Here is a 57,671-nt window from a genome sequence, read left to right as displayed (position 1 = left end):
GCATGCGCGCCCTCTCGCGCCGCGAGCGCCGCAAGCTCGCCGCCGAGGGCCCGCAGCCCGGGCAGATCTCCGGCTTCGCCGCCCGGTGGTCCGGCTTCGTCGAGCGCCACCCCAAGCTGCTGGGCCTCGTCGCCACCGCGGTCATGCTGGTGCTGGCCCTGCCCACCCTCTCCCTCCACCTGGGCACCTCCGACCAGGGCAACAACCCGGCCACCTCCACCACCCGGCAGGCCTACGACCTGCTGGCCGACGGGTTCGGGCCCGGCACGAACGGCCCGCTCACCGTCGTCGCCCGCCTGGACGGCGCCGGCGACCGGCTCGCCGTCGACCAGCTGGCGCAGGCGCTCCGCACGACGAAGGGCGTCGCCTCCACCGGCCCCGCCGTCCTCAACCGCAGCGGGGACACCGCCGTCCTGACCGTCGTACCGGACTTCTCCCCGCAGTCCCGGGCCACGAGCGATCTCGTCGACACGCTTCGTCAGGACGTCATCCCGCGGGCCGGGCACGGCAACTCCATGGAGGTCCACGTCGGCGGTGTGACGGCCGCCTACGACGACTTCGCCGAGGTCATCGTCGGGAAGCTGCCGCTCTTCGTCGGCGTGGTCGTCGCCCTCGGCTGCGTGCTCCTGCTGCTGGCCTTCCGGTCCATCGGCATCCCGGTCAAGGCGGCGGCTATGAACGTCGCCGCCGTCGCCTCCTCCTTCGGCGTCGTGGTCGCGATCTTCCAGTGGGGCTGGGGCAGCGAGCTGCTGGGCCTGGGCAGCGCCGGGCCCATCGAGCCCTTCCTGCCCGTGATCATGGTGTCCGTCCTCTTCGGACTGTCGATGGACTACCAGGTCTTCCTCGTCAGCCGGATGTACGAGGAGTGGCTGGAGACCGGCGACAACCGGCGGGCCGTGCGCGTGGGCCTCGCCGAGACCAGCCGGGTCATCAACTCGGCGGCCGTCATCATGATCTCCGTCTTCCTGGCCTTCGTGCTCAGCGGCGACCGGATCATCGCGATGTTCGGCATCGCGCTCGCCGCGGCCGTGGCCCTCGACGCCTTCGTGCTGCGCACCCTCCTCGTCCCGGCCCTCATGCACATGCTCGGCGGAGCCAACTGGTGGCTGCCCGCCTGGCTCGAGCGGCGGCTGCCCAAGATCAGCATCGAGCCCCCGGAACACCGTCCTCATGCGAAACTTCCGGCACAGCGGCCCGACGCCTTCCCCGCCACGAGCGAGGACAGCCCCGAGCCGGCCACAGCCTCCCGGTGATCCGGCAACCCGCCGCACGAGACCCAAGGAAGAAGCCGCATGTTCTCGATAGACCTCGCCGAAGGTGCCCAGCTGTTCCCGCTGGAAGCCCGGCACGCCGAGGAGTTCTTCGCCCACATCGAGCGGGGACGCGAGTTCATCGGCCGGTACGTGCCCTTCCCGGACCGGTCCCCAGACGTCGAGTCCGCCCGAACCCTGCTGGCCAAGTACGCGGTCAAGGCCGGTGAGGACGGCGCGCGGTTCTTCGGCATCCGGCTCGACGGCACCCTGGTGGGCGGGGTCCTCTTCCCCGCGTTCGAAGCGGACACCGGCAACTGCGAGATCGGGTGCTGGCTGGAGCCCGCCGCGGCCGGCCGCGGCCTGGTGACCAAGGCCTGCCGGGTCCTGATCGACTACGCCTTCGGCGAGCGCGGCATGCACCGCATCGAGTGGCACGCCGCCTCCGCCAACCAGAAGAGCCTCGCCGTGGCCGAGCGCCTCGGGATGACCCGCGAGGGTGTCCTGCGGCAGAACCACCTCCACCGCGGCGTCCGCCAGGACACCGAGGTCTGGTCGATCCTCGCTCACGAGTGGGCCGCGGCCCGATCCGCCTAGTGTCCGAACGGGCCCCGCCGACCGCGGGGCCCGCTGTGGCCACAACCAGCGGATTCTCAGAAAACTCTCAGACAGGGCGCCTACGGTGCCCCGCATGGACACCACCAAGCCCCCCGCCCCGAACGCCTCCGAGGCGGACACCCCTCCGGTCGCCCTCGAGAAGGCCGATACCCCCCCGCCCGCCGAGGCCGAAGCCGACGCCGCACTCACCGAAGCGGATCTGGACGACGACACGTTCGCCGAGGACCGGGCCGAGGACGAGGAGCCGGGCCACGTCGGATCCGCAGCCTCCGCGATCGTGGCGGCGGGTCTCGGTGTCGTCGCCCTCAGCGGAAGCTGGGTCGCGGGCATCGTGTCCGAGCGCGCGAGCGTCGCCGCCCGCCTGGAGCTGAGCCAGGCCGCCGACGCCAACGCGCAGATCGCCGCCCAGTTCGTCGACCCGTGGCACACCACCGCGATGGTGAACGGCGTCTTCTCCGCCCTGGCCCTCATCATCGCCACCTTCGTGCTGGCCCTCCCCGCCTTCAGCACCCCCGAGCGCATCCTCCCCACCTGGGTGCGGTCCGTCTCCTGGGCGGGCATCGGCCTGGGCGCGCTGGGCATCCTGCTCTTCGTCCTCATGTACTTCGACCTCCTCCTCGCCGTCCCCAAGGCAGCCGGCTAGGCACCGGCCCGGCCGGGCCTAGGTACTGCCTTAGGTCTCCGCGGGCCGTCCGGGGGAGCGACGGCCCCGGACTAAGGCCCCCCGCGCCGGCAGATGCGGCATGCGACCGATGTGCCGGTACCCCCTGGGGCGCGAATCTTGGATCACACCGAACGAGGTGCCCGAGAAACGCGACCAGGGAGTACGAGATGTTCGAGTACGAGATCGCCACCGCCGCCCGCCGCGCCGACCTCCTGCGCGAGGCCGCCGAGTTCCGCACGGTCCGCAGGGCGCAGCAGGCGCGCCGCGCCTCCTTGCAGAGCCAGGAATCCGGAGGGCCGGTGAGAGGGCTCCGCAGTCGCCTCACCCGCTCCGCCCGCCCCGCGCCCCGACCCGCGTGAACTGACCGGTGATGAGGAGCGCTCCGATAACGAGTGCCGCCGGACAGGACGTCTGTGCGATGCTCGGCGGCGTGGAGACCAGATCTGTCAGCCCGGTGTTCGTCGGCCGAGCCGACGAACTGGCCCTGCTCACCGACGCACTGACCCGCGCCGAAGGCCAGGAGCCGCAGGCCATGCTCATCGGCGGAGAGGCCGGGGTCGGCAAGACCCGCCTCACCGAGGAATTCCTCTGCGAAGCGGACCGCCGCGGGGCGGTCGTTGCCGTCGGAGGCTGTGTGGAGATCGGGGCGGAGGGACTTCCCTTCGCCCCGTTCTCGACGGCCCTGCGCACCCTGCACCGCCTGCTCCCCGAGGAGTTGGCCGCCGCTGCCGCTGGGCAGGAGGACGAACTCGCCCGGATCCTTCCCGAACTGGGCGACACCCCGCGCGGACCGCACGACGAGGAGAGCACCGCCCGGCTCTTCGAACTGACGGCCCGGATGCTGGAGCGGCTCGCCGCCGACCGCACCGTCGTCCTCGTCCTGGAAGACCTGCACTGGGCTGACACCTCCACCCGGCACCTGCTCTCCTACCTCTTCCGCACCCTCGGCAGCGGCCGTCTCGTCGTCGTCGCCACCTACCGCGCGGACGACGTCCACCGCCGCCACCCACTGCGCCCCCTCCTCGCCGAACTCGACCGGCTCCGCACCGTCCAGCGCATCGAGCTGTCCCGCTTCAGCCGGGCGGAGGTGCGCCGCCAGCTCGCCGGCATCCTCGCCGCGCAGCCCGACGAGGACTTCGTGGACTCCGTGTTCGACCGGTCCGACGGCAACGCCTTCTTCGTCGAGGAACTCGTCGCCTCCCGCGAGAGCGGCTGCCGCACCGGGCTCACCGAATCCCTGCGCGACCTGCTCCTCGTGCGCGTCGAGGTCCTGCCCGACGAGACCCAGAGCCTGTTGCGCATCGTCGCCGAGGGCGGCTCCACCGTGGAATACCCGCTGCTGCGCGCGGTCGCCGGGCTCACCGAAGACGAGCTGATCGAGGCGCTGAGGGCCGCGGTCGGCGCCAACATCCTGCTCGCCACCCCGGACGGCGACGGCTACCGCTTCCGGCACTCGCTGGTCCGCGAGGCCGTCAGCGACGACCTGCTGCCCGGCGAGCGCGCCCGCGTCAACCGCCGCTACGCCGAGGCCCTTGAGGCCGACGCGTCGCTGATCCGCGCCGAGGAACGGGTCATCAGGCTGGCCAGCTACTGGTACCACGCGAACGACCCCGCCAAGGCGCTGCCCGCCGTGCTGGTCGCCTCCGTCGCCGCACGCCTCCGGCACGCCTACTCCGAGCAGCTGCGTCTGCTGGACCGGGCCATGGATTTGTGGGACAGCGCCCCGCAGGAGGTCCGCGAGGCACTGCGCCCGGCGGACTACACCGACGTGTATCCGCCGTGCGGCTGTGACCCGGCCACCACCCCGCTCCAGCGGCTCGACCTGCTGGCCGAGGCGACCGTCGCGGCACGGTACGGAGGAGACCGCGAACGCGCACTGAAGATCACGAAGACGGCGCTGCGCCTGCTGGAGGAGGAGGGGGACCCGCTGCGGTCCGCCTGGTTCTGGACCGAACGCTCCCGGCTGGTCACCGGCCTCGGGCGCGGCGACGGCTGGGAGGAGATCGCCAAGGCGCAGGACCTCGTCCGGGGGCTGCCCCCGTCGCGGGTACACGCCGAGGTCCTGGTCTGGGCCGCGGGCTGGGGCATGCTCCACAAGCCCGGCCCCGACAACCTCGCCGCAGCCGAACGGGCCGTCGAGTACGCGCGGATGGTCGGAGCCGAGGACACCGAACTCAACGCCCGCATCACGGTCGGCTGCCTGCTCACCGACGCGGGCGACCGCTCGGGCGGCCTCGCCGAGATGCACGCGGTCAGAGAACGGGCCACGGAACTCGGGCTCACCATGCTGGCAGGACGTGCGCATATCAACCTCACCTCTCAGTTGGAAAGCATGGGCCGGTCCCGCGAAGCCGTGGAACTGGCCGAACAAGGGGCTGAACTGGTCAGAAGGTCCCGGCTCCTGGACACCGAGGCCTGGGTCTGCGGGAACATGGCCGAGAGTCTCTACAGCCTCGGCCGCTGGGACGAGGCCGCCGAGGCGGCCCGGCGCACCGTGCTCGTCGGCCAGAGCGCGGCTCCGCGCGGTTCAGGCTCCGCGCGGCTGGCCTACCTGGCCCTGGCGCGGGGCGAGTTGACCGAGGCGGCCCACCAGTTCGCCGCCGCCCGTGCCCACTTCGGCACGCACGGCGCCCAGCCCCAGCACCGGATACCGCTGTACCGCCTCGCGATCGGGCTCGCCGCGGGGGCGGGCAGGATCGCCGACGTCCGCGCCGAGACGATCGCCGCCGTCGCCTACGGATTCCCGCTCGGGCAGCACCGCTACGCCTGGCCGCTGCTGCTGGCCTCCGCCTCCGCCGAGGCGGACGCCCGGGGGCTTCCGGCCGCCGACGCCGGCCGGGACGCCGCCCTCGACGTGCTGCACACCGCCGCACGCTCCCTTGCCACTCCGGTCCCGGTGTGGGCGGCCCATGCCGAGTACGTCCGGGCCGAGCTGCTGCGGGCCGAAGCCCGAGACACCGTCGCCGACTGGGCCGCCGTCGAGGAGGCCATCCGCCCGCTGGAGCGCCCGTACCTGCTGGCCCGGGCCCGCCACCGGCTCGCCGAGGCGATGCTGACCGCCGGCGCAGACCGGGAGCCTGCGGCGGTCCTGCTCCGCGAGGCCTACGTCACCGCCGACCGGATCGGCTCACGCCGGCTGCGTGAGGATCTGGCCCTGCTGGCCCAGCGCGCCCGGATCCCGCTGACCGCGGCCGACACGACCCCGGCCCTGCCCGAACCGCGGACCGACCCGGCCGAGGCCCTCGGCCTGACCAGTCGCGAGCGGGACGTGCTGCGCCTGGTGGCGGCCGGCAGCACCAACCGCAAGATCGCCGAAGAACTCTTCATCTCCCCGAAGACGGCGAGCGTGCACGTGTCGAACATCCTGGCCAAGCTCGGTGTCGCCGGCCGCGGCGAGGCCGCCGCCCTCGCCCACCGGCTGCGGCTCTTCGCCCCGCCCGTACCGGTCAGCCCCCCTGCGCAGGCTCCTCGCCGAGGCGTATGAGCACCCTCCCGGAGTCGAGGTCTATCGGACCTCGTCCCGGATCGTTGTCATCGACGTCGGTCCGCGACAGCTCCAGCCGCTTCTTTTCCTCGTCCGTGTGCTTGCGCCCCGGGTTGAACAGCTCCTCGATCATGTTGAACACCGCATCCACCGCACCCTTCGCCCCCTGCCGGGGACATGCCGGTCATCGCACCGTCAGTGTCAGGATCCTGTCGTCGCCCGCCTCCGGCGACCCGCGCCCGTCCGTCTCGCTCGTGACCAGCAGCAACCGGTCTCCGCCGAGCGCCACCACCGTCCGCAGCCGGCCGTACTCGCGCGCCAGGAAGGCCTCGGGCTCCGCCACCAGCTCCGTCCCGGCCAGCGGGATCCGCCACAGCCGGTTCCCCTTCAGCCCGGCCATCCACACCGACCCTTCCGCCCAGGCGATCCCGCTCGGCGAGGCCTCGTCGGTCTTCCACACCGCCACCGGATCCCGCAGGCCCGGCTTGCCCGCCTTCCCCTCCGCCTCGGGCCAGCCGTAATTCGCGCCGGGCTCGATCAGATTCAGCTCGTCCCAGGTGTTCTGGCCGAACTCGGCCGCCCACAGCCGTTTGTCCTTGTCCCAGGCGAGCCCCTGCACATTGCGGTGCCCGTAGGAGTAGACGACCGAATCGGCCTCCGGATTGCCGTGCACCGGGTCCCCGTCCGGCGTCATCCGCAGGATCTTGCCGCCCAGTGACTCCTTGTCCTGGGCGAGCCCGGTGTTGCCGGTCTCGCCCGTCCCCGCGTAGAGCATCTTGTCCGGGCCGAAGGCGATCCGGCCGCCGTTGTGGATGAGACCCTTGGGGATGCCCCGGAAAACGGTGTCCGGCGCGCCCAGTTGCTGGCCGGCAGGTCTCTGCTCGTCGTAGCGCAGGCGGGCGATGCGGTTGTCGGACTCGGTCGTGAAGTACACGTACACCAGCCGGTCCGAGGCGAAGCCGGGTGACAGCGCGAGGCCCATCAGCCCGCCCTCCCCACCCGGAGCCACCCCCGGCACCCTGCCGATCTGCGTGACCGCGCCCGAGCCCGCCGCGACCCGGCTGATCGTGCCCTTGTCCCGCGAGGCGACCAGCAGATCCCCTCCGGGCAACGGGGCGACGCCCCACGGCGACTCCAGGCCCTTGGCGACCTCGCCGGTGACGGTCACCGTCCCCTTCGCCGGCGGACCGGTGGACTCGGGTGAGGCGGACGGTCTCCCCGACGGGCCCGGCGACCCCGACCCGGCCGCGGCCGTGCCCGGTGGAGCGCTTCCCCGCCCCGCGTCCGGGGCGCCCGCCGGTGAGCATCCCGTCGCCAGCAGAGCGCCGCACCCGGCCAGCGCGACCGCCGCCAGCACGCTCCGGCGCGCCCCGCCCCTGGCCCCGTACCCCACCTGCCCGGGAGAACTCGCCGTACTTCCGTATCGCATCGCCCTGCTCCCTTCCGGTCCTCCGATCGTGCCCTTCATCTGTCTCAACAGCTGCGGCAGTTCCCGAAGTTCCACCACTCGTACACTCGATCGAGTGGTTGTCGGTCAGTCCCAGGCTCCCACCTCGACCGGAAGAGCCGCGATCTCGGCCAGGTCCGCGGCCGAGAGCCGGACCTCCGCCGCCCGAGCGTTCTCCGCCGCCCAGTGCGCCCGGTCGGCGCCCGGCACCGGCACCACCTGCGGCCCCTGCGCCAGCACCCAGGCCAAGGCCACCTGCGCGACCGTGACCTCGGGCCCGTGCCGCCGCGCCACCCGCCGCAGCCCCGCCACCAGTACCTGGTTCGACGCCATCGCCTCCGCCGTGAAACGCGGATGCCGGGCCCGTACGTCCTGCGACTCGAAGCCCTCACCCGGTGTGAGCGTCCCGGTGAGGAACCCGCTGCCGAGCGGCATCGCCGCCAGGAACCCGACCCCGCGCGCCGCACACCAGGGCAGCAGCTGCCATGCCGCCTCCGGAGACCACACCGACAGCTCTGCCTGCACCGCGCTGACAGGGAACACCTGCTGCAGCCGTTCCAGGTGCCGCACGGTCGTCCGGTACCCCCGGTCCCCCCTGCGGCCCGTCCCCGGCCCGGCCCCGGCGCCGAGCGCGCAGAAGCCGAGCGCCCGCACCTTCCCCGCGCCCACCAGGTCCGCCATGGCGCCCCACGTCTCCTCCACGGGCACCTCCGGATCCACCCGGTGCAGCTGGTAGAGGTCTATGACGTCGGTCCGCAGCCGCCGCAGCGAGGCGTCGCAGGCCCGCCGCAGGTAGCCGGGCCGCCCGTCGGCCACCACGTGCTGGTCACCCGCCCGCAGTCCCACCTTGGCCGAGACGAACGCCTCCGACCGGCGTTCCCGCAGCACCCGTCCCAGCAGCAGCTCGTTGGTGTACGGCCCGTACACGTCGGCCGTGTCCAGCAGGTTCGACCCCAGGTCCAGCGCCGTGTGCACGGCGGCCACCGACTCGTGCCCCCGCCGCCGCGAAGGCGCGTACGCCCAGCTCATCGGCATGCAGCCGAGGCCGACGGCGCCCACGGTCAGCGCCCCCGCCCCGATCGACCTGCGCTCCACCCCTGCGTCCCCCTCCCGCTCCGGCACACAAACTAACGGCTTGATCAAGTTGGCTTGGCATAGCCTCGTGATCATGACTGCTATGACCCAGGACGTCTGGCTTCCCTTCCGGGCCGAGGAGATCGACGGTCTCCCCGACCGTTTCCGGTACCGCCGCTGGGACGGCGAGGACGCCTTCCCGGCCGATCCGGCCGACTGCGTCTTCTACGTGACCCCCTACATGAAGGCCCCCGAGGTCACCGTGCGCCCGCTGGCGGCGATGCCCGCCCTTCAGGTCGTACAGACCCTGACCGCCGGGATCGACGACGTGCTGGGCCGCCTCGGAGACCTGCGCCCCGGCGTACGGCTGTGCAACGCCGTCGGGGTCCACACGGCCAGCACCGCCGAGCTCGCCCTCACGCTGACCCTCGCCTCCCTGCGCGGCATCCCCGGCATGGTCCGGGGCCAGGACCGCGAGGAGTGGCGCTCCGGCTTCTACGACGCCCTCGCCGACAAGTCAGTTCTGATCATCGGCTACGGATCGATCGGCTCGGCCATCGAGGACCGGCTCGTGGCCTTCGAATGCGGGGCGGTCGCCCGGGTGGCGCGCACCGCGCGGACCACCGCCCGCGGCCCCGTGCACGCCCTCGCCGACCTGCCCGCGCTCCTGCCGCGGGCCGACGTGGTGATCCTCGTGACACCGCTGACCGATGCCACCCGGGGCCTGGCCGGTGCCGACTTCCTGAGCCGGATGAAGGACGGCGCCCTGCTGGTGAACGTGTCACGCGGCCCCGTCGTCGACACCAAGTCCCTGGTGGCGGAGGTGGAGTCGGGCCGGCTGCGCGCGGCGCTCGACGTCACCGACCCGGAACCGCTGCCCGCGGGACATCCGCTCTGGCATGCTCCGAACGTCCTGATCACGCCTCATGTCGGCGGCAGCAGCTCGGCGTTCGAGCCGCGGGCCAAACGCCTGCTGGCGCGCCAGCTCACCCGGTTCGCCGCCGGAGAGCCCGTGGAGCACACGGTGTTGATCACCGAGTGACCCGAGTGATCCGAGTGACACACGTGGTGTGCACGCTCCGGAGTCACCCGGATGCGGGCTGTGGGCTCAACTCCTGGGGTGGTAACGGAGAGTAGAGCAACTATGTCCCTGAGTGACGAAATTGGTGTATCGTCCGGAAGAAGGGGCTGCGCCACGAACGTCTGGCGCTGGGGAGTGATCGGACACTTTGGGGGGCGACGGGCGATGCACGGCCAATGGACGAAGGATCCGATGCGGCACAGCCGCCGGAGGCGACGCTGTCGAGACTGGGCTGCGCCGGAATCAGCCGGCGAGGGGGACCGGTGAGTGCCCCGGGGGCGGCGCTCCTGAACCGGCCGACCGTCTCGGGCGCAGGCAGGGGCCTGGCGATGCAGCTGCTCCTCGCGGTGGTCTGCGGCGGGTACGCCGTGGGCGCCGCCCTCAACTGGGGGTCGGAGAAAGTCGCCGAGATCATGGGCGATTTCGGCCTCAGCGCGGCCGGTCTGCTCGCCGCCGTCTCCTGCTACTCCTACGCGCGGGCGATCGACAATCGTGAACGCCCCGCCTGGCTGCTCTTCGCCTTCTCGTCCCTCATGGGCGCCTGCGGCAACGCGGTCTGGGGCTGGTACGAGGTGATCCTCGGCGAGACGGTGCCGAAGCCCTCGCTCGCCGACTTCGCCTTCCTCTGCTTCGCCCCGCCCGCCATCGTGGGCCTGCTCGTCCTCGCCAAACGCCCGGTCACCCGCGCCGGCTGGGTGTGCCTGGGACTCGACTCCTGGCTCATCGGCGGCTCGCTGCTCACGCTGTCCTGGAGCCTGGCCCTGGCCCACGCGGCGCGGACCGCCCAGTCCGGCGCCCCCGGCAGCGTCCCGCGGGCCGCTCTCTCCCTCGCGTACCCGCTCCTCGACATCGCGCTCGTCTCGATGGTCCTGGTGCTGCACTTCCGGCGGAGCGAGACCAACCGCTCCGCCGTGAACACCGCCATCGCGGCGCTGGCCCTGACCGTGCTCAGCGACGCCCTGTTCACCTCGCCCCTGCTGAGCGCCGAGTACCAGTCCGGACAGCTGCTCGACGCCGGCTGGTTCGCCGGCTCGCTGCTGCTCGCGTACGCGCCGTGGGGTGCCCGGCGCATGCACCCGGGGCCGGAGCCGGCCGGGCCCCCGCGCGGGGACCGGCTGCACAGCCGCCCGATCACCGGCTCCCTCCCGGCCCTCACCCCGTACCTCGCGGCGGCCGTGTGCACCCTCGGCATCCTCTACAACGTCGTGGACGGCCGGAAGGTGGACCGGATGGTCGTCTTCACCGGCTGCACGGTGGTGCTCGCCCTCGTCATCCGGCAGGGCATCATGCTCCTCGACAACATCGCGCTGACCCAGGAACTGGCCCAGAAGGAGAATCACTTCCGCTCCCTGGTCCAGGGCTCCAGCGACGTCATCATGATCGCCGCACCCACCGGCACCCTGCGCTACGTCAGCCCCGCCGCCGCCGGGGTCTACGGCCGGGAGGCGGAGGAGCTGGTCGGCACCGAGCTCGCCACGCTGATCCACCCCGACGACCTCGGCCGGGTGGTCCACGAGGTACGCCGCTTCCTCGCCGCGCCGCCGACGCAGGAGCCCACCACGCGCATCGAGTGCCGCTTCAAGTCGGGCGGCGGCGAATGGCTCAATGTGGAGTCCACCGTCAACCGCCACCAGGGCGGACTGATCCTCAACAGCCGGGACGTCACCGAGCGGGTCCGGCTCCAGGCCCAGCTCCAGCACAGCGCCGAGCACGATCCGCTGACCGACCTGCCCAACCGGGCCCTGTTCACCCGGCGCGTGCGCCAGGCCCTGACAGGCCGGCGCGCGGGCGACCACAGCACCGCCGTGCTCTTCATCGACCTCGACGGCTTCAAAGCGGTCAACGACACCATCGGCCACCAGGCGGGCGACGAGCTGCTGATCGAGGCCGCGCGCAGGCTCCAGGACTCGGTGCGGGCCGGGGACACCGCGGCTCGCCTGGGCGGCGACGAGTTCGCCGCGCTCATCCTGGGCGACGGGAGCCGCGACCGCAGCGCCCGCGAGCACCAGGCGCGCGAGATCGCCGACCGGCTGCGCACCACCCTCTCCCAGCCGTACCGGATCGGCGGCAGCGAGGTACGGGTGGCCGCCAGCATCGGCGTCGCCTTCGCAGACCCGGGCATCACCCCTTCGGACCTGATGCGCAACGCGGATCTCGCGATGTACCGGGCCAAGGCGGGCGGCAAGGACCGCGTCGAGGTGTACGCCCCGCAGATGCAGGCCGAGGTTGTACGCAAGGCCGAGCTGGCGGGCCGGCTGCGGACCGCACTGCACGAGGGCGAGTTCGCCCTGCTGCATCAGCCCGTGGTCTCGCTGGCCACCGGCGAGGTCTCGGCCGTCGCCGCGCAGGCGCGCTGGCGTTCCGCCCAGGGGATCCTCTTCACGCCGGCGGAGTTCCTCAGGGTGGCCGAGTACAGCGAGGGCGGTGCGGGCGGCCCTGCCGGCGCCGCCGGCCCGGACGCCTCGCGTACCGCCGAGCTGGGGCGCTGGCTGCTGGAGGAGGCCGTGGGGCAGGCCGCCGACCGGCACCGGGCCGGGCACGACGTCCCCGTGGCCGTGCGCATGACCGCCCAGCGGCTCCTGGACCACGCCATGCCGCTCGACTCGGTGGAGGCCCTGCTGACCCGGCACGGGCTGCCCTCCGGGGCCCTGGTGCTCGAGCTGGCCGTATCCGACCCCAGAGTGCCCTTCGACGACCTGGAGCGTCGCCTGACGGCCCTGCACCGGCTCGGGGTGGGCATCTCCCTGGACGGCTTCGGCAGCGGCTACGCGGCCATCAGCGCCCTGCGCCGCCTCCCCGTGGACATGCTCAAGCTGGACCGGGGCCTGGTGGAAGGGGTGGTCGAGTCCGCCCGCCTCCACAAGATCACCGCCGGTCTCTTGCGGATCGCAAACGACCTGGGCATGCACTCCGTGGCCGACGGGGTGGACCTGCCCGAACAGGTCATGGCGCTGCGCGCGATGGGGTGCACGCACGGCCAGGGAATGGCTTTTTCCGGACCGCTCGACGAGTACAGGCTGCGGCGCGCGCTGGTGCGCGGTACGTTCCCAGTACCGGGCGGAGCGGCCCAACCCGCACTGGCCGGCGGTTCCCCCGGGGGCTCGATGGCCATCCGCAGAGGCTCACATAATGAGACGCCCGTCCCACCTACTTGACATCACCCTCCCGCCAGAGGGAGGGTCAGTGCCATGCGCACCCGAATTCTCGTACTTGGAAAGCGCGTCGGCTGAAGCTGGGGCCAGCATGTCCCCGCTCAACACACCCGACGCGCTCCCCTCGCTTGCCTCCTGGCACGAGGGGTTTTTTGTTGCACTGGCACAGAGTCGAATCCGCGTAGAACCCTCAGCTTCGAGAAGAGAATGCCGATGACCGAGCAGGCCACCGGGGCCCACCATCCGCAGCCGCGGCCCCGTTCCGGCGGACAGCAGTCCGCCGCAGTTGAGCACGTCACGGGTGCGCAGTCCCTCATCCGCTCTCTCGAAGAGGTGGGGTGCGACACCGTCTTCGGGATTCCGGGAGGCGCCATCCTCCCCGCGTACGACCCGATGATGGACTCGAAGAAGGTCCGTCACATCCTGGTCCGCCACGAGCAGGGCGCCGGTCACGCCGCCACCGGCTACGCGCAGGCCACCGGCAAGGTCGGCGTCTGTATGGCCACCTCCGGCCCGGGCGCCACCAACCTGGTCACCCCGATCGCCGACGCGCACATGGACTCCGTCCCGCTCGTCGCGATCACCGGCCAGGTGTCCTCCAAGGCGATCGGCACCGACGCCTTCCAGGAGGCGGACATCGTCGGCATCACGATGCCGATCACCAAGCACAACTTCCTGGTCACCAGGGCCGAGGACATCCCGCGGACGATCGCCGAGGCCTTCCACATCGCCTCCACCGGCCGCCCCGGCCCGGTCCTGGTCGACATCGCCAAGGACGCCCTGCAGGCGAAGACCACCTTCTCGTGGCCGCCCTCGCAGGACCTCCCCGGTTACCGGCCGGTCACCAAGCCGCACGCCAAGCAGATCCGCGAGGCAGCCAAGCTCATCTGCCAGGCCAAGCGCCCGGTGCTGTACGTCGGCGGCGGCGTCATGAAGTCCGGCGCGACCGCCGAGCTGAAGGTCCTCGCGGAGCTGACCGGGGTCCCGGTCTGCACCACCCTGATGGCGCTGGGCTCCTTCCCCGACAGCCACCCGTTGCACGTCGGCATGCCGGGCATGCACGGTTCGGTCACCGGCGTCACCGCGCTGCAGAAGTCGGACCTGCTGATCGCGCTCGGCACCCGCTTCGACGACCGCGTCACCGGCAAGCTGGACAGCTTCGCCCCCTTCGCCAAGATCATCCACGCGGACATCGACCCGGCCGAGATCGGCAAGAACCGCGCGGTGGACGTCCCGATCGTCGGCGACGCCCGCGAGGTCATCGCCGACCTGATCCAGGCCGTCCAGGCCGAGCACACCGAGGGCAACGCAGGCGACTACTCCGCTTGGTGGAACGACCTCAGCCGCTGGCGCGACACGTACCCGCTGGGCTACGACCTGCCCGCGGACGGCAGCCTCTCGCCCCAGCAGGTCATCGAGCGGATCGGCGCACTCGCACCGAAGAGCACGATCTTCGCGGCCGGCGTCGGCCAGCACCAGATGTGGGCCTCGCACTTCGTCAAGTACGAGGAGCCCCGCACCTGGCTGAACTCCGGCGGCGCCGGAACCATGGGCTACGCGGTCCCGGCCGCGATGGGCGCCAAGGTCGGCATGCCCGAGCGCACGGTCTGGGCGATCGACGGCGACGGCTGCTTCCAGATGACCAATCAGGAACTGGTCACCTGCGCCCTGAACAACATCCCGATCAAGGTCGCGATCATCAACAACGGCGCGCTGGGCATGGTCCGCCAGTGGCAGACGCTGTTTTACAACCAGCGGTACTCCAACACCGTTCTGCACGCCGACGAGACGGGCCACGACACGGTCGGCTCCCAGCTCGGCGAGTCCATCGCGCCCCGCAAGGGCACCCGCGTCCCGGACTTCGTCAAGCTGTCGGAGGCCATGGGCTGCGTGGCGCTGCGCTGCGAGGACCCCGCCGACCTGGACAAGGTCATCGCCGAGGCCAATGCGATCAACGACCGCACCGTCGTGATCGACTTCATCGTCCACGAGGACGCCATGGTCTGGCCGATGGTCGCCGCCGGCACCTCCAACGACGAGGTCATGGCAGCCCGGGGCGTCCGTCCCGACTTCGGCGACAACGAAGACGACTGAGCCGAGAGAGCCTGAGAGAGAGAACGCCTCACATGTCCAAGCACACGCTCTCCGTCCTGGTCGAGAACACGCCCGGCATCCTCGCCCGGATCGCCGCGCTGTTCTCCCGCCGCGGGTTCAACATCGACTCCCTCGCGGTCGGTGTCACCGAGCACCCCGACATCTCCCGCATCACCATCGTCGTGAACGTCGAGGACCTCCCGCTGGAGCAGGTGACCAAGCAACTGAACAAGCTGGTCAACGTGCTCAAGATCGTCGAGCTGGAGTCCCACAACGCCATCGAGCGTGAACTCGTCCTGGTGAAGGTCCGCGCCGACAACGAGACCCGGTCCCAGATCGTCGAGATCGTCCAGCTGTTCCGCGCCAAGACGGTCGACGTCTCCCCGGAGGCCGTCACCATCGAGGCCACCGGCGGTTCGGACAAGCTCGGCGCGATGCTCAAGATGCTGGAGCCCTTCGGCATCAAGGAGCTCGTGCAGTCCGGCACGATCGCCATAGGGCGGGGTGGCCGGTCCATCACGGACCGCAGTCTGCGCGCGCTCGACCGCAGCGCCTGACCCGGCCGGCGCACCGGACACACCGGCCGCGTCAGACACGTTCAGCTCGCATGGCGAGACCGAGAAACTCAGATTCCGTTCCCCGCCGTACGGTGGGAGCAACACCAGCGCACCAAGGAGATATCCCAGTGGCCGAGCTGTTCTACGAGAACGACGCCGACCTGTCCATCATCCAGGGCCGCAAGGTCGCGGTCATCGGTTACGGCAGCCAGGGCCACGCCCACGCGCTGTCGCTCCGTGACTCCGGCGTCGACGTCGTCGTCGGCCTGAAGGAGGGCTCGAAGTCCAAGGCCAAGGCCGAGGAGCAGGGCCTGAAGGTCGTCCCCGTGGCCGAGGCCGCCGCGTGGGCGAACGTCATCATGATCCTGACCCCGGACCCGCTGCAGGCCGAGATCTACGAGGAGTCCATCAAGGACCACCTCGAAAAGGGCGACGCGCTCTTCTTCGGTCACGGCTTCAACGTCCGGTACGGCTTCATCAAGCCCCCGGCCAACGTGGACGTCGCCCTGGTCGCCCCGAAGGGCCCGGGTCACCTGGTCCGCCGCCAGTACGAGGAAGGCCGCGGCGTGCCCTGCATCGCCGCCGTCGAGCAGGACTTCACCGGCAGCGCCTTCGCGCTGGCCCTCTCGTACGCGGCCGGCATCGGCGGCACCCGCGCCGGCGTCATCAAGACCACCTTCACCGAGGAGACCGAGACCGACCTGTTCGGTGAGCAGGCCGTCCTCTGCGGTGGCGCCTCCGCGCTGGTCAAGGCCGGTTTCGAGACCCTGACCGAGGCCGGCTACCAGCCGGAGATCGCGTACTTCGAGTGCCTCCACGAGCTGAAGCTCATCGTGGACCTCATGTACGAGGGCGGCCTGGAGAAGATGCGCTGGTCGGTCTCCGAGACCGCCGAGTGGGGCGACTACATCACCGGCCCCCGCGTCATCACCGACGCCACCAAGGCCGAGATGAAGAAGGTCCTCGCGGAGATCCAGAGCGGCGAGTTCGCCAACACCTGGATGGCCGAGTACAAGGCCGGTCTGCCGAAGTACAACGAGTACAAGAAGGCCGACGAGGCGCACCTGCTCGAGACCACCGGCAAGAAGCTGCGCAAGCTGATGAGCTGGGTCGACAGCGACGAGAGCTGATCCCGTGGCGGCGGGGCCGGGACGGTGCGTTCCGGCCCCGCCGCACATCACCCGTTCGGACCAGCCGTCCGGACGGCCGGTGAGCCGTGAATCCAGCCCTCGGGGACGTCGCTTGTCCAACCCGGCCAACCACGGAAGGGTGATCCTTCCGTACAGGCGGAAATCCGGCCCGCCGGCGCCACTACACTGCTCAACACATACGCGTCAGGCCCACAGTGTCGTGCGTCTTCCACGCGGCTACCCCCTCCACCGCCTGCGGCCGTCGGGACGGCCGTCCGCACTGGACTTGTGAGGACCCACGTGAGCTCGAAACCTGTCGTACTCATCGCCGAAGAGCTGTCGCCCGCCACGGTGGACGCGCTCGGTCCGGACTTCGAGATCCGGCACGTCAACGGCGCCGACCGCGCCGAGCTGCTGCCCGCGATCGCCGACGTCGACGCGATCCTCGTCCGCTCCGCCACCAAGGTCGACGCCGAGGCCATCGCCGTGGCGAAGAAGCTGAAGGTCGTCGCGCGCGCCGGAGTCGGTCTGGACAACGTCGACGTCTCCGCCGCCACCAAGGCCGGCGTGATGGTCGTCAACGCCCCGACCTCGAACATCGTGACCGCGGCCGAGCTCGCCTGCGGCCTGCTCGTCGCCACCGCCCGCAACATCCCGCAGGCCAACACCGCCCTGAAGAACGGTGAGTGGAAGCGGAACAAGTACACGGGTGTCGAGCTCAGCGAGAAGACCCTCGGCGTCGTCGGCCTCGGCCGCATCGGCGTCCTGGTCGCGCAGCGCATGTCGGCCTTCGGCATGAAGATCGTCGCGTACGACCCCTACGTACAGCCCGCGCGCGCCGCCCAGATGGGCGTCAAGATGCTGACGCTGGACGAGCTGCTCGAGGTCGCCGACTTCATCACCGTGCACCTGCCCAAGACCCCCGAGACCCTCGGTCTCATCGGGGACGAGGCCCTGCACAAGGTGAAGCCGTCCGTCCGTATCGTCAACGCCGCCCGCGGCGGGATCGTCGACGAGGGCGCCCTGTACACGGCCATCAAGGAGGGCCGCGTCGCCGGCGCCGGTCTCGACGTGTACGCGAAGGAGCCCTGCACGGACTCCCCGCTCTTCGAGCTCGACCAGGTCGTCTGCACCCCGCACCTCGGCGCGTCCACGGACGAGGCCCAGGAGAAGGCCGGCGTCTCGGTCGCCAAGTCGGTGCGCCTCGCGCTCGCCGGCGAGCTCGTGCCGGACGCGGTCAACGTCCAGGGCGGCGTCATCGCCGAGGACGTCCGTCCGGGCCTGCCGCTCGCCGAGAAGCTCGGCCGCATCTTCACCGCCCTCGCGGGCGAGGTCGCGGTCCGCCTCGACGTCGAGGTCTACGGCGAGATCACCCAGCACGACGTCAAGGTGCTCGAACTCTCCGCGCTCAAGGGTGTCTTCGAGGACGTCGTCGACGAGACGGTCTCCTACGTCAACGCCCCCCTCTTCGCGCAGGAGCGCGGTGTCGAGGTGCGCCTGACCACCAGCTCGGAGTCCCCGGACCACCGCAACGTGGTCACCGTCCGCGGCACCCTGTCGGACGGTCAGGAGGTCTCGGTCTCCGGCACGCTCGCGGGCCCGAAGCACCTTCAGAAGATCGTCGGCATCGGCGAGTACGACGTGGACCTGGCGCTCGCCGACTACATGGTCGTGCTGCGTTACACCGACCGCCCCGGCGTGGTGGGCACCGTCGGCCGCGTCCTCGGTGAGGCCGGGCTGAACATCGCCGGCATGCAGGTCGCCCGCGCGGAGGAGCACGGCGAGGCGCTCGCCGTCCTCACCGTCGACGCCGAGGTCCCGGCGAACGTTCTTACGGACATCGCCGCAGAGATCGGCGCCGTCTCGGCGCGCACCGTCAGCCTCGGCTGACCGGCAGCACACAGGCGAAGGGCCCGGGGGAGACCCCGGGCCCTTTCGCGTTTCGCGTTGCGCCGGCCGGCCCGAGTCCGAACCGATCAGCTGTACGTCGCCTCGTGGACGCGGTCTCCGGGAGCGCCGGCCGGCTCCGCCGCGGGCGGGGCGGCGGCTTCAGCACCCCGCATCAGAGCCGCGGCGAGCACGGCCGCCCCGAGCAGCAGTGCCGTACCGCCCCAGGCCGCGCACTGCATGCCGTGGACGAAGGCCTCCCGGGCCAGGTCCAGCACCTGGTCGCCGGCCGCGCCGCCGATCCGGTGGGCGGTGGCGACGGCCCCGCCCAGGGTCTCCCGTACCGCGGGCTCGGAGTCCGCCAGGTCGCTGCGGTAGACGGCGGTGCTCAGGCTGCCCAGCAGGGCCATCCCGAGCGCACCGCCGAACTCCTGGCCGGTCTCCAGCAGGGAGGCGGCCGAACCGGCCTTCTCGGCGGGGGCCGAGGCCAGCGCCATGTCGGACACCAGGGACATCACGGTGACGATGCCCGAGGCCAGCACCCCGGCGCCGATCAGCAGCAGCCACAGCGAGTCGGTTCCGACCAGGCCGATCAGGGCGAACCCGGCTGCGGCGAGGGCGAACCCGCCGGCGATCACATAGGCCCGGTCCACCCTCTGGGCCAGAGCCGCGCCGACCGGGGCCGCGGCGCCGATGACGAGCGAGGGGGCGAGGCTCCACAGGGCGGCTTCCAGGGGGCCCATGCCGAGCACGGACTGCAGGTACTGGGTCGTGAAGTAGGCCGAGCCCATCATGGCGAAGGCGGCGATGGTGTTCAGACCGACGCCCGCACCGAATCCGCGGCCCTGGAACAGCGCCCGGCTCACCATGGCGTCGTCACGGGTGCGCTGGCGGCGGACGAAGACGTATCCGAAGGCCGAACCGACGGCGAGGCAGCCCAGGGGGAGGGGTTCGAAACCCTCGGCGGCGATCTCCTTCAGGCCGTAGACGAGCGGCAGCACGGCGGCCATGGACAGCGGGACGCCCAGCAGGTCGAAGCGGCCGGGGGCCGGGTCCTTGAACTCCGGGACCAGGAGGGGGACCAGGATCAGCAGGAGCAGCATCCCGGGCACGTTGATCAGGAAGACGGAGCCCCAGGAGAAGTGGTTCAGCATCACTCCGCTGAGTACCGAGCCGAGGGCGATGCCGCCGGTCATGGCGCCGGACCAGATGGCGATGGCCTTCCCGCGCTGCCCGGCGTCCTGGAAGAGGTTGCGGACGAGGGCCAGCGTGGAGGGCATCAGGGTGGCGCCGCCGATGCCGAGGAGCACGCGGGCCGCGATGAGCATCTCGGCGCTGGTGGCGTAGGCGGCGCCGATCGAGGCGAGGCCGAAGGCGGTCGCACCGATCAGCAGCAGCTTGCGTCGGCCGATCCGGTCGCCCAGGGAGCCCATCGTGATCAGCAGGCCGGAGAGGGCGAAGGCGTAGCTGTCGAAGATCCAGAGCTGCTGGGTGGCGCTCGGGTCGAGCTGCTCGGTGATCGCCGGGATGGCGAAGTAGAGGACCGATACGTCCATCGAGACCAGGAGCAGGGGCAGCACCAGGACCGCGAAGGCGGTCCATTCGCGGCGGCCGGCGAGTCGCGCTGTGGCGGCGGGGTTCGTCATGAAGGTGAATGTACACACGTCTTAAACGACTGTCTATGACGCTTGTATGAAACTGTTGTCTGGGACGGCTGTATTGCTACCGTGGTGCCATGGGACATCGCGAAGATCTGCTCGAAGGTGCCAAGAAGTGCCTGGCCGAGAAGGGGTTCGTGCGCACCACAGCGCGCGACATCGTCAGCGCCTCGGGGACGAACCTGGCCTCCATCGGTTACCACTACGGCTCGAAGGACGCCCTGCTCACCCAGGCCTTCATCGCCTTGATGGAGGAGTGGGGCGAGGTCTTCCAGGCCGGTCTGCAGGGCGAGGGCGGCTCCCTGGAGCGCTTCCGCGCGGTCTGGGAGGGCGTCCTGGCGCAGCACGAGAAGTCGGGTCCGGTCTGGGCGGCAAGCATGGAGGTCGCGCTGAGCGGCGACCGGCTGCCGGAGCTGCGGACCCTGCTCGCGGCCTCCCAGGCCGAGGGGCGGCGCGGTCTGATCTCCATGCTGACGGGCACGCCAGAGGACCAGCTCGACGAGCGGGACATCCGCACGCTGGGCACCTTCTACCAGGCACTGCTCAACGGTCTGATGATCCAGTGGCTGTTCGATCCGGAGTCGGCCGCCACGGCGGAGGAGTTCACCGAGGGCATGCGCCGGGCCGCCGAGGCGATGATGCGCCCGCGGGGCGCCGAGGGCTGAGCGGAGGCGCAACCACCGCCGGGCGCGCCCCGTCCCACTGCCGATCGGGCCGGGCCGGGGGAGTCGCAGACCGGGCCCGGAGGCAGGCCTCAGGCCAGGCGTGAGGCCTTGAGGGCCATGTGGAGCAGCAGGCGGTCCTCGCCCTCGTCCAGGTCCAGGCCGGTCAGCTGCTCCACCCGGCCGAGGCGGTAGTAGAGGGTCTGGCGGTGGACGCCCAGGGCGGCCGCCGCGCGGCCCGCCTGGCCGGCGCAGTCCAGGAACACCTCGGCGGTACGGGCGAGTTCGCGGTGGGCCGGGGTCAGCAGGGTGCGGGCCGCCGGGTCGTCCAGCGGGTCGGCGGCCAGGGTCGCCAGCAGCCGGTACGCGCCGATCGCCGACCACTGGGCGACCGGGCCGAGCCGGGGTTGTGCGGCGGCGGCCCGGGCGGCGGCGACGGCCTGTTCCCAGGCGGCGGGCAGCTCCGCGAGGCCCCGGACGGGGTCGGCGACCCCGGCGGTCGTCCGGTGGGCGGCGGCCGTGGCCACGGCGCTTCCGGCCGACGACTTGGCCGAAGCCCCGCCCGTCGCCGAGGCGGAAGCCCCGCCCGTCGCCGAGGCGGAAGCCCCGCCCGTCGCCGAGGCGGAAGCCCCGCCCGTCGCCGACGCCGAAGCCCTGCCGGAGGACTTGCCCGGCGCCCCGGCCCCGCCCGACGCCGATGTCGGTGTCGATGCCGCGGCCGGCGCCCCGCCGGAGGGCCTGCCCGGCGCCCCGGCCGGTGTTCCGGTTCCGGCCGTGCCCGCCGGGTCGGCCGTGCGCGGCAGCAGCCGGGCCACCGCCGTCAGGGCCGGGCCCAGCGCGTCCGTCGAGCGCAGCCGGAGCAGGACCGCCAGAGCAGGCCCGCCCGCAGGCCCCGCCCCGGGCCCTCCGCCCGGACCGGTGGCCCCTCCCGTCTCGCTCCCGCCCCGCCGCGGTACGACGCACACCGCCGCCGCGCCCGGGACCGACGCCGGAGCCTCCCCGGTCCACGGCGCCACGCAGACCGCCGCGTGCAGCCCGTCCCCGCCCGGGCCGAGGGCGGCCCGCAGCGCGGCCACCGCCATGTCCTGCCGCCAACCGCGCGCGGCCGTGAGCACCGCCAGGAACTCCCGCGAGAGGTCCGCCCCCGCCTTCGCCTCCTCGGCGAGCAGCACCCCGATCCGCTCGGCCACCTCCATGGCCGCGGCCAGCACCGCCGGATCGGGGCCGGGATGGCCGGGCTCCTGGTCGAGGAGCCACACGTAGCCCTGCACGATGCCCCGGTACCGCACCGGGAGGCAGATCCGCCCGCGGAACACCCCCGCGTCCGGCGCCGCCGGGATCCGGACGGGCCCGGTCGCGCGGGCGATGCCGAAGCCCTCGAACCAGGACCGGACCGCCGCCGTCGACTGCCGCGTCAGGATCGAGCGGGTCCGGACCGGGTCCATCGCCAGGTCGTCGTCGCTGTCGTGCGCGCCGAAGGCGATCAGGCGGAAGTCCCGGTTCTCCAGGGTCGCAGGGGCGCCGAGCAGCGCCGAGATCTCGTCCACCAGGTCCTGGTAATCGCCCTTCACCCCGACATTCTCCCACCCCCGCACAGGCTCTTCAGACAGATGTATGAGATCCGGACCACGGATGCGTGACAGCTGTCGATGGCAGAGGATCGAAGCGATCCTTAGGTTTCACGGTGGTTTTACTTGAGCTTTCTTCTGCCACCCGCTGGAGGTGCCCCCGTGCTGGGTCCCGTGATCCTCGCCGCTTCGCGCAGCGACAAGATGCGTCGTATCGTCTCGGCCGCCCCGGTGACCAAGCCCGTGGTGAACCGGTTCATCCCCGGCGAGACCGTCGACCAGGTCATCCCGATCGTGGAGGAGCTCACGCGCAACGGCCTCGAGGTCACCCTCGACGTGGTGGGCGAGGACATCACCGAGGTGGAGCAGTCCTACGCCGCCCGGGACGCCTACCTCCGGCTCATCGAGCGACTCGCGGAGCTCGGCCTCGGCGAGAAGGCCGAGATGTCCGTCAAGCTGTCGATGTTCGGCCAGGCGCTGGAGGGCGGCCACGAGCTCGCCCTCGCCAACGTCCGCCCGGTCGTCGAGGCCGCCGCCGCCATCGGCACCACCGTGACGCTCGACGCCGAGGACCACACCACCCTCGACTCGATGTTCGCCATCCACGAGGAGCTGCGGAAGGACTTCCCGCAGACCGGCTGCGTGATCCAGGCCTACCTCTTCCGCACGGAGGCCGACGCCCGCCGCCTGGCCGCCGCAGGCAGCCGCGTCCGGATCGTGAAGGGCGCCTACAAGGAGCCCGCCGAGGTCGCGTACCAGGACAAGGCGGAGATCGACAAGGCGTACGTCCGCATCCTGAAGGTGCTGATGGACGGCGAGGGCTACCCGATGATCGGGTCCCACGACCCGCGTCTCATCGCCATCGGCCAGGAGCTCGCCCGCAAGGCAGGGCGCAAGCTGGACGAGTACGAGTTCCAGATGCTGTACGGCATCCGCAGCGAGGAGCACCTGCGGCTCGCCGCCGAGGGGCACCGGATGCGCGTCTACACCGCGTACGGGACGGACTGGTACGGCTACTTCATGCGCCGCCTCGCGGAGAAGCCGGCCAACCTCCTCTTCTTCGTCCGCTCGATGATCACCAAGAACTAGCCAAGAACCAGGTCAAGGAGTTACCAGCCCCATGGATGCTGTGACCCAGGTCCCCGCTCCGGTCAACGAGCCGGTCCACTCGTACGCCCCCGGCACCCCGGAGCGCGCGCGGCTCGAAGCACAGCTCAAGCAGCTGTCCGAGAACCCGATCGACCTTCCGATGACGATCAACGGCGTCAAGCGGATGGGCGGCGGCGAGCGCTTCGACGTGGTCCAGCCGCACGACCACAAGTCGGTGCTCGGCACCTTCGCCCACGCCACCGAGGCCGACGCCCGGGAGGCGATCGACGCCGCCCTGGCCGCCGCCCCGGCCTGGCGCTCGATGTCCTTCGACGACCGCGCCGCGATCATCCTGCGCGCCGCCGAGCTGCTGTCCGGCCCGTGGCGCGAGAAGCTCGCCGCCTCCACCATGCTGGGTCAGTCGAAGACCGCTCAGCAGGCCGAGATCGACACCCCGTGCGAGCTCGTCGACTTCTGGCGCTTCAACGTCCACTTCGCGCGCCAGATCCTGGCCGAGCAGCCGGTCGCGAACTCCGCCGGCGTGTGGAACCGCAGCGACCACCGTCCGCTCGAAGGCTTCGTCTACGCGATCACGCCGTTCAACTTCACGGCCATCGCGGGCAACCTGCCGACCGCCCCCGCCCTCATGGGCAACGTGGTCCTGTGGAAGCCGTCCCCGACGCAGACCCACTCCGCGGTGCTCCTCATGGAGCTCCTGGAGGAGGCGGGCCTGCCCAAGGGCGTCATCAACCTGGTGACGGGTGACGGCATCGCCGTCTCCGAGGTGGCCCTGAACCACCCGGAGCTGGCCGGCATCCACTTCACCGGCTCGACCAAGACCTTCCAGTACCTGTGGAAGACGGTCGGCAACAACATCGAGAAGTACAAGTCCTACCCGCGCCTGGTCGGCGAGACCGGCGGCAAGGACTTCGTCGTCGCGCACCCGTCCGCGGACCGCGCGATCCTGAAGACCGCGCTGACCCGCGGCTCCTTCGAGTTCCAGGGCCAGAAGTGCTCGGCGTCCTCGCGCGCCTACGTCCCGGCCTCGATCTGGAACGACGGCTTCAAGGAGGCCTTCGCGACCGAGGTCGACGGCATCGCCATGGGTGACGTCCGCGACCTGACCAACTTCATCGGCGCCGTCATCGACGAGCGTTCGTTCGCGAAGAACAAGGCCGCGATCGACCGCGCGATCGCCGACCCGACCTGCGAGATCGTCGCCGGTGGCACGTACGACGACTCGGAGGGCTACTTCGTCCGCCCGACCGTCATCGCGTGCACCGACCCGGAGAACGAGGTCTTCACGACCGAGTACTTCGGTCCGATCCTCGCCGTGCACGTCTACGAGGACGCCGACTTCGACGCGATGCTGGCCCAGATGGAGTCCGTCTCGGCGTACGCCCTGACCGGTTCGATCATCGCGGCCGACCGGTACGCGGCCGCGGACGCGATGGAGAAGCTCCGCTTCGCGGCGGGCAACTTCTACATCAACGACAAGTCCACGGGCGCCGTGGTCGGCCAGCAGCCCTTCGGCGGCGGTCGCGCCTCGGGCACCAACGACAAGGCGGGCGCCGCGACCAACCTGCAGCGCTGGACCTCCACCCGTTCCATCAAGGAGACCCTGGTCGCGCCGACCGACTACGGGTACCCCCACATGGGCTGACCCGGCCCCCCCGAACCCCGCCCCCGCTCCGGTACCCCCAAGTCCGGAGCGGGGGCGGTTCCCATGTCCGGGGCGGTCCCGGTTCCGGGCGGTCCACGGTTCTGGGGGCCCGTTCCGGAGCCCCTAGACCTCCACGACGACCTGGTCCAGGGATTTGCGGACCAGGTCGGGGACCTCGCAGTCGGCCGCCGGGTAGCCGATCGGGATGACCGCGAAGGCCTTCTCGTTCGCCGGGCGGTTCAGGACCTGGCCGAGGAAGCGCATCGGGCTCGGGGTGTGGACCAGGGCTGCCAGGCCGCTCAGGTGGAGGGCGGACAGGAGCATGCCGACCGCGATGCCGACCGACTCGTCGACGTAGTAGTGCTTGTGCTTCGTGCCGTCCGGGCCGAGCCAGTAGCGCTGTTGGAAGACCACGACGAGGGACGGGGCGTCCGTGAGGTGGGTCTTGACGGCGTCCGTGCCCAGGGGGCGCAGGGCGGCCAGCCACTCCTCGCCGAGGCGGCCGTCGTAGGACAGCACCTCCTCCTGTTCCGCGGCCGCGCGGATCTGCCGGCGGACGGCCGGGTTCTTGACCAGGACGAAGGTCCACGGCTGCTGGTGCGCACCGGACGGTGCGGTCGCCGCACAGGCGACTGCGTCCCGGACCACCTGCTCGGGCACCGGGTCCGGGGAGAAGTGGCGTACGGTCCGGCGCTCGGCCATCCGCGCTCGCAAACCGGCCGCGCGCGCGAGGGATTCCCGGGTCGGCATGCGCTCGGGCCGGTAGGCGGCGGGACGGTACGGCTGGCCGTGGATCGGGGTCCACTGCTGGGTATCGGGCGACATGGGGCGAGTCTGCCGACGCATTGGTCCAGACCGCCAGGGCCGTGTCGGCCGTTTCCGGCCGGTGGAGGGCACTTCGGCGTCCGCAATGCGCTCCTTGGTACGGTCCCGGGATGGACACGCGGACCGTGCACACCTCGGAACTGAGCGACGGCGAGACCGGGGAGATCCGGACGCTGCTCGACGAGGCCTTCGAAGGGGACTTCGCGGACGAGGACTTCGAGCACGCGCTCGGCGGGATGCACGTGCTGGTCCGGGACGCGGGGGGTGTGCTCGTCGCGCACGGCAGTGTGGTGCAGCGGCGGGTCGTGCACGGCGGGCGGGCCCTGCGGACCGGGTACGTCGAGGCCGTCGCCGTACGGACCGGCCTGCGGCGGCGGGGGCTCGGCGCGCGGGTCATGGCCGAGCTGGAACGGATCGTCGGGCGGGCGTACGTCCTCGGGGCGCTGTCGGCGTCGCAGGAGGGGGCCGGGCTCTACATCGCCCGCGGCTGGTCGGTGTGGCCGGGCGCGGTCGGGGCGCTCTCGCCGGACGGGCCGCTGAGGCTCCCCGAGGAGGAGGGGTCCACGTACGTGTGGGCGCCGTCCGGCGGCATCCGGCTGGACCCGGCCGGGCGGCTCGACTTCGACTGGCGGGACGGGGACGTCCTGTAGCCACGACCCGGAGACGCTCGGCGCGCCCGACCCTTTGTGGCCGGTGTAGCGGCGCGACCAGGTGCGGTCGGAGGCGGCCAGGATCGTGAAGTCGTACCAGCCGATGCCGAAGGCAGCGGCGTTGCCATCAGCCCGGCGCCGATGCGCACGAACCCTCTTCACCCAGAGTTCGGTGAACGTCCGGGTGGCCGGATCAGCCGTTGATCCGCACCAGCATCTTGCCCAGGTTCTCCCCGCGGAGCATGCCGCGGAAGGCGTCCACCGTGCGGTCGAATCCCTGCACAACGGTGGTATCGGTACCGATCCGGCCACTGCGCAGATGCGGCACGAGGAAGTCCTCCAATTCGTCCTGCAGACGGGTGTGGTGGCGGACCAACACTCCTTCCAGCCGCAGCGACTTGTGTACGACCTCGAAGAGGTTGCGGGGCGCCGCGGGGGACCGGTCGCCGTTGTAGGTGGAGACGGCGCCGACCCAGGCGATCCGGCCGAACTCGCGCAGTACGTCGATCGCGCCCGCCAGGTGCTCGCCGCCCACGTTGTCCACGTAGACGTCGATGCCGTCGGGGGCCGCCTTCGCGAGTTGCTCGCCGACCGGGCCGTCGTGGTAGTCGAAGGCCGCGTCGAAGCCGAGCACCTCGGTGAGGTGGCGGACCTTGGCCGCCGAGCCCGCGCTGCCGATGATCCGGCGGGCGCCGAGCAGCCGGGCGATGTGCCCGGTGGCCGTGCCCACCCCGCCCGCGGCGGCGGAGACGAAGAGGTCCTCGCCCGGGCGCAGCGCCGCGGTCCGGGTCAGGGCCGCGTACGCGGTCAGACCCGTGCCGCCCAGGATGGAGAGGTACGCCTCCAGCGGGACGCCCGCGTGGCCCCGCAGCTTGCGGGTGCCGTCCACGCCGAGGGTGACGACGGCGTGTGTACGCCAGCCCGCGCGGTGGAAGACCAGGTCGCCCTCGGCGAGGCCCGGGTCGCGGGAGGCGATCACGCGGCCCAGCGAGCGGCCCTCCAGCGGGGTGTCGAGCGCGAAGCCGTCCTCGCTGCCGTCCATCATTCCGCGGTGGTACGGATCCACCGAGAGCAGCAGGTTCGCCACCAGGGCGGTGCCGGGGCCCGGCTCCGGGACCGGGGAGGAGACGTAGGCGAAGTCGGTCGCGGCGGGGAAGCCGGCGGGCCGGGCGATCTGGTGGACGGCGCGAGCGGTGTTCGTGGTCATGGCCCTGACGCTAGGAAGGAATCCGCGCGCCGGGCAGGGGGTTGCGTTCATGGAAGCGGCACATCCATGAATGACGCTCATAGAACGAGGTGGGGGCCCCGATGTCCGATCTTCTCCCGCAGGAGCTGCGGATCCTGGTCGCCGTCGCGGAGGCCGGCGGCTTCTCCGCCGCGGCCGCCGCGCTCGGCCTCACCCAGTCGGCCGTCTCGCACGCGGTGCGCGGCAGCGAGGCCAAGCTCGGCACGGTGCTCTTCGAGCGGGGGCGGTCCGGGGCCTCGCCCACCCGGGCGGGGGAGCGGGCGGTCGGACACGCCCGCCGGATCCTGCGGCTGTACGAGGTGATGGGCGCGGAGGTGCGCGGCGCGGGCCGGGACGGGGGCTCGGACGCGGTGGAGGGGGTGCTGCGGATCGCCGCCTTCCGCAGCGCGGCCCTGCACCTGCTGCCGCCCGCCCTGGAACGGCTCGCCGCCCGGCACCCCGGCATCCGCCCCGAGGTCCGGGTGGTGCGCGAGATCGGCGCCGGCACGGCGGGCGAGGTGGCCGCGGGCCGGGCCGACCTGGGCATCGCCACGCTGGGCTCGCCGGACGGGGCCCCGCCCGGTCTGCTGAGCGGGGTGCTCAGGGAGGAGGCGTACCGGCTGGTGCACCCGGCCGGACATCCGGATCCGAAGGCGCTGCCCCTGATGGACTGGGACGAGAACTGCGGCTCCTACACGCGGTCCTGGTGGCGCTCCCAGGACTGGATCCCGAGGGCGACCGTCAAGGCCGAGGACGACGCGATGGTGCTGACCATGGTCGGCCGGGGCCTCGGTATGGCGATCATGCCCGAGCTGTCCCTGCGGGAGGCGACCGAGGCGGTCCAGATCACCGGTCTGGGTCCACGGGGGCCGGTGAGGCAGGTGGGATACGTCACCACACCGGAATCGGCCTCAACTCTCGCGGTCAGGGCTCTGATCAGGGAACTTCGCTCCGAGAAAGGATGAAACGGACCATCGTGACGGGGCTCTTCGAGGGGTCCAGCGTCTCAGATAGTAGGAAGTCCGAGTAATTGCCGAGACATACAGCGGGACCTGACCTAGCTTTGTAGAAGCCGAACGTCTCGCCGATCAGGCGAATGGCGGTCGAGAGCGCGCGCCCCTGGCAGGCAATCCCTGCGGCGCACTGCTCCCCGCCTCTTCCGGCGCCTTGAAGGAACCCCTCATCCGTGGCTCCGCCACGCCGTGATCTCAAGGAGTCGATCACCATGACCGCAACCACCGCCGCCCGCCGCGTCCGCCAGGCCTCCCGCTCGGCCGACGACCGCAAGAACGCCGCCGCCGCCCTCCAGCGGGCTCTCGACCGCCGTGACAACGGCGGATCGACCGGCCACTGACCAGCACCCCGTCCGGGACATTCTGCGTCCACATGGTGGACGCAGAATGTCTGAGGGCTGGGACACGGAGTACGGTTTCGCCATGTCGACCAGCATCAATCTCGCAGTGATCCCCGGTGATGGCATCGGCCAGGAAGTCGTGGCTCAGGGACTCAAGGTCCTTACCGCGGTCCTGCCCCAGGATGTGAAGCTGGAGACCAAGCCCTACGATCTCGGCGCCCAGCGCTGGCACCGCACCGGTGAGACCCTCCCGGATGCGGAGCTGGAAGCCCTCAAGCACCACGACGCGATCCTGCTGGGCGCCATCGGCGACCCGTCGGTCCCGTCCGGCGTGCTGGAGCGCGGCCTGCTGCTGAAGCTCCGCTTCGCGTTCGACCACTTCATCAACCTGCGCCCGTCGAAGCTGTTCCCCAACACCGCCACCCCGCTGGCCGGTCGCCCGGACATCGACTTCGTCGTGGTCCGTGAGGGCACCGAGGGCCCGTACACCGGCAACGGCGGCAGCCTGCGCACCGGCACGCCCGCCGAGGTGGCCACCGAGGTCAGCATCAACACCGCGTACGGGGTGGAGCGCGTCGTCCGTGACGCGTACGAGCGGGCCAACTCCCGCCCCCGCAAGAAGCTGACGCTGGTCCACAAGAACAACGTCCTCGTGTACGCGGGCCACATGTGGAAGAACATCTTCGACAAGGTCGGCCAGGAGTACCCCGAGGTCACCACCGACTACCTGCACGTCGACGCCGCGACGATCTTCTTCGTCACCCAGCCCGAGCGCTTCGACGTCATCGTCACGGACAACCTCTTCGGTGACATCCTCACCGACCTGGCCGCCGCCGTGACCGGCGGAATCGGCCTGGCCGCCTCCGGGAACATCAACCCGACCGGCGCCTTCCCGTCCATGTTCGAGCCCGTCCACGGCTCGGCCCCGGACATCGCCGGCACCGGCAAGGCCGACCCGACCGCGACGATCCTCTCCGTCGCCCTCATGCTGCGGCACCTGGGCTACGAGGCCGAGGCCGTCCGCATCGAGGACGCGGTCTCCGCCGACCTCGCGGAGCGCGACGGAACCTTCCGCTCCACCGACGCGATCGGCGACGCCCTCGCCGCTCGAGTAGCCGGCTGACCCGGCAGCTCCACCTCAGGAAGCCGCCGGGTCACAATGGGACCCGGCGGCTTCTCCTGTGCGGCGCCCGGGTGCCACCATCTCCCCTGGGCCGCTCTCCCCGCTTCTCCGAAGCCTGCCCGCGCGCGATAATCGAACGCGAGGCCGCGGAATGCGGGGAAGCTCGGACGTCCTAGTACGCCGTGAGCGCGGTCCGCCATACACAACCGGTGAAGGACAAGCACTCATGACGACGCCCACGATCGAGCTCAAGCCCTCCTCGAACCCGCTGTCCGACGCGGAGCGCGAGGCGATCCTGGCCAGCCCCGGCTTCGGCCGCCACTTCACCGACCACATGGTGACGATCAAGTGGACCGAGGGCCGCGGCTGGCACGATGCCGAGCTGGTCCCGTACGCGCCGCTCTCGATGGACCCGGCGAACATGACGCTGCACTACGCGCAGACGATCTTCGAGGGCCTCAAGGCCTACCGCCAGCCCGACGGCACCGTGGCCACCTTCCGCCCCGAGGCCAACGCCGCCCGCTTCCAGGCCTCCGCCCGCCGCATGGCGATGCCGGAGCTGCCGTCCGAGCTGTTCATCGAGGCCTGCGACGCGCTGATCAAGCAGGACCGCGCCTGGGTGCCGGACTCCGGCGAGGCCTCCCTGTACCTGCGGCCGTTCATGTTCGCCTCCGAGGTCGGCCTGGGCGTCCGCCCGGCCAACGAGTTCCTCTTCATCGTCATCGCCTCGCCCGCCGGCGCGTACTTCCCCGGTGGCGTCAAGCCCGTCTCCGTCTGGCTCTCCGAGGACTACGTCCGCGCGGTCAAGGGCGGCACCGGCGCGGCCAAGACCGGCGGCAATTACGCGGCCTCGCTGGTCGCGCAGGCCCAGGCCGCCTCGCACGGCTGCGACCAGGTGGTCTGGCTCGACGCCGTCGAGCACCGCTGGATCGAGGAGATGGGCGGGATGAACCTGTACTTCGTGTACGGCGACCGCATCGTCACCCCCGAGCTCACCGGCTCGCTCCTTCCCGGCATCACCCGCGACTCCCTCCTCACCATCGCCCGCGACCTCGGCTACACCGCCGAGGAGGGCCGGATCACCACCGAGGACTGGAAGCGCGACAACGAGAACGGCACCCTCACCGAGGTGTTCGCCTGCGGCACCGCCGCCGTCATCACCCCGGTCGGCTCGGTCAAGTCCGAGCGCGCCAACTGGATCCAGGGCGACGGCGAGCCCGGCCGGGTCACCATGCGGCTGCGCAAGGCGCTGCTGGAGCTCCAGACCGGCCACAGCGCCGACACCCACGGGTGGATGCACCCGCTCGGCTAGTCCTCCGCGGAACCCCCGGCGCCCCGGCGCCCCGAACGACCCGCACGACCCGAAGGCCCCCGCGCGCAGTGCGCGGGGGCCTTCGGCCGTACCGACGGGGACGGGACGGGACGGGGGTGAGGAAAGGGGGATGGGCGGGCTCAGCGTGCCCCGTCCGTCTCGTCCTCGGGTTTCGTCCTGCGCCTCTCGTCCGCCTCGTCCTCGTCCTCGCCCTCAGGCTTGGGCCGCCCGTTCGCGGTGTCCGGGCCGCCGAGGGCCATCAGGGTGTCGCCGAACGCGTAGGCCAGGCCCGCGGCCCCCTTGGCGATCTTTCCCGCCACGTATACGAGCTCTTCCACGACGCCTCCCCGTGTCCTGGTCGCGGCCTTCCTAGTCGGCCGCCACCGCTACCTGCCCCGTCGGCTCGGCGGCGGGTGCCGCCTGCGGCCGGACCGTCAGTGCGGCGTACACCGCTCCGCCGACCAGCCCCGACAGGATGAAACTGCAGTCCACCCCGCCGGTCAGGGCCAGCAGCGGGCCCTCGTACACCGGGGTCGACACGGCGGCCAGTCCCACGGCCGCGCCGGCCGCCCAGGAGACGGTGGCGCGGAGGTTCCAGCCACCGCTGTACCAGTAGACGCCGCCGCGGGCCCGGCGGTTGAACACCTGGAGGGCATCGGGATCGTAGACCCCGCGGCAGCGGGCGTGTCCGGCCAGGGTGATCACGGCCCACGGGGTGCCGACCGCGGTCAGCAGCAGCACGAAGGAGGTCATCGCTGACTGCACGTCCCACTCGAAGGAGCCGAAGAAGACGAAGGCGGTGGCGACGACCGCGGCGATCACGGTGGCCGTGGTGCGGGTGGCCCTGGGGAGGATCGCGTCGAGGTCCAGGCCCATGGAGTAGAGCATCAGCCCGGCGTTGCCCACCGAGCCGGCCGCGGCGGCGACCAGCAGCGGGACCAGGTACCAGAACGGCGCGGCCTCCACGAGCGGACCGGCGTAGTCCAGCCCCGCCCGGGCGGCGAGTGCGGTGTAGGTGCCGAAGAGCTGCGGTATCAGCAGGCCGATCAGCAGGCCGAAGGCCGTGGCCCAGAGGACCTTGCGGGAGCCGTGCCGGCGCGGCGAGATGTAGCGGGTGTAGTCGCCGAGCAGGGTGATGAAGGCGACGGGACCGCTGAGCCCGGCGGCCACGGCGGCCAGCACCCACGTCGGCCAGAAGGAACCGAGCAGGTACGAGGTCTCCGGCGGGGCGGCGGTGGTGAAGTCCGGGGCGTACGCGAGGACGCCGACGGCCAGCAGGACCACCATGCCGATGGACAGCACCTTGCTCATGCGCAGCAGCAGCCGGTAGCCGAAGACGGCCGCGACGACGGTACACGCGGCCAGGACGCCGTACATCACGGCACGCGAGGCGCCGGTGTCCGGCAGGCCGGTGAGGCGGGCCAGGGTTCCGACCATCACGTCGCCGCCGATCCACAGGGTGAGGGCGGTGTAGCCGAGCGAGAGCAGCAGGCCCACCACCGAGCCGACGAGCCGGCCGCGGACGCCGAACTGGGCGCCGCTGGAGGTGGAGAGGTTGGTCGCGGTGCGCAGGGAGACGAGCGCGAGCGGCGCGGTGAAGGCGATACCGACGAGGGTGCCGGTCACGATGGCCGTGACCGAGGGCCACAGGCCCAGTCCGAAGGACGGGGGCAGCCAGCCGAAGACGATCACACCGAGGCAGAGGTTGGAGCCGAGGAGGATCGAGATCAGGTCACGGGGACCGCTCGTCCGCTCCTCCTCGGGGATGGTGTCGACTCCGCGCTGTTCGATGGGCATGGGGGACTCCCTTGGCAGGGCGGGGGGTGGTTGCGCATGTGTTTGAGCGACACTCAATGTGGCGCAAGCCCTGGTCTCAGGTCAATGATTCCCTCCGAGGAAATGAAGAGTTAGAGTGATGCTCTAACCCATCGACTCAAGAGGTGGTGGATCGGCGTGCGGCTGACCCCTACGGAGCGCGACCGGCTGCTGCTCCGCAGCGCTGCGGAACTGGCCAGGGCCCGCCGGGCCCGGGGCCTGAGGCTCAACGTCCCGGAGGCCACCGCGCTGATCGCGGACACGGTCTGCGAGGCCGCGCGCGACGGCAAGCGGCTCGCGGAGGCCATCGAGGAGGCCCGCAGCGTGCTGGGCCCCGACGACGTCCTGCCGGGCGTCGCCGACGTGGTGACCGAGGTGCACGTGGAGGCCGTCTTCGACGACGGATCCCGTCTCGCGGTGGTCTCGTCGCCCGTCCGGGGCGCTGCACCGCTCGGCGACGACGCCCCGGGCGCCGTCCTCCCCGGCCCCGGCGTCCCCCAGCCGGAGCCGGCCCTCACCCTGCACGTGCGCAACACCGCCGCCGTGCCGGTGAGCGTCACCTCCCACTTCCACTTCTTCGAGGCGAACCCGCGGCTCGACTTCGACCGCGCCGCCGCCTACGGGATGCGGCTGTGCGTACCGGCGGGCTCGTCCGTACGGTTCGACCCCCACGGCGAGGGCGAGGTCGGCCTCGTCCCCCTCGGCGGCGAGCGCGTCGCGATCGGTTTCGCGGGGCTGGTCGACGGCCCGCTCGACGCCCCCGGAGTCAAGGAGGAGGCCCTGCGCCGCGCGGCGGCCTGCGGCTACCTGGGCGTGCTCGGCGAGGACCGCCCGGACCCGGGGCAGGCTCCGGGCGGCCACCCCGACGCCCCGCCGACCCCGGGTCCCGCGACCGCGGCCGACCGGGCCGACTCCACCGACCGCCCGGAAGGGACGACGGCATGAGCAGGCAGACGCCGCACACGGACCACAGCGCGCACTGCGCGCCCGGCAGCCGGCACATCGACCCGCACGAGTACGCCTCCGTCTTCGGCCCCCGCGCCGGCGACCGGGTACGGCTCGGCGACTCCGGGCTCACCGTCCGGGTGGAGTCCGACGCCCAGAAGCCCGGCGACGAGTTCCTCGCCGGCTTCGGCAAGACCGCCCGCGACGGCCTGCACCTGAAGGCCGCCGCCGTCCGCGAGACCTGCGACGTCGTCATCAGCAACGTGCTGGTCATCGACGCCGTCCTCGGCATCCGCAAGGTGTCGATCGGCATCCGCGAGGGCCGCATCCACGCGATCGGCCGGGCCGGCAACCCCGACACCCTCGACGGGGTCGACGTGGTCGTCGGCACGGGTACCTCGATCGTCTCCGGCGAAGGCCTGATCGCCACCGCCGGCGCCGTCGACACCCACGTCCACCTGCTCTCCCCGCGCATCATGGAGGCCTCGCTCGCCGCGGGCGTCACCACGGTCATCGGCCAGGAGTTCGGCCCCGTCTGGGGCGTCGGCGTCAACTCGCCGTGGGCGCTGAGGCACGCCTTCAACGCCTTCGACGCCTGGCCCGTGAACATCGGCTTCCTCGCCCGCGGCTCCTCCTCGGACGCGGCCCCGCTGGTCGAGGCCCTGGCCGAGGGCGGCGCCTGCGGCTTCAAGGTCCACGAGGACATGGGCGCCCACACCCGCGCCCTGGACACCGCCCTGCGCGTGGCCGAGGAGCACGACGTACAGGTCGCCCTGCACAGCGACGGCCTCAACGAGTGCCTCTCCGTCGAGGACACCCTGCGCGTCCTGGACGGCCGCACCATCCACGCCTTCCACATCGAGGGCTGCGGCGGCGGGCACGTCCCCAACGTGCTCAAGATGGCGGGCGTGCCGAACGTCATCGGCTCCTCCACCAATCCCACCCTGCCCTTCGGCCGGGACGCGGTCGCCGAGCACTACGGCATGATCGTCTCCGTCCACGATCTCAAGCCCGACCTCCCGGGCGACGCCGCCATGGCCCGCGACCGGATCCGCGCGGGCACCATGGGCGCCGAGGACGTGCTGCACGACCTGGGTGCGATCGGCATCACCTCCTCCGACGCCCAGGGCATGGGCCGCGCGGGCGAGACCATCCGCCGCACCTTCGCGATGGCCGCCAAGATGAAGGGCGAGCTCGGCCCGCTGGCCGGCGACGGCGAGGGCGACGACAACGCCCGCGTCCTGCGCTACATGGCCAAGCTCACCATCAACCCCGCCATCGCCCACGGCCTGTCCCACGAGATCGGCTCCATCGAGATCGGCAAGCTCGCCGACATCGTGCTCTGGCGCCCCCAGTTCTTCGGCGCCAAGCCACAGCTGGTCCTCAAGTCCGGCTTCCCGGCGTACGGGGTCACCGGCGACCCCAACGCCGCCACCGACACCTGCGAACCCCTGGTCCTCGGACCGCAGTTCGGCTCGTACGGGGCCACCGCGGCCGACATCTCCGTCGCCTTCGTCTCCGCTTCGGCCGCCGCGCTCGGCTCCGACGAGATGCCGACCCGCCGCCGCCGGGTGGCCGTGCGCGGCACCCGCGGCATCGGCCCGAAGGACCTGCTCCTCAACTCCCGGGTGGGCTCGGTCGACGTGGACGCGCGCAGCGGACTCGTCTCCCTCGACGGGGAGCCGCTGCGCTCCGAAGCCGCCGAAACGGTCTCCCTGAACCGCCTGTACTTCCTGTAAGTCAGCACAGCCCTAAGGACCTCCTGTCATGACTGCCGCACAGCCCGCCAAGCCGGTCGACGCCGGCTTCCGGATGCCCGCCGAGTGGACGCCCCACGAGCGCACCTGGATGGCCTGGCCCAGCCCCAACCCGACCTTCACCACCGCGCAGGAGCTCGCCGAGGCCCGCGAGGCCTGGGGCGCCGTCGCCCGCGCGGTGCGCGCGTACGAGCCGGTGACCCTCGTGGTCTCGCCCGGCGACGCAGACAGCGCCCGCGGACACGTCGGCGACGACGTGCAGATCGTCGAGCAGGAGCTCGACGACGCCTGGATGCGCGACATCGGCCCGACCTTCGTCACCAACGACGCCGGCGAACTCGCGGCCGTCGACTGGACCTTCAACGGCTGGGGCGCCCAGGAGTGGGCCCGCTGGGACCATGACGCGAAGATCGCCAGGCACGTCTCGGACGTGGCCGGCACCCGCACGTACAGCACCGAACTCGTCAACGAGGGCGGCGCCATCCACGTCGACGGCGAGGGCACCGTGCTCCTCACCGACACCGTGCAGCTGGGCGAGGGCCGCAACCCCGGCTGGACCCGCCGGCAGGTCGAGGCCGAGATCCACGCCCACCTCGGCACCACCAAGGCGATCTGGCTGCCGTACGGCCTGGCCGGCGACTACGGCACCTACGGCACCCAGGGCCACGTCGACATCGTCGCCGCCTTCGCCCGCCCCGGCGTCGTCATGGTCCACGCCCAGCCCGACCCGGCCCACCCGGACCACGAGCGCTGCAAGACCATCGCGGCCCTCCTGCGCGCGTCCACGGACGCCCGGGGCCGGCGGCTGGAGGTCGTGGAGATCCCGGCGCCGACCGTGCTGGAGGAGGACGGGGAGTGGGTGGACTACTCCTACATCAACCACTACCTCTGCAACGGCGGCGTGGTGCTGTGCTCCTTCGACGACCCGCGCGACGAGGAGGCCGCCGAGATCTTCCGCGGACTGTTCCCCGAGCGGACCGTGACACTCGTCGACGCACGTACGATTTTCGCCGGGGGTGGCGGTATCCACTGCATCACCCAGCAGCAGCCGAAGGTCTGATCCGCAGACGGCCGGCAGCCGACCGACAAGGAGTGGGGCCATGGTGGCGGGTGGAGTGCCGGTACGCGCGGCGCGGAAGAACGCGCCCCCGCGCGAGGACGTACTCGTCGCCGCCATGGCCACGATCGCCGAGCGCGGTCTGGAAGGCCTGACCATGGCCGGGCTGGGCCGCGAGGTCGGCATGAGCAGCGGCCACCTCCTCTACTACTTCCGCAGCAAGGACGAGCTCCTGCTGCAGACCCTTGAGTGGAGCGAGGCGGAACTGGGCGGAGAGCGCCGTGCCCTGCTGTCCCGCCGCGGCCCGGTGATCGAGCGCCTCCAGGCGTACGTCGACCTGTACGTGCCCACGCGGGCCCGTGACCCGCACTGGACGCTGTGGCTGGAGGTCTGGAACCGCTCCCAGAACGCCGGCCCCCAGGAGCGCGACCGGCAGGCGGCCATCGAGGGCGCCTGGCACCGCGACCTGGTGGCGCTGATCGCCGAGGGCATCTCGCGCGGGGAGTTCCGTCCGGTCGACGCCGAACGCGTGGCGACGCGCACCCGGGCCCTGCTCGACGGATTCAGCATCCAGCTGGCCGTCGGCCTGCCGACGATGGACCGCGAGGCCATCCTCGACCACGTCCGGGAGTTCCTCGCGGAAACCCTCACGGTCGGCCCTGCCGGCGCGTGAGTCGCGGGGACCGGAGGCCGAGCCCCCGCAACGGCGCCGCGGTCGCCCACCCGGGGGTGCCGGGACCCCGCCCCGGAGCCCGCGCACGCCGCGAAGACGTCCGGCGGGCGCCTGCCCGCATGCTGAGATCCCTGTCCATCCGCGGCGAGCGGTGTGGCACACTGCCAGCGTGCCTGCTCAGCTCATGATTATCGCCAGCAGCGCGCCGGTCCCCAGTGGCCGCTGAACCGTGGAAGAACTTCGCGGAAGCGGCCACCGTGCCTCAGACCCGCGCGCAGACCTCTCGCTACCCGCGAGAGGTTTTTTCGTTTCCCGGACCATCCAGCCGGGACCGGACCGCGCGCGATGATGGGGGCAGTGGATCCCGGGTATCCGGAACCACTCACCGACAGGAGTCAGACAGCATGACGACGACACCAGAGGCGGCAGCCGCGGTCCTCGACGACGGCTTCCACGTCTTCGACACCACCCTGCGCGACGGCGCCCAGCGTGAGGGCATCAACCTCACGGTCGCCGACAAGCTGACGATCGCCCGGCACCTGGACGACTTCGGAGTGGGCTTCATCGAGGGCGGCTGGCCCGGCGCCAACCCCCGTGACACCGAGTTCTTCGCCCGCGCCCGCGCGGAGATCGACTTCAAGAACGCCCAGCTGGTCGCCTTCGGCGCCACCCGGCGCGCAGGCGGCTCGGCGGCCGAGGACCCGCAGGTGCGGGCCCTGCTGGAGTCCGGCGCCCCCGTGATCACACTCGTCGCCAAGTCCCACGACCGCCACGTCGAGCTCGCCCTGCGCACCACCCTGGACGAGAACCTGGAGATGGTCCGCGACACCGTCTCCCACCTGGTTGGCCAGGGCCGCCGCGTCTTCGTCGACTGCGAGCACTTCTTCGACGGCTACCGGGCCAACGCCGAGTACGCGAAGTCGGTCGTCCGCACCGCCCACGAGGCGGGCGCCGACGTCGTCATCCTCTGCGACACCAACGGCGGCATGCTGCCCGCCCAGATCACGGCGACCGTCGCGACCGTCCTCGCCGACACGGGCGCCCGCCTGGGCATCCACGCCCAGGACGACACCGGCTGCGCCGTCGCCAACACGCTCGCCGCCGTGGACGCGGGCGCCACCCACGTCCAGTGCACGGCGAACGGCTACGGCGAGCGCGTCGGCAACGCCAACCTCTTCCCCGTCGTCGCCGCCCTGGAGATCAAGTACGGGCGCAAGGTGCTCCCCGACGGGGCGCTCGCCGAGATGACCCGGATCTCGCACGCGATCGCCGAGGTCGTCAACCTCACCCCTTCCACACACCAGCCGTACGTCGGCGTCTCCGCCTTCGCGCACAAGGCGGGCCTGCACGCCTCCGCCATCAAGGTCGACCCGGACCTCTACCAGCACATCGACCCCGAGCGGGTCGGCAACACCATGCGGATGCTGGTCTCCGACATGGCCGGCCGGGCCTCCATCGAGCTCAAGGGCAGGGAGCTCGGCGTCGAGCTGGGCGGCGACCGCGCGCTGATCTCCCGGGTCGTCGAACGGGTCAAGGAGCGGGAGCTTCAGGGCTACACGTACGAGGCGGCCGACGCCTCCTTCGAGCTGCTGCTGCGCGCCGAGGCCGAGGGCCGGGCCCGCAAGTACTTCCGCATCGAGTCCTGGCGGGCGATCGTCGAGGACCGCCCGGACGGCACCCACGCCAACGAGGCCACGGTCAAGCTGTGGGCCAAGGGCGAGCGCATCGTCGCGACGGCCGAGGGCAACGGCCCGGTCAACGCACTGGACCGGGCGCTGCGGGTGGCGCTGGAGCGGTTCTACCCCCAGCTGGCCAAGTTCGAGCTGGTCGACTACAAGGTCCGCATCCTCGAAGGCACGCACGGCACGGAGTCCACGACCCGCGTGCTGGTCGCCACGACGGACGGTGTCCGCGAGTGGTCCACGGTCGGCGTCGCCCCGAACGTGATCGCGGCGTCCTGGCAGGCCCTGGAGGACGCGTACACGTACGGCCTGCTGCACGCGGGCGTGGAACCGGCCGAGTAGCCCCGACCAGGACCTGACGCACCCGCAGCGGCCGGGGCGCTCCCGGCCACTGCGGGGCGATATGGGCCTTATCTGTCATTCACACAGGAAAGCCCCAGTTCAGGTAGCGTCGTGCATATGAGGACCAGGCTGATATCCATACGCATGGGATCGCTGATGTCCGGTCTGCTGCTGGCCCTGTCGGCGACCGCCCTCGTGGGCGCCCCGCAGGCGTCGGCCGCCACCGGAGTCGCTGCCGTGGCGGAGGCCCTCAAGGAGGGCCCGGTCTACGTCGACCCCCGAGCCGAGGCACAGCTGCCCCCGGCCGAGGCGGACGCGCTCGCACAGAAGATCAAGGACGCCGGAAAGCCGGTGTTCGTCGCCGTGCTGCCGGCCACCGCCGAATTCCCCGAGGACAAGGTGCTCGGCGCCGTCCGCACCGAGACCGGCATCACCGGTCTCTACGCGATCCGGCTCGGCGACGGCTTCGACGCGGGCGCCGACCGGGCGGTCATGCCGGCCAACGCCGTGCGCAACCTCTCCGAGGCCGTCAAGACCGGCGGGCCCGTGGACGCGACCACCCAGCTCAACAACTTCGTCGACCAGGCCCTGGCGCAGGCGAAGGGCGGCGCCCCCGCCTCCTGGGGCAGCACCGGCGGGGACGAAGGCGTCCCGGTCGCCGGGCTGATCGGGCTGGGCGCGGTGGCCGTGATCGGCGGCGGCGGTGCGTACGCGCTGGTCCGCCGCAACCGGATGAAGAAGGAAGAGATCCGGCGCGAGGCCGTCGAGCGGCTCGGCGTGGTCGTCGACGAGGACATCACGGCCTTCGGCGAGGAGCTGGAGCGACTCGACTTCCACCCGGGCGAGCCCGGCGCCGACGACGCCATGCGCAAGGACTACGAGCAGGGGCTCGACTCGTACGACAAGGCCAAGCAGATGATGGCCTCGGTCCAGTACCCCGAAGAGGTCAAGGGCGTGACCCAGACCCTGGAGGACGGCCGGTACGCCCTGGCCCGTCTGGACGCGCGCCGGCAGGGGAGGCCGCTGCCCGAGCGCCGCTCGCCCTGCTTCTTCGACCCGCGCCACGGGCCGAGCACCGAGGACGCGTCCTGGGCTCCGGCCGGCGGGACGGCCCGTACCGTGCCCGTCTGCACGGCGGATGCCGTACGGCTGCGTGACGGCCTGGACCCGGCGGTCCGCACGGTCGAGACCGACCACGGTCCGCGGCCGTACTACGACGCCGGCCCGGCGTACGGTCCCTGGGCCGGCGGATACTTCGGCGGTGGCATCCTGCCCGGCCTGCTCATGGGAACGATGCTCGGTTCGATGATGTCGAGCCCCGCCTACGCCTCGGACTTCGGCGGCGACATGGGCGGCGGCTTCGAGGGCGGGGAGGTCTCCGGCGCCGACTTCAACCCGTCCGACTTCGGCGGCGGCGGATTCGACGGGGGCGGCGGCTTCGACGGCGGGGGAGGCTTCTAGCCTCCCCCGGGGCCCGCGCGCCGCGGGGATCCCCGCCCGGGGTGGGCGGATCTGCGGATCTGCTGCGAATCTGCGGCTCCGCAGATCAGGCCTGCTTGATGGCCGAGATGTCGAAGGTCAGCTTCACCTTGTCGCTGACCATCACGCCGCCGGCCTCCAGCGCGGCGTTCCAGGTCAGGCCCCAGTCGGAGCGCAGGATCTCGGCGGAGCCCTCGAAGCCGACGCGCTCGTTGCCGTAGACGTCCGTGGCCGAACCGGTGAACTCCAGGTCGATGGAGAGCGGCCGCGTGACGTCCTTGATCGTCAAATCGCCGGTGATGCGGTACACGTCGCCGCCGAGCTGATGCGCGGCGGTGGACCGGAAGGTCATCAGTGGGAAGGCGTCGGCGTCGAAGAAGTCGCCGCTGCGCAGGTGGGCGTCGCGGTCGCCGATGCCGGTGCTGATGGAGGGGATCTTGACGTCGATGGCGGCCGTGGAGCGGGCCGGGTCGGCGCCGTCCAGGTGCAGGGTGCCCTCGTGCTCCGCGAAGGAGCCGCGGACGTTGGTGACCATGGCGTGGCGGACGGTGAAGCCGATGCTGCTGTGGGCGGCGTCGATGACGTAGTCGCCGGTGAGGGCGGCCAGAGCCGGGTCCACGTCCAGCGTGGCGACGGCGCCGGCGGAGAGGGCGCCTTCCTGGGCTTCGGCGGTACGGCTGCGGCGGGTGAACATACCCATGACGTGCTCCTCGGTGGTGTCCTGCTCGGTGGATCAGGTTCTGTTGAATCTTCAACGACTTCAACGAGAATGACGCTAGACCCATTCCGTTCAAATTTCAACATCTAGGCGGTGTGTCAGGCCGTTTTGTGAAAGTCCTACAAAGGACAATGGGCCCGTCTGGGGGAGTCCTCGTATCCTCCGGCCGTTCTGTGCGGGCCGGACAGCGGAAGACTCCGGAGACTGTGAGGAATGAACGGAGGTTTTTCGCCGCGATCTTCGTAAGGTCGGTACATGACCGTTGTGGACCAGATCCCGAGCGAGCCGACGGACGCCCGCGGGCGCGTGGCCGAGTTGCACTCCCTGCGTGAGCAGGCGCGGCGCGGCCCCAGTGACCGGGCGACCGAGACCCAGCACGCCAAGGGCAAGCTGACCGCCCGTGAGCGCATCGCGCTGCTGCTCGACGAGGGTTCCTTCAAGGAGGTCGAGCAGCTGCGCCGCCACCGGGCGACCGGGTTCGGCCTGGAGGCGAAGAAGCCGTACACCGACGGTGTCATCACCGGCTGGGGCACGGTCGAGGGGCGCACGGTCTTCGTGTACGCACACGATTTCCGGATCTTCGGCGGTGCGCTGGGCGAGGCCCACGCGACCAAGATCCACAAGATCATGGACATGGCCATCGCGGCCGGTGCCCCGCTGGTCTCCCTGAACGACGGCGCCGGAGCCCGTATCCAGGAGGGCGTCTCCGCCCTCGCCGGCTACGGCGGCATCTTCCAGCGCAACACCAAGGCGTCGGGCGTCATCCCGCAGATCTCGGTCATGCTGGGCCCGTGTGCCGGCGGCGCCGCGTACTCCCCGGCGCTGACCGACTTCGTGTTCATGGTCCGCGACACCTCGCAGATGTTCATCACCGGCCCGGACGTGGTCCGCGCCGTGACCGGCGAGGAGATCACCCAGAACGGGCTCGGCGGCGCGGACGTGCACGCCGAGACCTCGGGCGTCGCGCACTTCGCGTACGACGACGAGGAGACCTGCATCTCCGAGGTCCGCTACCTCATCTCGATGCTGCCCTCGAACAACCGTGAGAACCCGCCGGTCCACGAGACGAGCGACCCCGCGGACCGCCGCAGCGAGGTCCTCCTCGACCTGGTGCCCGCCGACGGCAACCGCCCGTACGACATGCTCAAGGTCATCGAGGAACTCGTCGACGACGGTGATGTCCTGGAGATCCACGAGCGCTGGGCCCGCAACATCATCTGCGCCCTGGGCCGGATGAACGGCCAGGTCGTCGGCATCGTCGCCAACCAGCCCGGCCACCTCGCCGGCGTCCTGGACATCCACGCCTCCGAGAAGGCGGCGCGCTTCGTCCAGCTCTGCGACGCCTTCAACATCCCGATCATCACGCTGCTGGACGTCCCCGGCTTCCTGCCGGGCGTCGACCAGGAGCACGGCGGCATCATCCGCCACGGCGCCAAGCTGCTCTACGCGTACTGCAACGCCACCGTCCCGCGGATCTCCCTGATCCTGCGCAAGGCCTACGGCGGCGCCTACATCGTCATGGACTCGCAGTCCATCGGCGCCGACATCACCTACGCCTGGCCCACCAACGAGATCGCCGTCATGGGCGCCGAGGGCGCGGCCAACGTCATCTTCCGCAAGCAGATCGCGGACGCCGAGGACCCCGAGGCCATGCGCGTCCGCATGGTCAAGGAGTACAAGGCCGAACTGATGCACCCGTACTACGCGGCCGAACGCGGCCTCGTCGACGACGTCATCGACCCCGCCGAGACCCGCGAGGTGCTCGTCAGCGCTCTCGCGATGCTTCGCAACAAGCACGCCGATCTGCCGTCGCGCAAGCACGGCAACCCGCCGCAGTAATCGCGAAGGAGTCCTGCCACCTCATGACCAACGCCACTGACACCCTGCTGCGCGTCGAAAAGGGCAACGCCGAGCCCGAGGAGCTGGCCGCGATCACCGCGATCCTCCTCGCCCGCGCCGCCGCCACCCCCGACGAGGTCACCATCCGTACGCCCCGCCAGGCCGGCTGGCGCCGCCTGGAGCGCACCCCGGGCTTCCGCGCCCCGCACAGCTGGCAGGGCTGAGTTCCAGAGCCCCCGAAGGCCCCCGCACCCGTCCAGGGTCGCGGGGGCCTTCTGCGTACGGGTGCTGGATGCCGGGTGCGCCTACGGCGAAGGCCCCCGCGTCATGTGACACGGGGGCCTGTCGGATACAGCGAACCGCTCCTACCGCAGGCGCGCCATGAGGGCGTGCTCGACGAGCGTGATGAGCGCGCTCTTGGCGTCCGCGCGGTGGCGGGCGTCGGTCGTGATGATCGGGGCGTCCGGGCCGATCTGCAGGGCCTCGCGGACTTCCTCCGGCGTGTACGCCTGGTTCCCGTCGAAGCCGTTGAGGGCCACGACGAAGGGGAGGCCGCTGTTCTCGAAGTAGTCGACGGCGGGGAAGCAGTCGGCGAGGCGGCGCGTGTCGACGAGCACGACGGCGCCGATGGCGCCGCGGACCAGGTCGTCCCACATGAACCAGAAGCGGTCCTGGCCCGGTGTACCGAAGAGGTACAGGATCAGGTCCTGGTCCAGGGTGATACGGCCGAAGTCCATGGCGACCGTGGTGGTCGTCTTGTCACCGGTGTGGGTGAGGTCGTCGATCCCGGCCGAGGCGCTGGTCATGACGGCTTCGGTGCGCAGCGGGTTGATCTCGGAGACCGCGCCGACGAACGTGGTCTTGCCCACGCCGAAGCCGCCCGCCACCACGATCTTCGCGGAGGTGGTGGAGCGAGCGGGAGCCGCTCCGCCGTTAGAGCTTGCGAAGTCCACTGAGCACCCTTTCGAGCAGTGTCACATCTGGCTGGCCGCCGGCAGACTCGTCGCCGCCGGGCTGGTGAATGGCGACAAGGCCCGCCTCCGCCAGGTCGGCGACGAGGATGCGGGCGACACCAAGAGGAATGGAGAGAAGTGCCGAGATCTCCGCGACGGATTTGATCTCCTGGCACAGGCGGCAGATGCGCTGGTGCTCGGGCAACTGCCCTTGCAGGCGCGAGGGATCCGCCGTGGTACTGACCAGCGCCTCGATGGCGAGCTGGTAGCGCGGCCGCGTACGGCCGCCGGTCATCGCGTACGGACGCACCAGCGGGTTGTGGGCCTTCGGAGCCGGCTGCCGTGCGGCGCGCGGAGGCGGCTGCGGAGGCATCTGGGGCTGTCCGTACGGCTGCTGCTGCTGGTAGGGGTACTGCTCCGGCACCGGCTGGCTGGGCGCGGAGGGGAAGTTGAAGCGGTTCTGGTCGTGCCCACCCTGCGGCTGCTGCGCGCCGCCATAAGGATGTCCTCCGGGTGTTGTCACGTGTCCTCCTCCGACTCCAAGTACGCAGTACTCCCTGTGGAACCGCGCCACCGCACCCTATGGTGCGATGGCGCGAAACGCACTGCCTGTCTGCTAGTTGAGAAGACTTCCCTGCAGCTCGGCGCGCAGGTCCGGAGTGAGGACACTGCCCGCGCGATCCACCAAAAGAGCCATCTCGTAGCCCACGAGGCCGATGTCGCACTCGGGGTGCGCGAGCACCGCGAGGGACGATCCATCCGATACGGACATGAGGAAAAGGAATCCCCGGTCCATCTCGACCACGGTCTGGTTGACGGCGCCACCCTCGAAGATGCGGGAGGCCCCGGCGGTCAGCGAGGTCAGTCCGGAGGCCACGGCCGCCAGCTGATCGGCGCGGTCCCGCGGAAACCCGTCGGACATCGCCAGAAGAAGGCCGTCGGCGGAGACCACCACCGTGTGGGACACCCCAGGGGTGTTGTCCACGAAGTTGGTGATCAACCAGTTCAGGTTCTGTGCCGCCTGGCTCATCGGGCTCACACTAACGCTCCTGGTCATAGCTGTTACTTGACTGCTCAGAACCCGCGCTGCGTCCCTGCTGGACACCGCGCCGCAGGTTGCTCAACCTGCCGCGGACGTCCTCCGGAGCGCGGGAGACCTGGGGGCCGCCCTGCGGGGTCGTCTCCGCTGCGCCCTCGACCAGGTTGGCCTTGGGCACGCGCCGAGGGAGACCGGACGGGGTGACCCCGCCCGCCTTCGGCTCACGGAGCTTGCCGGCCTGCTGCCAGCGTTCGTCGTTGCGCGAACGCCAGGCCGCGGTGCCTTCAGTTTCCTCCGGGGCCCGCTCCTGAGCGGCGGGCTGCTGACGCGGCGACCGCTGCTCGAAGAGGGATCCGGTGGACTCCGCTTCCTGCTGTCCCGGCTGCCGCTGCTGCGGGCTGCCGCGGCGCGGCAGGCCCGCTCCGGTCATCGCGTGACCGGTGTCGGCTGCGGCACCCGGACGGTCGAAGCCTACGCGCTCCGGGGCCGCTTCGGGGACGGCCCGGGATTCCGATTCGGTCCCGTAATCCTGCTGGTAGGCAGCCGGATACGTGTTCTGCTGGGGCCACTCGGCCTGCTCCGACCGGGCTCCGTAGCCGCCGTCGTAGCTCTGAGTGGCCTGCTGCTGGTCCGGGTAGCCGTCTTCCGTATAGCCGTAGTCCTGCTGCGGGTACGCCTCGTAGCCCTGCTGCGCCTGCGGTGCCTCGTACGAGGTGTCGAAGGCCTGCCCGGACTGCTGCTCGTAGCCCTGGTACTCCTGGTACCCGTGCTCCGGCTGAGGTTCCGGATACTCCTGGGCGGACGGGTCGGCGTACTGCTGCTGTTCCTGCGGGTAACCCACCTGGGCGGCCAGCGCGGCCCGGCGCCCCTGCTGTCCCAGGGACCGGCCGACCGGGTCGGCCGGGAGGCCGTCGGCGCCCTGCTGGTCGTACCGCGAGTCGTCGAAGCCGAGCTCGGCGGCGGTGCGCAGCGGGGCGGCCTGCTGGGCCTTCTGCTCCGGGATGATCTGGGAAACCGTGAAGTCGTCGTCCGGGATGCCCTCGCCACCGCCACCGTGGGTGATGGCGTCGGGAAGCATGACCAGCGAGGTGGTGCCCGCCGCCTCGCCCGAGGGGCGCAGCTGGACGCGGATGCTGTGGCGGTCCGCCAGTCGGCCGACCACGAACAGACCCATGCGCTGCGAGATCGCGGCGTCCACGGTCGGCGGGTTGGCCAGCTTGTGGTTGATGTCCGCGAAGTCCTCGGCGGTGAGGCCGATGCCCTTGTCGTGGATCTCGACCATCACGCGGCCGTCGGGCAGACGCGTGGCGTTGACTCGGACCTTGGTCTGCGGGGAGGAGAACGTGGTGGCGTTCTCCAGAAGCTCGGCGAGCAGGTGCACGAGGTCGGTCACGGCCTGGCCGTGGATCTCGGCGTCGGAGACGCCGGAGAGCTCGATGCGCTCGTACTGCTCCACCTCGGAGGAGGCGGCGCGCAGCACGTCGACGAGGGGCACCGGCTGGTCCCAGCGGCGGCCCGGCTCCTCACCCGCGAGGATGAGCAGGTTCTCGCCGTTGCGGCGCATACGGGTGGCCAGGTGGTCCAGGCGGAAGAGGTTCTCCAGCTGGTCCGGGTCGGCCTCGTTGTTCTCCAGGTCGGTGATGAGGGTCAGCTGGCCCTCGATCAGCGACTGGTTGCGCATGGAGAGGTTCGTGAAGATCGCGTTGACGTTCCCTCGCAGGAGCGCCTGCTCGGCGGCGAGCCGTACGGCTTCCCGGTGGACCTGGTCGAAGGCGCGGGCGACCTCGCCGATCTCGTCCTGGGAGTCGATCGGGATCGGGTGGACGCGGGTGTCGACCTTGCCCGGATCCGTGCGCGAGAGCTGGTCGACGAGCATCGGCAGGCGCTGCTCGGCGATGTCGAAGGCGGCGCTGCGCAGGCGGGCCATCGCGCGGCCCATCTGGCGGGCCATCATGCCGGCCAGGATGAAGGCGGCGAGCAGGGCCACGACCACGATGCCGCCGTTGACGATGGCGTCGGTGCGGGCGTCGTCGGAGACCGCGACGGCGTCGTCGACGGCCTTGGTGAGGAGTTCCTTCTCGATCTCGTCGTAGCCGTCGAACTTGGCGGTGGCGGCTGCCTGCCAGAACACGGGGTTCGTGCCGTTCTCGGCGAGCTTCTTCTTGCTCTCACCGCTGGCTATCGCCTCGGTCATGCCGACCAGCGGATTGCCGGTGGGCGAGGTGGGCGGCGGCACGAACTTGGTGCCGGCCTGCTCGGCCTGGTGCTTGACCTCGGCGAGCTTGGCCTTGCCCTCCTCGGACTTCTTGGCCATGACCTCCTTGAGGCGGTTCACGTCGCCTTCGGTGCCCGCCGCGACGTACTCGCCGATGGCGATTTCCTCGAGGTAGGCGTAGGAGGAGAAGGCGACGAGCTGGGCCTTGCGGGTGTTCTCGTCCGTGCTCGGGCGGACCAGCAGGTGGGTGCCGACGGAGCGCTGCAGCGAGTTGGCCGCCTTGGCCAGCTGGATCGCGTAGACCATGCGGCCGTACGAGGTCACGTTGCCGGTGCCGAGACCGAGCTCGTTGGCGAACTGCATGAGGTAGTGCTGGACCACCACATAGCCCTCTTCGGTCGGGATGGGACCCAACGCGGAGGGGGGGTTCTTCTTCGGGGTCTCGATGACGGCCTGATAGGCCTTCTCGCGGACATCCTTCAGCTTGGGCTCATCCGTGCGGAAGAGTTCCAGACGCCGCTCGAGTCCCTGGTTCTTCGGCAGGTCCTGGACGACCGTGTCGAACTTCTCCTTGGCCGCGGTGGTGACCGCGTAGGCCTCGGTGACCTTGGGGTCCTTCGTCTGGCCGTTCAGGAGCGGCTCGGCCGTCAGGTCACGCTCGTTGAGCAGTGCCTGGCCGTACTCCGAGGCTGCCTGGACGACCCGGGCTATCTGCTCGGCGTCCTTGGCCTCGTTCCAGGTGTCGATGGAGCCCTTCACCTGGAAGCCGCCCATGACCAGACCCACGAGGGCGGGCACGAGCAGGATGGCGTTCAGACGGGTCGGCACGCGCCAGTTGCGGGGCGAGAACCTGCTGGTGCTCCCGCTGCTCGCGGGCGGGTCCACGGGCACGTCGACGTGCGACGCGGCCGCTCGCGGCGGCGGGGTGAAGTTGCCGCGCGCGGGTTCATCCGCGGGGCTTGCGATGCTTCGCCTCACTCGACCAACAACCTCTCGGCGGTGCTACTAGCTAGTTCGTTGAATTCCAGCACGGTTAACGGCCGTGTTCCAAACAGTTGGAACCGGCCATTCCCAGAGCCTTATGCCCCACCTAAATCGGACATAAAGAGCGTCCTACGGCAAAAGCGGGGGGAGTTGTCAGCGCAGTGGTACCAAACGAACGCACCCCGTTGCCAACTGGCCTCAATTCTCTGTCGAAACGTTATGAACGAGAAGGGCGGGCCGTGTCGTAGGACACAGCCCGCCCCTCCCGCGCGCGACCGGAACCGTGTTACTTCAGCCGTGCCATGAGGGCGTGCTCGACGAGCGTGATGAGCGCGCTCTTGGCGTCCGCGCGGTGGCGGGCGTCGGTGGTGATGATGGGGGCGCCGGGGCCGATCTGCAGGGCCTCGCGGACTTCCTCCGGGGTGTACGGCTGGTATCCCTCGAAGCCGTTGAGGGCCACGACGAAGGGGAGGCCGCTGTTCTCGAAGTAGTCGACGGCGGGGAAGCAGTCGGCGAGGCGGCGCGTGTCGACGAGCACGATCGCACCGATGGCGCCGCGGACCAGGTCGTCCCACATGAACCAGAAGCGGTCCTGGCCCGGTGTACCGAAGAGGTACAGGATCAGGTCCTGGTCCAGGGTGATGCGGCCGAAGTCCATGGCCACGGTGGTGGTCGTCTTGTCACCGGTGTGGGTGAGGTCGTCGATCCCGGCCGAGGCGCTGGTCATGACGGCCTCGGTGCGCAGCGGGTTGATCTCCGACACGGCTCCGACGAACGTGGTCTTGCCCACGCCGAAGCCGCCCGCCACCACGATCTTCGCGGAGGTGGTGGAGCGAGCGGGAGCCGCTCCGCTAGATGTTCCGAAGGCCACTGAGCACCCTTTCGAGCAGCGTTACATCCGGCGTGCCGCCGGCCTCTCCATTACCCGGCTGGTGGATGGCCACCATTCCGGCCTCCGCCAGGTCGGCGACGAGGATCCGGGCGACACCGAGCGGCATCGACAGCAGTGCGGAGACCTCGGCGACCGACTTGACCTCGCGGCACAGGGTGCAGATGCGCTGGTGCTCGGGGAGCAGGCCGGACAGGTGCATCGGATCGGCGGTGGTGCTGACCAGTGCCTCTATGGCGAGCTGGTAGCGGGGCCGGGTCCGGCCGCCGGTCATCGCGTACGGACGCACCAGCGGCTGGTCGCCTTCCGAGTACGAGTCTCCGTACGCATCGGGATAGGCGGGGGGCGGGGTCATTGATCCTCCGGGCTGGACAGCAGTGGTCAGCGTGCCGTCTGACGGGGCGGCCGGTGGGGGGAACGGTATGACGGCCTGGCGGGGGTACTGGATTCCGGGGCGGGGCCCCGGTCTCCCGGCCGGTAGTACCGTCCGGCCGGGAGAGGGGAAGTCAGCCGAGCAGGCTTCCCTGCAGTTCGGCGCGCAGGTCCGGCGTGAGGACACTGCCCGCGCGATCCACCAGAAGAGCCATCTCGTAGCCCACGAGGCCGATGTCGCACTCGGGGTGCGCCAGGACGGCCAGCGAGGATCCGTCCGAGACGGACATGAGGAAGAGGAACCCCCGGTCCATCTCGACCACGGTCTGGTTGACGGCGCCGCCCTCGAAGATGCGGGAGGCTCCGGCGGTCAGCGAGGTCAGTCCGGAGGCCACGGCCGCCAGCTGGTCGGCGCGGTCGCGGGGGAATCCTTCGGACATCGCCAGAAGGAGTCCGTCGGCGGAGACCACCACCGTGTGGGACACCCCGGGGGTGTTGTCCACGAAGTTGGTGATCAACCAGTTCAGGTTCTGTGCCGCCTGGCTCATCGAACTCAACTATCGCTCCTGCTGGTATGTGGGGTCGATGTGGTAACTGCCGGTCGCCGGGCCACTGTTGCCGGCCTGACGGCCCTGCTGGATACCGCGTCGGAGGTTGGTCAGACGGCCGCGGACGTCGTCCGGTGCCCGCGAGACCTGCGGACCGGCCTGCGTCTCGGACTGCTGCTGCGCGGTGCCGGCCACGAGGTTCGCCCGCGGGACCCGGCGGGGAAGCCCCGAGGTCGTGATCCCGCCGGCGGCGGGCTGACGCACGCGCTCGGCCTGCCGCATCAGTTCGTCGTTGGGCGAGGACTTCCAGCTGACGGTCGGCATGCTGCCGGTCGCCGCCGACTCGGCCGCGTGCTCCTGGCCGCGCTGCGGCAGCTGCTGCTGCGGAGCGGGGGCCGGAGCCGACTGCCGGCCCTGCTGGGACGTCGCCGTGGCCGGTCCCTGCGCGGGGGGCTGCTGCCCCTCCTCGCGGAACCAGTTCGACTCCAGCGTGTCGAAGATCGGGCTGCGGCCGTCACCGGAGCTCTGGGCCGGGGGCAGGGCCTCCGGCCGGTGGGCCTGCGGCAGTCGCGGAGCCTCGGGGCGCGACGGCGGTACGGGTGCGTACTCGCCGCCGGGCTGCGGAGCCTGCGGCTGCATGTGCTGCTGCGGGGCCTGGGGCTGCCGGGCGAAACCGCCGACACCGGGGCCGCCGGGCCGCTGGGGCTGACCACCGGACTGGTAGGAGCCCGGGCGCTCGAACTGTCCCGTGGTGGACGGGTTCATGGGGCCCCGCACATCCGGACGCTCGAACTGTCCGGTCGTGCTGTTGCCGCCGTCCGCCTGGGGCATCGGGGCGTTGAAGTCCGGGCGGGCGAACTCGGCCGTGGAGCCGGGGCCGGAGAGCTCGTCGTGACCGCGGGCCTGGTCGGCACCCCAGCTGGCGGACTGCGGTCCCGGAAGCTCCGGACGGGCGGCGCCACCGCGCGGCGGCAGCTGCGGCCGGGGGCCGTTCGAAGCGGGCGCCGCGGGAGCGGCCGGCTGCTGGTGAGCCTGCTGAGGCTGCTGGGGCCGCTCGAAGCCGCTGCCCTGCTGGTATCCGGACGGACCGCCCGCCGGGCGGGCCGACGGGCCGCCGGCGGGTCCGCCACCGGCGACCGGACCGCGGGCCGGCAGCGGCGCCCCGGAGCCGAAGGCACCCTGGCCCTGCCCTGCGGTGGTCTGACCCTGCTGCGGACGGGCGCCGGGAGCACCGGGACCGCCCTGCTGCGGAGGCCGCCCGCCCTGCGGGCCCTGCGGACGCTGCTGGCCGGCGCCGCCGTCGCGGCCCGGCAGGGCGGCACGCTGGCCTCCCGCGGAGACCTGACCACGCTGCGGGGGCGCGCCCACGGGCGGGCGTGCGGGTGCACCGGGCACGGCACCCTGCGGACCCTGGGGGCCGCCGGGGCCGCCCTGACCACCCTGGCCGGGCATCGGAGGCTTCTTGCCGCCCTGGGCGACGTCCACCGGAAGCATGACGAGGGCCGTCGTACCGCCCGAGTCGGAGGGGCGCAGCTGGATGCGGATGCCGTGTCGCAGGGACAGGCGGCCGACCACGAACAGGCCCATGCGGCGGGAGACGGAGACGTCCACGGTCGGCGGCGACGCGAGTCGCTCGTTGATCGCGGCGAGGTCCTCGGGGGAGAGGCCGATACCGGTGTCGTGGATCTCCACGAGCACGCGGCCGTCCGGCAGCGCGTGACCGGTGACCTTGACCTTGGTCTGCGGGGAGGAGAACGAGGTGGCGTTCTCCAGCAGCTCGGCGAGCACGTGCACGAGGTCGTTGACGACGCGGCCGGCGACGTCGGTGCCCGGCACCGAGGACAGCTCGACGCGCTCGTACTGCTCCACCTCGGACGCGGCGGCGCGGAGCACGTCGACGAGCGGGACGGGGCGGGTCCACCGGCGGCCCGGCTCCTCGCCCGCGAGGACGAGGAGGTTTTCGCCGTTACGACGCATACGGGTCGCGAGGTGGTCGAGCTTGAAGAGCGAGGACAGCTGGTCCGGGTCGGCCTCGCGCGACTCCAGTTCGGAGATGAGCGAGAGCTGACGCTGGATGAGGCCCTGCGAGCGGCGCGAGAGGTTGGTGAACATCGCGTTGACGTTGCCTCGCAGGAGGGCCTGCTCGGCGGCGAGGCGGACGGCCTCGCGGTGCACGTCGTCGAACGCCGCGGCCACCTGGCCGATCTCGTCGCGGGTGTGCACACCGACCGACTCCACGGACGTGTCCACGTCCTGCGGGTCGGACTCGGACAGCTGCTTGACGAGCTCGGGCAGCCGGTCCTGGGCGACGCGCGTCGCGGTGTCCTGCAGGCGGCGCAGCGAGCGGATCATCGAGCGCGCCATGACGAAGGCGCCGACGAGGGAGACGCCGAGGACGAGGAGGATCAGGGCACCGTTGATGATGGCGTCCTGCTGGGCCTCGTTCTTCAGCTCACGGGCCTTCTGCTCCATCTCCTCGAGCAGGGTCAGCTCGATGACCTTCATGGCCTGGAGCTTGGTGCCGTCGGCGTCGTACCAGTCGAGCCAGGACCGGTTCTTCTCGCGGAGGAACGCGTCCGGGCTGGCCAGGACGCGGCGCGCGTAGTGGTCGGCGCTGGAGATCTCGGAGTTGCTGTCGCCCAGACCCGCGAGGAGCTCCTCGGTGCGGCCCTGGTAGACGAGGCCGAAGGTGGTCTTCGACTGCTGCTCGCCCTTCTGGGCGGAGAGGGCGTAGAGGCGGTCGTTCTCCTTGAGCTCGCCCTGCCGCTCCGGCGTTTCGGGCAGCGAGGCGGCGATGATCGCGCGCTGGATGGAGGCGTACTCCTTGGCGGCCGAGAACGCCGCCAGGGCGCGCGTGCGCTTGATCATCTCCGGGTTGGAGGTGGCCTGCGCCATGTCCTGGGAGAGTGAGAGCAGCGAGACGATCATCGCGTTGTACTCGCTGACGGTCTGCTGGGCGCCGTTCGCGTACGCCTTGCTGCGGACCGTCTCGATGCTGGTGAGCTGGCGTCCGATCTGCAGGACGTTGTTGCGGATCGACTTGAGGGTGTCGTCCTTCTCGCCCGTGCTGTCGACCTTGTCGGTCGCGGCGGCGAAGGCCTTGGCAGCGGTGTCGGTCGCCTGACGGGCACTGTCGACACTGCTGGTGCTCTTGCCCTTGGAGAGCGAGAGCGGACCCGCCGACAGGTCACGCTCCTCCTGGAGCATGGCGGCCAGGTTGGTGGCCTGCCGGGTCATCGTCGTCAGCAGCTGCATGTGCTCCAGCTGCGCGATGTCGTTGAGCGAGTCGTTGATGCGGAAGCCACCGAGCGTGGTGGCGGCGACGACCGGCAGGGTCAGCAGCGACACCAGTCGCGTGCTGATGCGCCAGTTCTGCATGGCGAGACGGGAACCGGGCCCACTGGGGGCCTTCGGTATCGCCACGTCCTGCTCAGTCGACCCGGCTTTGGCCTTGGCCCTCGCCTTGACGGACTTCCCACGGCCCTTCGCCTTCACCGCGGCGGAGGAGGTGTCGGGGCCTGCGCCCTCGACAGCCGGCCCGCGGTTCTGGGCGTGCTGGGGCGAGGAGCCACGGTCGGTCCCGCCGCGCGGCTCCTGCTCCGCCGCAGCGCTGCCATCCCTCTTGAATCGTCCCTGCACTAGCGTCGCAACCTCTGGACCAGGCGTCCCGCCGGGCGACCGGTGGGACGGTGTCGAGTCGTGGGGCACGTGCGGCCCCATGGTGGTCGTCGGTGACCGGCGCGTCTCCCTCTCTTTGCCACCGCGCTCGGCGCTGAGTCGCGCCACCTGCGCGCCGGCTGTTTCCCGCGGCGGTCCCGCGAATTCCAGCACAGTGGGGGATCTCCAACAAGGTGCGAGTCGCGGCCCGGAGAGTCGATTACGCCTCGTGATGGCAGCGCTACGCCATGTGTGACTGAATTCGGTAGAAACCGGACTTACGCCGTCTAAACAATGCCAGTGTCAAGGTGTCCCAGTCGAGATGATCAGGAGCGGAATGGCGCATTCAGTGCCGCAATGTCCGTTTCGGGGGGTGAAGTTGGCTGTCCGTTATGCCGCTGATGTCTGGTCACTGGTGAGCAAACTCACATAGCCGTGGCCATTACTTCCTGGTTCCGCGGGGGATTCAGATGTTTAGCCTTGCCCCTTAAAGGGTTGGCGCCAGGGTTGGTGCATGCAACAGCCGACACTCACAGATCGAACCGAGGACCCCGAACTCCGATGAAGACGACGACGATGTTCCGCAACATAGCCAACCCCCGCCGCACGACCCTCGCGCACCTCAAGGACGCCGAGGACCTGCAGGCGGCCCCGGCCACCCCGGAGCACGCCGTCGACCTGCCGACGCAGACCGCCAACCCGCGGCGCACGGTCCTGATGAACGTGCCGGTCGCCGTCGCCGCGGAGTGACCGGCGCGCACGGAACGTGAAGCGGCGCTGCCCGCCGCGTTAGCCTGGGGACGCAGACTCCAGCCAGCGGACATAAAGAGGGGCAGACGCAACACGTGCGCATCGCCAGGTTCTCGATCGACGGCAACGTCGCGTTCGGCGCGGTCGAGGGCAGCACCGCCCCCGGCGACGAAGCGACGCTCGTGCTCGACATCATCAAGGGCATCCCGTTCGCGGACTTCGAGCTCTCGGGTACGAAGGTCCCGCTCAGCAAGGTCCGGCTGCTGCCGCCCGTGCTCCCGAACAAGGTCGTGGCCATCGGCCGCAACTACGCGGAGCACGCGGCGGAGCTCGGCAATGAGGTCCCGGACGCCCCCATCACCTTCTTCAAGCCCTCCACCTCGGTGGTCGGCCCGGGCGACCCGATCACGTATCCCTCCTTCTCCCAGGACCTCCACCACGAGGCGGAGCTCGCCGTGGTCATCGGCCGCATGTGCCGCGAGGTCCCCCGGGAGCGCGTCAAGGACGTCATCCTCGGCTACACCTGCGCCAACGACGTCACCGCGCGCGACGTCCAGCAGCGGGAGAAGCAGTGGGCCCGGGCCAAGGGCTTCGACAGCTCCTGCCCGCTCGGCCCGTGGATCGAGACCGAGCTGGACCCGAGCGACCTGACCATCCAGTGCACGGTCAACGGCCGGCAGCGCCAGCTCGGACGCACCAGCGACATGGTCCGCTCCATCGAGGACCTGATCGTCCACATCACCGAGGCCATGACGCTGCTCCCGGGCGACGTCATCCTCACGGGGACCCCGGCCGGAGTCGGCCCCCTCAACGTCGGCGACGAGGTCGCCGTCACCATCGAAGGCATCGGCACTCTCACCAACAAGGTGATCAAGCGTGGCTAACGCGAACGTCCGCGTACGTTTCTGTCCCTCCCCGACCGGCAACCCCCACGTGGGCCTGGTCCGGACCGCCCTCTTCAACTGGGCGTTCGCCCGCCACCACGGCGGTACGTTCGTCTTCCGCATCGAGGACACCGACGCGGCCCGCGACTCCGAGGAGTCGTACGGCCAGCTGCTCGACTCGCTGCGCTGGCTCGGCTTCACCTGGGACGAGGGCCCCGAGATCGGCGGTCCGCACGCCCCGTACCGCCAGTCCGAGCGCATGGACATCTACGCGGACGTCGCCCAGCGTCTGCGCGACGGCGGCTACGCGTACGACTGCTACTGCACGACCGAGGAGCTGGACGCCCGCCGCGCCGCCGCCCGCGCCGCCGGCAAGCCCTCCGGCTACGACGGCCACTGCCGCGACCTGACCGCGGTGCAGCTGGAGGCCTACCAGGGCGAGCACCGCCCCTCGATCGTCCGCTTCCGGATGCCCGACGAGCCGATCACCTTCACCGACCTGGTGCGCGGCGAGCTGACCTTCACCCCGGAGAACGTGCCGGACTTCGGCATCCTGCGGGCGAACGGTGCGCCGCTCTACACCCTCGTCAACCCGGTCGACGACGCGCTGATGCAGATCACGCACGTGCTGCGCGGCGAGGACCTGCTGTCCTCCACCCCCCGCCAGATCGCCCTCTACAAGGCGCTGGTGGAGCTCGGCATCGCCACCGGCGTCCCGCAGTTCGGCCACCTGCCGTACGTGATGGGCGAGGGCAACAAGAAGCTCTCCAAGCGCGACCCCGAGTCCTCGCTCAACCTGTACCGCGAGCGCGGCTTCCTGCCCGAGGGCCTGCTGAACTACCTGTCGCTCCTCGGCTGGTCCTTCTCCAAGGACCAGGACGTCTTCTCGATCGAGGAGATGGTGTCGAAGTTCGACATCGACGGCGTGAACGCCAACCCGGCCCGCTTCGACCTGAAGAAGGCCGAGGCGATCAACGCCGACCACATCCGCCTGCTGGACCCGAAGGCCTTCGCGGACGCCTGCGGCCCCTGGCTTCAGGCCCCGCACGCCAACTGGGCGCCCGAGGACTTCGACGCCGAGGCCTGGGCGCGGATCGCCCCGTACGCCCAGACCCGTGTGACCGTCCTGTCGGACATCACGGCCAACGTCGACTTCCTCTTCCGGAAGGAGCCGGTCGAGGACCAGGCCTCGTGGGACAAGGCGATGAAGGGCGAGCCGGCCGCGCTACTCACCACGGCGCGCGAGAACCTCCTCACCGCCGACTGGTCGGACCCCGAGTCCCTCAAGCAGGCCGTCCTGACCGCCGGCGAGGCCCACGGCCTCAAGCTCGGCAAGGCCCAGGCCCCGGTCCGCGTGGCCGTCACCGGCCGCACGGTGGGCCTGCCGCTCTTCGAGTCCCTGGAGATCCTGGGCAAGGAGCGGTCCCTGGCCCGCATCGACGCGGCCCTCGCCAAGCTCGGCGCGTAACCCTCCCGTACATCCCGCACGTCCCCGCAGGGGGCGGC

At 71.1% G+C, this 57,671-nt stretch carries 48 protein-coding genes (1 of these 48 running past the window's edge); 30 read left to right on the top strand and 18 right to left on the bottom strand.

Going from position 1 to position 57,671, the window contains the following annotated elements:
• From ACWGIF_RS18455 to ACWGIF_RS18435, 5 genes are all read left to right on the top strand, one after another.
• Positions 1–1,253 carry the 3' portion of an MMPL family transporter gene (locus ACWGIF_RS18455; protein WP_453498379.1) on the top strand. Its footprint begins 997 nt before the window's first position, so only the last 1,253 of its 2,250 coding nucleotides appear in the window; its start codon lies off the left edge, out of view; it ends in the stop codon at positions 1,251–1,253.
• A 39-nt stretch (positions 1,254–1,292) separates the two neighbouring features.
• Positions 1,293–1,847, top strand: coding sequence for a GNAT family N-acetyltransferase (locus tag ACWGIF_RS18450; RefSeq protein ID WP_453498376.1), 555 nt, complete (start codon positions 1,293–1,295; stop codon positions 1,845–1,847).
• Positions 1,848–1,941: 94 nt separating this feature from the next.
• Entirely contained in the window at positions 1,942–2,511 is a 570-nt protein-coding gene (locus ACWGIF_RS18445) for a hypothetical protein (protein WP_453498373.1), read from the top strand.
• Positions 2,512–2,699: 188 nt separating this feature from the next.
• A complete protein-coding gene (locus tag ACWGIF_RS18440; RefSeq protein WP_453498370.1) occupies positions 2,700–2,891 on the top strand; it encodes a hypothetical protein in 192 nt (63 codons plus the stop codon).
• Between the two features lie 59 nt (positions 2,892–2,950).
• Positions 2,951–6,016: a helix-turn-helix transcriptional regulator gene (locus ACWGIF_RS18435; RefSeq protein WP_453498367.1), complete on the top strand. Its 3,066-nt coding sequence runs from the start codon at positions 2,951–2,953 to the stop codon at positions 6,014–6,016.
• On the opposite strand, the gene ACWGIF_RS18430 is transcribed toward ACWGIF_RS18435, so the two are convergent.
• The 3 genes from ACWGIF_RS18430 to ACWGIF_RS18420 form a co-directional block, all read right to left on the bottom strand.
• The gene (locus ACWGIF_RS18430; protein ID WP_453498364.1) at positions 5,979–6,167 is read right to left on the bottom strand and encodes a DUF6191 domain-containing protein; all 189 of its coding nucleotides are present in this window, start codon (positions 6,165–6,167) and stop codon (positions 5,979–5,981) included. The two genes, ACWGIF_RS18435 and ACWGIF_RS18430, sit on opposite strands and share 38 nt — an antisense overlap.
• 33 nt (positions 6,168–6,200) lie before the next feature.
• The gene (locus ACWGIF_RS18425; RefSeq protein ID WP_453498406.1) at positions 6,201–7,484 is read right to left on the bottom strand and encodes a PQQ-dependent sugar dehydrogenase; all 1,284 of its coding nucleotides are present in this window, start codon (positions 7,482–7,484) and stop codon (positions 6,201–6,203) included.
• 66 nt (positions 7,485–7,550) lie between these two features.
• Complete coding sequence (locus ACWGIF_RS18420) at positions 7,551–8,558, bottom strand: aldo/keto reductase (RefSeq protein ID WP_453498403.1); 1,008 nt, start codon at positions 8,556–8,558, stop codon at positions 7,551–7,553.
• Between the two features lie 73 nt (positions 8,559–8,631).
• On the opposite strand from ACWGIF_RS18420, the gene ACWGIF_RS18415 reads away from it, so the two are divergent.
• The 6 genes from ACWGIF_RS18415 to serA all read left to right on the top strand — a co-directional run bounded on the left by ACWGIF_RS18415 (position 8,632) and on the right by serA (position 18,441).
• Positions 8,632–9,579, top strand: coding sequence for a 2-hydroxyacid dehydrogenase (locus tag ACWGIF_RS18415; protein WP_453498361.1), 948 nt, complete (start codon positions 8,632–8,634; stop codon positions 9,577–9,579).
• 302 nt (positions 9,580–9,881) lie between these two features.
• Entirely contained in the window at positions 9,882–12,773 is a 2,892-nt protein-coding gene (locus ACWGIF_RS18410; protein ID WP_453498358.1) for a putative bifunctional diguanylate cyclase/phosphodiesterase, read from the top strand.
• A gap of 204 nt (positions 12,774–12,977) precedes the next feature.
• The gene (locus ACWGIF_RS18405; protein ID WP_453498355.1) at positions 12,978–14,864 is read left to right on the top strand and encodes an acetolactate synthase large subunit; all 1,887 of its coding nucleotides are present in this window, start codon (positions 12,978–12,980) and stop codon (positions 14,862–14,864) included.
• Between the two features lie 32 nt (positions 14,865–14,896).
• The gene (gene ilvN / locus ACWGIF_RS18400; RefSeq protein ID WP_030010002.1) at positions 14,897–15,421 is read left to right on the top strand and encodes an acetolactate synthase small subunit; all 525 of its coding nucleotides are present in this window, start codon (positions 14,897–14,899) and stop codon (positions 15,419–15,421) included.
• 128 nt (positions 15,422–15,549) lie between these two features.
• Positions 15,550–16,551, top strand: a complete 1,002-nt coding sequence (ilvC, locus tag ACWGIF_RS18395) for a ketol-acid reductoisomerase (RefSeq protein WP_453498352.1) — start codon at positions 15,550–15,552, stop codon at positions 16,549–16,551.
• A gap of 300 nt (positions 16,552–16,851) precedes the next feature.
• Entirely contained in the window at positions 16,852–18,441 is a 1,590-nt protein-coding gene (gene serA / locus ACWGIF_RS18390) for a phosphoglycerate dehydrogenase (protein WP_453498349.1), read from the top strand.
• Between the two features lie 86 nt (positions 18,442–18,527).
• Here serA and ACWGIF_RS18385 read toward each other — a convergent pair whose 3' ends face one another.
• On the bottom strand, positions 18,528–20,084 hold the full coding sequence (locus ACWGIF_RS18385; protein WP_453498346.1) for an MFS transporter: 1,557 nt from the start codon (positions 20,082–20,084) through the stop codon (positions 18,528–18,530).
• 89 nt (positions 20,085–20,173) lie between these two features.
• On the opposite strand from ACWGIF_RS18385, the gene ACWGIF_RS18380 reads away from it, so the two are divergent.
• Positions 20,174–20,761 (top strand): TetR/AcrR family transcriptional regulator, encoded by a 588-nt coding sequence (locus tag ACWGIF_RS18380; RefSeq protein WP_453498343.1) that lies wholly within the window; start codon positions 20,174–20,176, stop codon positions 20,759–20,761.
• 89 nt (positions 20,762–20,850) lie between these two features.
• Here the strand turns inward: ACWGIF_RS18380 and ACWGIF_RS18375 are convergent, their stop codons facing one another.
• On the bottom strand, positions 20,851–22,329 hold the full coding sequence (locus tag ACWGIF_RS18375; RefSeq protein ID WP_453498340.1) for a helix-turn-helix domain-containing protein: 1,479 nt from the start codon (positions 22,327–22,329) through the stop codon (positions 20,851–20,853).
• 159 nt (positions 22,330–22,488) lie between these two features.
• Between ACWGIF_RS18375 and ACWGIF_RS18370 the strand changes: the two genes are divergently transcribed.
• Both ACWGIF_RS18370 and pruA read left to right on the top strand, forming a co-directional pair.
• Positions 22,489–23,415 carry a proline dehydrogenase family protein gene (locus ACWGIF_RS18370; RefSeq protein ID WP_453498337.1) on the top strand — a complete coding sequence of 309 codons (927 nt, stop codon included), beginning with the start codon at positions 22,489–22,491 and terminating at the stop codon, positions 23,413–23,415.
• A 31-nt stretch (positions 23,416–23,446) separates the two neighbouring features.
• Complete coding sequence (pruA, locus tag ACWGIF_RS18365) at positions 23,447–25,078, top strand: L-glutamate gamma-semialdehyde dehydrogenase (RefSeq protein ID WP_453498334.1); 1,632 nt, start codon at positions 23,447–23,449, stop codon at positions 25,076–25,078.
• A gap of 123 nt (positions 25,079–25,201) precedes the next feature.
• Here the strand turns inward: pruA and ACWGIF_RS18360 are convergent, their stop codons facing one another.
• Positions 25,202–25,903: a nitroreductase family protein gene (locus ACWGIF_RS18360; RefSeq protein ID WP_453498331.1), complete on the bottom strand. Its 702-nt coding sequence runs from the start codon at positions 25,901–25,903 to the stop codon at positions 25,202–25,204.
• A gap of 110 nt (positions 25,904–26,013) precedes the next feature.
• Here ACWGIF_RS18360 and ACWGIF_RS18355 point away from each other — a divergent pair, with 110 nt between their 5' ends.
• Positions 26,014–26,553 (top strand): GNAT family N-acetyltransferase, encoded by a 540-nt coding sequence (locus tag ACWGIF_RS18355; protein WP_453498328.1) that lies wholly within the window; start codon positions 26,014–26,016, stop codon positions 26,551–26,553.
• Positions 26,554–26,746: 193 nt separating this feature from the next.
• Here ACWGIF_RS18355 and ACWGIF_RS18350 read toward each other — a convergent pair whose 3' ends face one another.
• On the bottom strand, positions 26,747–27,760 hold the full coding sequence (locus tag ACWGIF_RS18350; RefSeq protein ID WP_453498326.1) for an NADP-dependent oxidoreductase: 1,014 nt from the start codon (positions 27,758–27,760) through the stop codon (positions 26,747–26,749).
• A 101-nt stretch (positions 27,761–27,861) separates the two neighbouring features.
• On the opposite strand from ACWGIF_RS18350, the gene ACWGIF_RS18345 reads away from it, so the two are divergent.
• From ACWGIF_RS18345 to ACWGIF_RS18330, 4 genes are all read left to right on the top strand, one after another.
• A complete protein-coding gene (locus tag ACWGIF_RS18345) occupies positions 27,862–28,743 on the top strand; it encodes a LysR family transcriptional regulator (RefSeq protein ID WP_453498323.1) in 882 nt (293 codons plus the stop codon).
• A 260-nt stretch (positions 28,744–29,003) separates the two neighbouring features.
• Positions 29,004–29,132: a hypothetical protein gene (locus ACWGIF_RS18340; protein ID WP_453498320.1), complete on the top strand. Its 129-nt coding sequence runs from the start codon at positions 29,004–29,006 to the stop codon at positions 29,130–29,132.
• A gap of 82 nt (positions 29,133–29,214) precedes the next feature.
• Positions 29,215–30,255, top strand: a complete 1,041-nt coding sequence (locus ACWGIF_RS18335) for a 3-isopropylmalate dehydrogenase (protein WP_326587848.1) — start codon at positions 29,215–29,217, stop codon at positions 30,253–30,255.
• Positions 30,256–30,481: 226 nt separating this feature from the next.
• Positions 30,482–31,567: a branched-chain amino acid aminotransferase gene (locus ACWGIF_RS18330; RefSeq protein WP_453498317.1), complete on the top strand. Its 1,086-nt coding sequence runs from the start codon at positions 30,482–30,484 to the stop codon at positions 31,565–31,567.
• A gap of 140 nt (positions 31,568–31,707) precedes the next feature.
• Here the strand turns inward: ACWGIF_RS18330 and ACWGIF_RS18325 are convergent, their stop codons facing one another.
• Together ACWGIF_RS18325 and ACWGIF_RS18320 are read right to left on the bottom strand one after the other, a co-directional pair.
• Positions 31,708–31,905, bottom strand: a complete 198-nt coding sequence (locus ACWGIF_RS18325; RefSeq protein WP_453498314.1) for a hypothetical protein — start codon at positions 31,903–31,905, stop codon at positions 31,708–31,710.
• Positions 31,906–31,936: 31 nt separating this feature from the next.
• On the bottom strand, positions 31,937–33,364 hold the full coding sequence (locus tag ACWGIF_RS18320) for a cytosine permease (protein WP_453498311.1): 1,428 nt from the start codon (positions 33,362–33,364) through the stop codon (positions 31,937–31,939).
• 156 nt (positions 33,365–33,520) lie between these two features.
• On the opposite strand from ACWGIF_RS18320, the gene ureA reads away from it, so the two are divergent.
• From ureA to ACWGIF_RS18290, 6 genes are all read left to right on the top strand, one after another.
• Positions 33,521–34,327, top strand: coding sequence for an urease subunit gamma (gene ureA / locus ACWGIF_RS18315; RefSeq protein ID WP_453498308.1), 807 nt, complete (start codon positions 33,521–33,523; stop codon positions 34,325–34,327).
• Complete coding sequence (locus ACWGIF_RS18310; RefSeq protein WP_453498305.1) at positions 34,324–36,066, top strand: urease subunit alpha; 1,743 nt, start codon at positions 34,324–34,326, stop codon at positions 36,064–36,066. Before ureA ends, ACWGIF_RS18310 begins: the two co-directional genes overlap by 4 nt.
• Before the next feature lie 28 nt (positions 36,067–36,094).
• Positions 36,095–37,144, top strand: coding sequence for an agmatine deiminase family protein (locus ACWGIF_RS18305; protein ID WP_453498302.1), 1,050 nt, complete (start codon positions 36,095–36,097; stop codon positions 37,142–37,144).
• 40 nt (positions 37,145–37,184) lie between these two features.
• Entirely contained in the window at positions 37,185–37,814 is a 630-nt protein-coding gene (locus ACWGIF_RS18300) for a TetR/AcrR family transcriptional regulator (protein ID WP_453498299.1), read from the top strand.
• A gap of 404 nt (positions 37,815–38,218) precedes the next feature.
• Positions 38,219–39,838, top strand: coding sequence for a citramalate synthase (cimA, locus tag ACWGIF_RS18295; protein WP_453498296.1), 1,620 nt, complete (start codon positions 38,219–38,221; stop codon positions 39,836–39,838).
• A 117-nt stretch (positions 39,839–39,955) separates the two neighbouring features.
• Positions 39,956–41,299: a hypothetical protein gene (locus ACWGIF_RS18290; protein WP_453498293.1), complete on the top strand. Its 1,344-nt coding sequence runs from the start codon at positions 39,956–39,958 to the stop codon at positions 41,297–41,299.
• An 85-nt stretch (positions 41,300–41,384) separates the two neighbouring features.
• Here ACWGIF_RS18290 and ACWGIF_RS18285 read toward each other — a convergent pair whose 3' ends face one another.
• Positions 41,385–42,017, bottom strand: coding sequence for a YceI family protein (locus ACWGIF_RS18285; RefSeq protein WP_453498290.1), 633 nt, complete (start codon positions 42,015–42,017; stop codon positions 41,385–41,387).
• A gap of 273 nt (positions 42,018–42,290) precedes the next feature.
• On the opposite strand from ACWGIF_RS18285, the gene ACWGIF_RS18280 reads away from it, so the two are divergent.
• Both ACWGIF_RS18280 and ACWGIF_RS18275 read left to right on the top strand, forming a co-directional pair.
• Positions 42,291–43,874, top strand: a complete 1,584-nt coding sequence (locus ACWGIF_RS18280; protein WP_453498287.1) for an acyl-CoA carboxylase subunit beta — start codon at positions 42,291–42,293, stop codon at positions 43,872–43,874.
• A 23-nt stretch (positions 43,875–43,897) separates the two neighbouring features.
• Positions 43,898–44,098, top strand: a complete 201-nt coding sequence (locus tag ACWGIF_RS18275; RefSeq protein WP_453498284.1) for an acyl-CoA carboxylase subunit epsilon — start codon at positions 43,898–43,900, stop codon at positions 44,096–44,098.
• Positions 44,099–44,239: 141 nt separating this feature from the next.
• Here ACWGIF_RS18275 and ACWGIF_RS18270 read toward each other — a convergent pair whose 3' ends face one another.
• The 8 genes from ACWGIF_RS18270 to ACWGIF_RS18235 all read right to left on the bottom strand — a co-directional run bounded on the left by ACWGIF_RS18270 (position 44,240) and on the right by ACWGIF_RS18235 (position 54,513).
• Positions 44,240–44,827, bottom strand: a complete 588-nt coding sequence (locus ACWGIF_RS18270; protein ID WP_215149809.1) for a GTP-binding protein — start codon at positions 44,825–44,827, stop codon at positions 44,240–44,242.
• A complete protein-coding gene (locus ACWGIF_RS18265) occupies positions 44,808–45,350 on the bottom strand; it encodes a DUF742 domain-containing protein (protein WP_453498281.1) in 543 nt (180 codons plus the stop codon). The genes ACWGIF_RS18270 and ACWGIF_RS18265 overlap by 20 nt, the downstream gene beginning before the upstream one ends.
• A gap of 93 nt (positions 45,351–45,443) precedes the next feature.
• On the bottom strand, positions 45,444–45,857 hold the full coding sequence (locus ACWGIF_RS18260; protein WP_030037347.1) for a roadblock/LC7 domain-containing protein: 414 nt from the start codon (positions 45,855–45,857) through the stop codon (positions 45,444–45,446).
• Between the two features lie 10 nt (positions 45,858–45,867).
• Positions 45,868–49,059 (bottom strand): nitrate- and nitrite sensing domain-containing protein, encoded by a 3,192-nt coding sequence (locus ACWGIF_RS18255; protein ID WP_453498278.1) that lies wholly within the window; start codon positions 49,057–49,059, stop codon positions 45,868–45,870.
• Between the two features lie 292 nt (positions 49,060–49,351).
• Entirely contained in the window at positions 49,352–49,936 is a 585-nt protein-coding gene (locus ACWGIF_RS18250; protein WP_453498275.1) for a GTP-binding protein, read from the bottom strand.
• Positions 49,917–50,309, bottom strand: a complete 393-nt coding sequence (locus tag ACWGIF_RS18245) for a DUF742 domain-containing protein (RefSeq protein WP_030037344.1) — start codon at positions 50,307–50,309, stop codon at positions 49,917–49,919. Before ACWGIF_RS18245 ends, ACWGIF_RS18250 begins: the two co-directional genes overlap by 20 nt.
• A 151-nt stretch (positions 50,310–50,460) precedes the next feature.
• Positions 50,461–50,874: a roadblock/LC7 domain-containing protein gene (locus ACWGIF_RS18240; protein ID WP_030708442.1), complete on the bottom strand. Its 414-nt coding sequence runs from the start codon at positions 50,872–50,874 to the stop codon at positions 50,461–50,463.
• Positions 50,875–50,883: 9 nt separating this feature from the next.
• Complete coding sequence (locus ACWGIF_RS18235; RefSeq protein ID WP_453498272.1) at positions 50,884–54,513, bottom strand: nitrate- and nitrite sensing domain-containing protein; 3,630 nt, start codon at positions 54,511–54,513, stop codon at positions 50,884–50,886.
• A gap of 579 nt (positions 54,514–55,092) precedes the next feature.
• Here ACWGIF_RS18235 and ACWGIF_RS18230 point away from each other — a divergent pair.
• The 3 genes from ACWGIF_RS18230 to gltX all read left to right on the top strand — a co-directional run bounded on the left by ACWGIF_RS18230 (position 55,093) and on the right by gltX (position 57,633).
• Positions 55,093–55,281: a hypothetical protein gene (locus tag ACWGIF_RS18230; protein WP_453498269.1), complete on the top strand. Its 189-nt coding sequence runs from the start codon at positions 55,093–55,095 to the stop codon at positions 55,279–55,281.
• A 95-nt stretch (positions 55,282–55,376) separates the two neighbouring features.
• Positions 55,377–56,165: a fumarylacetoacetate hydrolase family protein gene (locus tag ACWGIF_RS18225; protein ID WP_453498266.1), complete on the top strand. Its 789-nt coding sequence runs from the start codon at positions 55,377–55,379 to the stop codon at positions 56,163–56,165.
• Positions 56,158–57,633, top strand: coding sequence for a glutamate--tRNA ligase (gene gltX / locus ACWGIF_RS18220; RefSeq protein ID WP_453498263.1), 1,476 nt, complete (start codon positions 56,158–56,160; stop codon positions 57,631–57,633). The genes ACWGIF_RS18225 and gltX overlap by 8 nt, the downstream gene beginning before the upstream one ends.
• Positions 57,634–57,671 lie beyond the last annotated feature (38 nt).

This window comes from Streptomyces sp. NPDC054849 (genome assembly GCF_053610945.1).
This window is presented reverse-complemented; position numbering and strand designations above follow the sequence as displayed.

Bases quoted from the DNA above. Each gene is read 5' to 3' on its own strand.
- ACWGIF_RS18450 (WP_453498376.1), top strand. From the start codon at position 1,293: ATGTTCTCGATAGACCTCGCCGAAGGTGCCCAGCTGTTCCCGCTGGAA.
- ACWGIF_RS18445 (WP_453498373.1), top strand. From the start codon at position 1,942: ATGGACACCACCAAGCCCCCCGCCCCGAACGCCTCCGAGGCGGACACC.
- ACWGIF_RS18440 (WP_453498370.1), top strand. From the start codon at position 2,700: ATGTTCGAGTACGAGATCGCCACCGCCGCCCGCCGCGCCGACCTCCTG.
- ACWGIF_RS18435 (WP_453498367.1), top strand. From the start codon at position 2,951: ATGCTCGGCGGCGTGGAGACCAGATCTGTCAGCCCGGTGTTCGTCGGC.
- ACWGIF_RS18425 (WP_453498406.1), bottom strand. From the start codon at position 7,484: ATGAAGGGCACGATCGGAGGACCGGAAGGGAGCAGGGCGATGCGATAC.
- ACWGIF_RS18415 (WP_453498361.1), top strand. From the start codon at position 8,632: ATGACTGCTATGACCCAGGACGTCTGGCTTCCCTTCCGGGCCGAGGAG.
- ACWGIF_RS18405 (WP_453498355.1), top strand. From the start codon at position 12,978: ATGCCGATGACCGAGCAGGCCACCGGGGCCCACCATCCGCAGCCGCGG.
- ilvN (WP_030010002.1), top strand. From the start codon at position 14,897: ATGTCCAAGCACACGCTCTCCGTCCTGGTCGAGAACACGCCCGGCATC.
- ACWGIF_RS18385 (WP_453498346.1), bottom strand. From the start codon at position 20,084: ATGACGAACCCCGCCGCCACAGCGCGACTCGCCGGCCGCCGCGAATGG.
- ACWGIF_RS18380 (WP_453498343.1), top strand. From the start codon at position 20,174: ATGGGACATCGCGAAGATCTGCTCGAAGGTGCCAAGAAGTGCCTGGCC.
- pruA (WP_453498334.1), top strand. From the start codon at position 23,447: ATGGATGCTGTGACCCAGGTCCCCGCTCCGGTCAACGAGCCGGTCCAC.
- ACWGIF_RS18360 (WP_453498331.1), bottom strand. From the start codon at position 25,903: ATGTCGCCCGATACCCAGCAGTGGACCCCGATCCACGGCCAGCCGTAC.
- ACWGIF_RS18355 (WP_453498328.1), top strand. From the start codon at position 26,014: ATGGACACGCGGACCGTGCACACCTCGGAACTGAGCGACGGCGAGACC.
- ACWGIF_RS18350 (WP_453498326.1), bottom strand. From the start codon at position 27,760: ATGACCACGAACACCGCTCGCGCCGTCCACCAGATCGCCCGGCCCGCC.
- ACWGIF_RS18345 (WP_453498323.1), top strand. From the start codon at position 27,862: ATGTCCGATCTTCTCCCGCAGGAGCTGCGGATCCTGGTCGCCGTCGCG.
- ACWGIF_RS18340 (WP_453498320.1), top strand. From the start codon at position 29,004: ATGACCGCAACCACCGCCGCCCGCCGCGTCCGCCAGGCCTCCCGCTCG.
- ACWGIF_RS18335 (WP_326587848.1), top strand. From the start codon at position 29,215: ATGTCGACCAGCATCAATCTCGCAGTGATCCCCGGTGATGGCATCGGC.
- ACWGIF_RS18330 (WP_453498317.1), top strand. From the start codon at position 30,482: ATGACGACGCCCACGATCGAGCTCAAGCCCTCCTCGAACCCGCTGTCC.
- ACWGIF_RS18320 (WP_453498311.1), bottom strand. From the start codon at position 33,364: ATGCCCATCGAACAGCGCGGAGTCGACACCATCCCCGAGGAGGAGCGG.
- ACWGIF_RS18310 (WP_453498305.1), top strand. From the start codon at position 34,324: ATGAGCAGGCAGACGCCGCACACGGACCACAGCGCGCACTGCGCGCCC.
- ACWGIF_RS18305 (WP_453498302.1), top strand. From the start codon at position 36,095: ATGACTGCCGCACAGCCCGCCAAGCCGGTCGACGCCGGCTTCCGGATG.
- ACWGIF_RS18300 (WP_453498299.1), top strand. From the start codon at position 37,185: ATGGTGGCGGGTGGAGTGCCGGTACGCGCGGCGCGGAAGAACGCGCCC.
- cimA (WP_453498296.1), top strand. From the start codon at position 38,219: ATGACGACGACACCAGAGGCGGCAGCCGCGGTCCTCGACGACGGCTTC.
- ACWGIF_RS18290 (WP_453498293.1), top strand. From the start codon at position 39,956: ATGAGGACCAGGCTGATATCCATACGCATGGGATCGCTGATGTCCGGT.
- ACWGIF_RS18285 (WP_453498290.1), bottom strand. From the start codon at position 42,017: ATGGGTATGTTCACCCGCCGCAGCCGTACCGCCGAAGCCCAGGAAGGC.
- ACWGIF_RS18280 (WP_453498287.1), top strand. From the start codon at position 42,291: ATGACCGTTGTGGACCAGATCCCGAGCGAGCCGACGGACGCCCGCGGG.
- ACWGIF_RS18275 (WP_453498284.1), top strand. From the start codon at position 43,898: ATGACCAACGCCACTGACACCCTGCTGCGCGTCGAAAAGGGCAACGCC.
- ACWGIF_RS18260 (WP_030037347.1), bottom strand. From the start codon at position 45,857: ATGAGCCAGGCGGCACAGAACCTGAACTGGTTGATCACCAACTTCGTG.
- ACWGIF_RS18245 (WP_030037344.1), bottom strand. From the start codon at position 50,309: ATGACCCCGCCCCCCGCCTATCCCGATGCGTACGGAGACTCGTACTCG.
- ACWGIF_RS18240 (WP_030708442.1), bottom strand. From the start codon at position 50,874: ATGAGCCAGGCGGCACAGAACCTGAACTGGTTGATCACCAACTTCGTG.
- ACWGIF_RS18230 (WP_453498269.1), top strand. From the start codon at position 55,093: ATGAAGACGACGACGATGTTCCGCAACATAGCCAACCCCCGCCGCACG.